This window comes from Pseudoduganella sp. GW821-FHT05F09, assembly GCF_059419605.1.
Genome location: NZ_JBWKSD010000001.1, coordinates 801,155 through 858,825 on the forward strand (window position 1 = coordinate 801,155; position 57,671 = coordinate 858,825).

A 57,671-nucleotide genomic window follows, 5' to 3' on the forward strand; every position below is an offset into this window, starting at 1 on the left:
ACGGCCTCCGTGCTGGCGCCCGTCGTGGACGGCCAGCGCGCCATCCGTCTGCCGCTGACGGCCATCGTCGACGGCGGCGGCCAGCGCAAGGTGTGGGTGGTGGACGCCAAATCGCAGCGCGTGGCCGCGCGCGAGGTCAAGCTGGGCAGCGCGCAGAACGACAGCGTGCTGGTGACCGGCGGCCTGAAAGGCGGCGAAACGGTGGTCACGGCGGGCGTGCACATGCTGCAGCCGGACCAGCGCGTGCTGCTCGCCGGGGGCGCGAAATGAAGGGCGTGAACCTGTCCGAATGGGCGCTCAAACACCAGCAGATGATAGCCTTCCTGCTGTTGCTGCTGTCGCTGACCGGCATCCTGGCCTACCGCAGCCTGGGCCAGAAGGAAGACCCTGACTTCACCATCAAGACCATGGTGGTGCAGGTGAACTGGCCCGGCAGCTCGGCCCAGCAGATGGCCGACCAGGTGACCGACCCGGTGGAGCGCAAGCTGCAGGGCGTGGCCGAGATCGACTACATGTCGACCTACGTCAAGCCGGGCGAGACCCAGATCAAGATCAATCTGCGCGAAGCGGTGCCGCCGTCGGCCGTGCCGGACGTGTGGTACCAGGTGCGCAAGAAGCTGGCCGACATCAACCACACCTTGCCGCAGGGCGTGCAGGGGCCGTTCTTCAACGACGAATTCGGCGACACCTTCGGCAATATGTACGCCCTGACCGGCGACGGCTTCGACTACGCCGACCTGCGCAAGATGGCCGACGCGGCGCGCAACGAGTTCCTGCGCGTGGGCGACGTCAACAAGGTCGACCTGGTGGGCAAGCAGGAGGAGCGGGTGTTCGTCGAGATGTCGACCGCCAAGCTGGCCTCGCTGGGCGTGGACCCGGCGCTGATCGCCGCCACGCTGGCGCAGGCCAACGCGGTGGCCGCCGCCGGCACCGTGCAGACGGCCGCCGAGCAGGTGCGCCTCACCGTCAGCGGCGAGTTCGACTCGGTGGACGGCATCCGCGCCATCGGCATCCGCGCCGGGGAGCGCACCTTCCGCCTGGGCGACATCGCCGAGGTGCGGCGCGGCTTTGCCGAACCGGCCGTGATGCGCATGCGCTTCAACGGCCAGCCCGCGCTGGGCCTGGCCGTGAGCATGCGCAAGGGCGGCGACGTGATCAGCCTGGGCCGGCAGCTCGACGAGACGGTCAAGCGCATCCAGGCCAGCCTGCCGGTGGGCGTGCAGATCCACGCCGTGAGCGACCAGCCGCGCGTGGTGGAGCACTCGGTGCATGAATTCAAGAAGAGCCTGGCCGAAGCGGTGCTGATCGTGCTGGCGGTGAGCTTCTTCTCGCTGGGCGTGCGCAGCGGCCTGGTGGTGGCGCTGTGCATTCCGCTGGTGCTGGGCATGACCTTCCTGGCCATGTGGATCATGGGCATAGACCTGCAGCGCATTTCGCTGGGCGCGCTCATCATCGCCCTCGGCCTGCTGGTGGACGACGCCATCATCGCAGTGGAAATGATGGCGCTCAAGCTGGAGCAGGGCTGGGACAAGACCCGCGCGGCAACCTACGCCTACACGGCCACCGCCTTCCCCATGCTGACCGGCACCCTGATCACCGCCGCCGGCTTCCTGCCGGTGGGCTTCGCCAAGTCCGGCACCGGCGAGTATGTGTATTCGCTGTTCCAGGTGGTGGGCATCGCCCTCATCCTGTCGTGGGTGGTGGCGGTGCTGTTCACGCCCTACATCGGCTTCAAGCTGCTCAAGGAGGAAGCCCACGCCCACCACGACGAGAACGCGGTCTACCAGCGCGGCTTCTACCTCAAGTTCCGCAAGGTGGTGGACTTCTGCCTGCGCCGCCGCGGCTGGGTCATCGCCGCCACGCTGGCCGCCTTCGCCGCCTCGCTGATGCTGTTCAAGGCCGTGCCGCAGCAGTTCTTCCCGTCCTCGGACCGTCCCGAGCTGATGGTGGACCTGTGGATGCCCAAGGCCTCCACTTTCGCGGCCAGCGAGGGCGAAGTGCGCGAGCTGGAACGCCAGCTCAAGGCGGACCCGGACATCGAAGCGGTGACCAGCTTCGTGGGCGAGGGCGCGCCGCGCTTCTACCTGCCGCTGGATGTGCAGACGCCCAACCTGAACCTGGGTGAAATGATGGTGATGACCAAGGGCGGCGAGGCGCGCGAGCGCGTGGTGGCCAAGCTGCGCAAGCTGCTCGACGAGCGCTTTGCCAATGTGCGCGGCCGCGTCAACCGCCTGGAGAACGGCCCGCCGGTCGGCTATCCGGTGCAGTTCCGGGTGTACGGCAACGACCCCGCCAAGGTGCGCGAGATCGCCGCTAAAGTGAGCGCCGTCGTGCGCAGCGAGCCGCACGTGCGCGCCGTGAATGAAGACTGGGCCGAGCGCGTCAAGCGCATGCGCGTGGACGTGGACCAGGACAAGGCCCGCGCCCTGGGCGTGAGCTCGGTGCAGATCAAGGCCGCGTTGCAGGCGTCGCTGTCCGGCACGCCCATCACGCAGTACCGCGAGGACGACCAGTCCATCGCCGTGACGGCGCGCCTGGTGGAAGCCGAGCGCTCCGACCTGAACAACCTGAAGGACGCCAGGATCTATCTGCGCGAGGGAAAATTCGTGCCGGTGTCGCAGGTGGCGCGGCTGTCGCTGGACAGCGAGGAGAGCGAAATGTGGCGCCGCAACCGCATCCCCACGCTGACCGTGCGCGCCGACATCGCGGGCGCCCAGGCGCCGGACGTGACCAACGCCATCTGGCCCAAGCTGGAGGCGCTGAACAAAGAGCTGCCGCTGGGCTACGGCATCGAGACCGGCGGCGCGCTGGAGTCCAGCGCCAAGGCGCAGGCCTCGGTGTTCGCCGTGATGCCGGTGACCGTCATCGTGGTGCTGCTGCTGTTGATGGTGCAGCTGCAGGACATGAAGAAGATGGCGCTGGTGCTGCTGACCGCGCCGCTCGGCCTGATCGGCGTGGCGCTGGTGATGGCCGCCTTCCAGATCCCGTTCGGCTTTGTGGCCATGCTGGGCGTGATCGCGCTGGCCGGCATGATCATCCGCAATTCGGTGATCCTGGTGGTGCAGATCGACGAGGACGTGTCCCAGGGCACGCCGCTGTGGGACGCCATCGTGGAGTCGGCCGTGCGTCGCCTGCGCCCCATCGTGCTGACCGCGCTGGCGGCCATCCTGGCCATGGTGCCGCTGACGCACTCCGTGTTCTGGGGGCCGATGGCCTGGGCCATCATGGGCGGCCTGGCGGTGGCCACGCTGCTGACGCTGTTTTTCCTGCCCGCGCTGTACGCGGCCTGCTACCGCGCCGTGCGCCCGGTGCGGGCCTGAGGAGATCGAGATGAAGATAAAGATGAAGATGAAAGCCCTGCCGGCGGCGCTGGCCCTGGGCCTGCTGCTTGCGCTGCCGGGCGGCGCGGCGCGCGCCATGGACGTGGCGGAAGCCTACCGCCAGGCGCTGCGCAACGACCCGGCCAGCCTGGCCGACGAACAAGCGCTTGCGGCGGGACGCGAGAAGGCGGTGCAGGGCGACGCGCTGCTGCTGCCGCGCGTCAGCCTGCAGGCCGGCGTGAACCGATTGCATTACCGCCAGAACGGCGACGGGGCGGCGCAAGCCGCGCTGCAGGCTTCCGGGCTGGCGGCCGGCACCGCCAGCGGTACCACTTCGCAGGCCGGCGTGCAGCTGGTGCAGCCGCTGTACGACATCGGCGCGGCCGCCGGGCGGCGCCAGCTGCACGCGCAGACCGCGCTGGCGCAGACCCAGTTCGCGGCGGCGCGCCAGCAACTGGCGCTGCGCGTGGCGCAGGCCTACTTCGGCGTGCTGGTGGCGGAGGAGACCCTGCGGGTGGTGCAGGCCGAGCTGGCCGCCGTGGGCCGCCAGCGCGAACGCGCGCAGGCCCGCTTTGAGGTGGGCCAGGACCGCGTGACCGACGTGCATGAGGCGCAGGCGCGGCTGGACGCCGTGGCCGCGCGCGAAGTGGCGGCGCAATCGGTGCTGGAGCTGCGCCGCGCGCAGTTCCGCGAAACCACGGGCGCGCCGCCGGAGCACCTGGCGCCGCTGGCCTCCCGCTTTGTGCCGCGCGCGCCGGAGCCGGCCGCGCTGGCCGAATGGCAGGCGCGCGGCGCGGCCGGCAGCCCGCTGGTGCAAGCGCGCCTGTCCGAGCAGGCCATGGCGGGCGCCGAGCTGTCCAGGCACAGCCTGGCGGCCCGGCCCACGCTGGATCTGGTGGCCAGCTACGGCGCGCGCCAGCAGCATGGCAGCCTGTCGCCGCTGGTGGCGCCGGACGGCGACCGCAGCGGCTCCATCGGCCTGGTGCTCAACGTGCCGCTGTATGCCGGCGGCGCCCTCGATTCGCGCCAGCGCGAGGCGGTGGCCCGGCTGGGCCAGGCCGGCCAGCAGCTGGCTGCGGCGCAGCGCGACGTGCGGCTGCAGGTGCAGGAAGGCTATCTGGCCGTGGCCACCGGCGTGTTCCGCGTGGCGGCCCAGGAGCAGGCGCTCGCTTCGGCGCGCAGCGCGCTGGAGGCCACCACGCGCGGCCGCGACGTGGGCACGCGCACCGCGCTGGACGTGCTGGACGCCCAGCAGCGCCTGTTCGCGGCGGAGCTGGAACTGGTGCAGGGCCGCGCCGACTATTTGATGGGCCGTCTGCGCCTGGCGCTGGCGGCCGGCGGCCTGGACGAGGACAGCCTGAACGGGCTTGCCCCCTGGCTGGAGCGCTAGGACTGCGCGCGCGGTCACCGCGCGCAAACGCATATGCGTAGATGAATATGCGCCCGCCCCGCACACGTCCGCCGGCGGGGAGGCGCTTACCGAACAGGGCGGCTTAGCAATCAGCAGGAGACAGCACATGAAACTGAACATTGCGCAGTTTGCCCAACTGGCCCGCAACGCCGGCCAGGCCGGCCGCCAGCGGGAGCGCCCGTCCGAGGCCTTTCAGGCCGCCATTGATTACTTCCGGCTCGATGTCGGGCGCCAGCGCGAGCCTGCCGGGCCGTCCCAGGCTGTCCGGCCGGACTCCGGCGCATGCGCGCCGGCCCCCCTCAATCCAAGCAAATAGCGAGAGCAGCATGCGACAAAACCTTCCCGTCACCAGCGTCGAATATCCGCTGGCGGACGGCAAATACATCGTGTCCAAGACGGACCTCAAGGGACGGATCACCTATGTGAATCCCTACTTCATCGAAGTGAGCGGCTTTTCCGGGCAGGAGCTGGTCGGCGCGCCGCACAACCTGGTGCGCCATCCGGACATGCCGCCCGAGGCCTTCGAGGACATGTGGCGCACGCTGCGCGCGGGCTTGCCGTGGAACGGCGTGGTGAAGAACCGCCGCAAGGACGGAAGCTACTACTGGGTGGACGCGAGCGCCACGCCGCTGCAGGAGGGCGGCGCGGTGACGGGCTATTTGTCGGTGCGCCGCAAGCCCACGCGCGCCCAGGTGGAAAGCGCCGAACGCATCTACCGCAGCATCCGCAGCGGCAATCCGCAGCGGCTTGCGCTGCACCAGGGGCAGGTGGTGCGCAGCGGGCTGGCCGGACTGGCCTCGCGCGTGCTGGCTTCCTCGCTGCGCTTGCGCATCGCCGGCGCGCTGGCCTTGATCGCCTTGCTGTTCGCCGCCGTCGGCGTGGCGGGCCTGACGCAGCTGGGCGGCGGCCTGGGCGCTTTCTTCGCCGGGGCCGGCGCGCTGGGCGTGGCGGCGATAGCGCTGCTGGAGTTCACGGTGCGGCACGGCGTCGGCATCCCCATGCAAAGGGCGATCGCGGCCGCGCGCGCCATTGCGGGCGGGGACCTGAGCCAGAACATCGCCACCACCCGCAGCGACGACGTGGGCCAGATGCTGCGCGCCATGCAGCAGATGAACGTGAATCTGCTGGCCATGATGGGCGACGTGCGCGGCAACGTGGACACCATGGCCGCCGCCACGCGCGAGATCGCCGACGGCAATATGGACCTGTCGGTGCGCACCGAGCGCCAGGCCACCAACCTGGAGGACACCGCCTCCAGCATGGAGCAGCTGGCCCTGGCCGTGCGCCAGAACGCCGGCAACGCCCAGGCGGCCAGCCAGCTGGTGGGGCAGGCCTCGGTGGTGGCGGCGCGCGGCGGCGAGGCCGTGGCGCGGGTGGGCGCCACCATGCTGGAGATCAGCAAGGCGGGCAAGCGCATCGAGGACATTATCGGCCTGATCGACGGCATCGCCTTCCAGACCAATCTGCTGGCCCTGAACGCGTCGGTGGAGGCGGCCAAGGCCGGCGAGCAGGGGCGCGGCTTTGCCGTGGTGGCGGCCGAGGTGCGCTCGCTGGCGCAGCGTTCGGCCGGCGCGGCCAAGGAAATCAAGCGCCTGATCGACGACACGGTGCGGCGCCTGGAAGCGGGCAACCGCCAGGTGGCCGACGCCGGCGACACCATGGCCGGCATCGTCGCGGCGGTGCGGCAGGTGGACGGCATCATGGCCGACATGGCGCAAGCCAGCGCGGAGCAGAGCAGCGGCATCGACCAGATCAACCATGCGGTGGCCGACATGGACAGGAACACCCAGCAGAACGCGGCCCTGGTGGAGCAGTCGGCGCAGGCCGCCGGCAGCCTGCGCGAACAGGCCGACCACCTGCGCGCGGCGATCGCCGTGTTCAGGCTGACGGCCGCCGCCCCCGAGGGCGGGCGCCGCGTGCTGCCTTTCCCCGCCGGAGGCCGCCGCCCGCGCGCGGCCACGCCGCCTTCCAGCGTGGCCTACACCCGCCGCTAGCACGGCGGGCGGCGGCGGGTGTGGCAAAAGTTGCCTTTCGTGGTTCGTCTTATGTCTTATAGAAGACTTGTTGAGGTACAATAGCGCACAGAACTGGCGGATGCGTCCCGGCGTCCGCCGCTATTAACCGAAACTGAAGGAGTTTTTCATGCTAGCTGCCTACCGCGACCACGTCGCCGAACGTGCTTCCCTCGGCATTCCCGCGCTGCCGCTTTCCGCTGCCCAGACCTCGGAACTGGTCGAACTCCTGAAAAACCCGCCGGCCGGCGAAGAAGCCTTCCTGGTCGACCTGATCACCTACCGCGTACCTGCCGGCGTGGACGACGCCGCCAAGGTCAAATGCGCCTTCCTGGCCGCTGTGGCCAAGGGCACTGAAACCAGCCCGCTGGTGTCGCGCGAACTGGCGACCCGTCTGCTGGGCACCATGCTGGGCGGCTTCAACATCAAGCCTATGATCGACCTGCTGGACGACGACGTCGTCGGCCAGGTCGCGGCCGAAGGCCTGAAAAAGACCCTGCTGATGTTCGACTACTTCCACGACGTGAAAGAGCTGGCCGACAAGGGCAGCGCACGCGCCAAGGAAGTGATCCAGTCCTGGGCCGACGCCGAGTGGTTCACCTCGCGTCCTGAAGTACCGCAAAGCCTGACCCTGACCGTGTTCAAGGTCTCCGGCGAAACCAACACCGACGACCTGTCGCCGGCGCCCGACGCCACCACCCGTCCGGACATTCCGCTGCACGCGCTGGCCATGCTGAAAAACCCGCGTCCAGGCATCAATCCTGAAGAACCGGGCAAAATCGGCCCGCTGAAGCAGCTGGAAGCGCTGAAAGCCAAGGGCAACCTGGTCGCCTACGTGGGCGACGTGGTGGGCACCGGCTCGTCCCGCAAGTCCGCCACCAACTCGGTGCTGTGGTTCACCGGCGAAGACATTCCTTTCATCCCGAACAAGCGTTTCGGCGGCGTGTGCCTGGGCGCCAAGATCGCCCCTATCTTCTACAACACCATGGAAGACGCCGGCGCGCTGCCGATCGAACTGGACGTGTCGCAGATGGAAATGGGCGACGTGATCGAACTGCGTCCGTATGACGGCAAAGCGCTGAAAAACGGCATCGTCATCGCCGAGTTCACCGTCAAGTCCGACGTGCTGTTCGACGAAGTGCGCGCCGGCGGCCGCATTCCGCTGATCATCGGCCGTGGCCTGACCACCAAGGCGCGCGAAGCGCTGGGCCTGGCGCCGTCGACCCTGTTCCGCCTGCCGCAGAACCCTGCCGACAGCGGCCGTGGCTACTCGCTGGCCCAGAAAATGGTGGGCCGCGCATGCGGCATGCCGGAAGGCCAGGGCATCCGCCCAGGCACCTACTGCGAACCGAAGATGACCACCGTCGGCTCCCAGGACACCACCGGCCCGATGACCCGCGACGAGCTGAAAGACCTGGCTTGCCTGGGCTTCTCGGCCGACCTGGTGATGCAGTCCTTCTGCCACACCGCCGCCTACCCGAAAGTGGTGGACGTCAAGACCCACCGCGAACTGCCCGCCTTCATTGAAAACCGTGGCGGCGTGGCCCTGCGTCCGGGCGACGGCGTGATCCACTCGTGGCTGAACCGCCTGCTGCTGCCGGACACCGTGGGCACCGGCGGCGACTCGCACACCCGTTTCCCGATCGGTATCTCCTTCCCTGCGGGTTCGGGCCTGGTGGCCTTCGCGGCCGCCACCGGCGTGATGCCGCTGGATATGCCGGAATCGGTGCTGGTGCGCTTCAAGGGCGAAATGCAGCCCGGCGTCACCCTGCGCGACCTGGTCAACGCCATTCCGCTGTACGCCATCCGCCAGGGCATGCTGACCGTGGACAAAAAGGGCAAGAAGAACATCTTCTCCGGCCGCATCCTGGAAATCGAAGGCCTGCCCAAGCTGAAGGTCGAGCAGGCGTTCGAGCTGTCCGACGCGTCGGCCGAGCGCTCCGCCGCCGGCTGCACGGTGCACCTGGATAAAGAGCCTATCATCGAGTACATGAACTCGAACATCACGCTGATGAAGTGGATGATCGCGACCGGCTACCTGGACAAGCGCACCCTGGAGCGCCGCATCCACGCCATGGAAGCCTGGCTGGCCAACCCTGAACTGCTGGCGCCGGACGCGGACGCGGAATACGCCGCCGTCATCGAAATCGACCTGGCCGACATCCACGAGCCAGTGGTGGCCTGCCCGAACGATCCGGACGACGTGAAGACCCTGGGCGAAGTGGCCGGCGCGAAGATCGACGACGTGTTCGTCGGCTCCTGCATGACCAACATCGGCCACTTCCGCGCCGCCTCCAAGGTACTGGAAGGGAAGTCCGACATTCCAGTGCGCCTGTGGATCGCGCCGCCGACCAAGATGGACGCGCAAGTGCTGACCTCGGAAGGCCACTATGGCACCTTGGGCCGCACCGGCGCGCGCATGGAAATGCCGGGCTGCTCGCTGTGCATGGGCAACCAGGCGCAGATCCGCAAGGGCGCCACCGTGATGTCGACCTCGACCCGCAACTTCCCTAACCGACTGGGCATCGACACCAACGTCTACCTCGGTTCGGCCGAGCTGGCGGCGGTATGCTCGGCCCTGGGCCGCATTCCGACCAAGGCGGAATACATGTCGCACATCGGCGTGATCGCCGACAACGCGGACGACATCTACCGTTACATGAACTTCGACCAGATCGAAGAATTCCGTACCGTGGCAGACTCCGTGCAGATGTAAATCCAGGCACTCCGCAAAAAGCCCCTGAAATTTCAGGGGCTTTTTTTTCGCGGCAGCGAAAGCAGGGCCAGCTGGGCCGCGCCAAAGCCGGCCACGGCGGCCAGCGCGCTTGGCCCCACAGGCCCAAGGCGGAACAGCTGGGCCAGCGGCGGCACATAGATGGCCGCCGCCAGCAGCGCCAGCGCGGCGCCGCACAAAGTCCAGAGCATGCGGTTTTCGCCGCGCAGCACCCGGCTGCGCTCCGATCCGTAGTTGCGGCTGGCCAGCATGAGCAGCAGGTTGCCCGTCACCAGCACGGCGAAGGCGATGGTGCGCGCGCTGTCGGCGGGCAGGGCGGTCAAGGCCCATGCATAGGCCGCCGCAGTCAGCGCTAGCGTGCACAGTCCCTGCTGCATCGCCAGCAGCAGTTCGCCGCGCCCGAAGATGGGCGCGCCGGCCTTGCGCGGTGGCCGCTGCATGAGGCCGGGATCTGGCGGCTCGTTCTCGAACGCCAGTGAGCAGGCCGGGTCGATAATCAGTTCCAGGAACACGATGTGCATGGGGTAGAGCACGGTGGGCCAGCCCAGCAGTACGGGCAGCAGCGCCATGCCGGCGATGGGCGCGTGCACCGCCATCACATAGGCCAGCGATTTGCGCATATTGGAATAGATGCGGCGGCCCGCTGCGATGGCCTGCACGATGGAGGCGAAGCGGTCGTCCAGCAGCACCATGGCGGCCGCTTCGCGCGCCACGTCGGTTCCGCGCCCGCCCATGGCAATGCCGACGTGCGCGGCCCGCAGGGCGGGCGCATCGTTGACGCCGTCGCCGGTCATGGCCACGATGTCGCCGCCGGCCTGCAAGGCGCGCACGATGCGCAATTTCTGCTCGGGCGCTATGCGGGCGCAAATGCTGGCGCCGCGCAGCCGGACGGCCAGCTCGGCGTCGTCCAGGTTAGCCATTTCGTCGCCGCTCAGGATGGCGCCTTCCGCCATGCCGGCCTGGCGGCCTATCGCGGCGGCCGTGGCGGGGTAGTCGCCGGTCACCATCAGCAGCCGTACCCCGGCGGCGCGGCAGGCCTGGACCGCTGCCGGCACGTCGGCGCACAAGGGGTCGCGCAGGGCGATCAGGCCGGTGTATTGCAGGTCCAGGCCTGCCGCGCTGGCGGGCCAGCCCGCCGCCGGCATCGCCGCCAGCCGGGCGCTTGCCAGGGCCAGCACGCGCAGGCCGTTGCCGGCCATGGCCTGCGCCGCTTGCTGCATGGCGCGCAGTCCGGGGCCGTCCAGGCGGCACAGCGCGGCGACGGCTTCCGGCGCGCCTTTTGCTGCAATCACATAGCCGCTGCCGCTGTGCCAGACATGGCAAACGCAGCGCGTGGCGGCCGAGAAGCCGTATTCATACGCCAATATCCAGTCAGGGTGCAAATGCGCGCTGCCGGCAAGGGCCGCCTCGCCCAGATTGTGGATCGCCTGTTCCATAGGGTCTGCCGCTCCCGTGCTGCTGGCCAGCATGGCGCATTCGGCGGCGGCGTGGAATGGCTCGGGCAGCACGGGCCGGGCTGGCTGGGAGGGCAGGTCCAGCCGCGCCCCGTCCGCAGTTTGCAGGGCCGCCACCTGCATGCGGTTTTCGGTCAACGTGCCGGTCTTGTCCATGCACAGCACGGTTGCCGCGCCCAGGGTGTCGAGCGCGGCCAGGCGCCGCGTCAGTACCTTGGCATGGGCCAGCCGCCAGGCGCCGAGGGCCGGAAAGACCGTCAGCACTACGGGGAATTCCTCCGGCAGGGCGGACATGGCCAGGGCGATGCCGGCCAACAGCGCTTCCAGCCATCGCCCATGCTGGTAGCCGGCCAGCAGCACCAGCAGTACGCTCATCGCCAGGCCCAGCACGGCAAAGCGGCTCGCCAGCCGTTGAACCTGGCGCTGCAGCGGTGCGGCCTCGGGCTCCAGTCCATGCAGCGCGGCGCCGATGCCGCCCATGGCGCTGCGCGCGCCGGTGGCGGTGACGCGCACCAGGCCGTGACCCTGCACCACCAGGCTGCCCGCGTAGACGAAAGGCAGGCCGTCGCCGCCGGGCGGAGCGGGCGGCAGCGCTTCGGCCACCGGCTGCTTCTGCACGCTGACGGCTTCGCCGGTCAGCAGCGATTCGTCGGCCAGCAGGCCGGGGCCGGACAGCAGCTGGCCGTCGGCAGGCACGCGGTCGCCTTCGGACAGCAGGAGCAGGTCGCCCTCGACCAGCTCGCTGCTGTCGATCCGGCGGCGCTGCCCGTCGCGCAGCACCAGCGCCTGCGGATTGCTCAGCTTGCGCAGGCTCTCCAGCGCGTGCGCGGTCTTGCCTTCCTGGTACAAGGTCATGCCCAGCGTGGCGGCGAACATCGCCAGCAGCACCATGCCCTCGGCCGGTTCGCCCAGTATCAGGTACAGGACGGCGGCGGCCAGCAGCAGAACGAACATGGGTTCGCGCGCGCTGCGGCCCAGGATGCGCTTCCAGGCCGCGCCATCCCTGGGCATGGCGTTTGGGCCGTCGCGCTGCAGGCGGCTGGCCGCTTCCGCGCTTGCCAGTCCTTCATGCTGCTGTATGGGTGCTTGCGCTGTGGAGTTCATTCTGCCGATGGTAGCAAGGAGGTCAGCGCGATTTGTTGATCTGGATCAAATTGCAGCCATGCCGCCCGATCCGCAAACCAGCTTGGGATGCCGCGCTGGTAAGGGTAAATTTGATCCAGATCATGGATCGGGGAGCGGCCGGCGGTCATAGTTGGCCATGATTAACGATTTGCAGGAGCAAAGTATGCGCAGCACATTCCCCCAGGGGACCATGATAGCCGCCGATGTTATGGCGCGCCTGCTGGTGACAGTGGGGCCTGAAGCGACGCTGCACCGCGCCGTCAGCCTGATGCTGAAACACCGCATCAGCGGTTTGCCGGTGGTCGATGCGGCCGGCAAGCTGCTGGGCGTCTTGTCGGAGAGCGACCTGCTGCGCCGCACGGGGGCGGGCCGCGACTGGAACGGGGCTGACTGCCTGGCCGGGGACGCGATGACCGCGCCAGCAATCAGCGTTGCGCCCGACACCCCGCTGCAAGAGGTGTCGGCGCTGATGGAGAAGCACCATATCAAGCGCGTGCCGGTTCTGCGCGACGGCCGCCTGGATGGCTTGGTCAGCCGCGCCAATCTGGTCCAGGCCATGCTGCGGCAACTGCCGGTGGCGGGCCCGGCGCCGCAGCGCGCTGGGGATCGGGGCGATGCCGCCGAAAGCGCGGGACAAGGCGGCTCGCTGAGCCTGGTGGGCACGGCGGCGCTGGAGCTGGACGCCGATATCGGCGCGCTGGGCATCGCCTTGATCGACATGCTCAGCCTGCGCAGGTCGCAGCGCTTGTTCAGCACCAGGGAATTGTCGCGCTACAGGCTGTCGCGGCTGTTGTGGGCGGCGTTCGGCATCAACCGGCCCGCCGATGGCTGCCGCACAGCGCCTTCGGTGTCCAACGCCCAGGAAATTGATGTCTACGTGGCGCTGGCCAGCGGCTGGTACCGCTACGAGCCGGTCGCGCCATCGCTTATCCTTTGCGGCCGGGAGGACATCCGCGCCGCGACGGGCAAGCAGGACTTCGTGGGCAGCGCGCCCGTGAATCTGCTGTACGTTGCCAATCTGGAGCGGCTGGCCAGCGAAGACCACGCCGCGCGCCTGCTGCACGCCGGCATAGACGCGGGCCATATCAGCCAGAACGTCTACCTGTTCTGCGCGGCCGAAGGCATGGCTGCGGTGGCGCGCGCGTGGTTCGACCAGGCCGAACTGGCGCGCGTCATGGGCTTGCTGCCGGGCCAGCGCGTCATCCTGGCGCAGACCGTAGGCTATCCGGCCGGGCATGACGCCGAACCGCCGCCCAAAGAGAGCGTGGCGTATTAGTGCGACATCAGGACAGGCGCCGGCATGCTGGCCAGTAATGTCCTGGTAACGCCGCCCAGCAGCGTTTCGGCGAGCCGGCGGTGTCCATAGCCGCCCATCACGATCAGGTCGTCGCGGGTTTCCCTGGCGATGGCCAGCAGGGCATGGCCTAGCGGCGCGACGGTATGCTCGCAGCGCACCTTGGCACGCACCCCGTGCCGCGCCAGGAACTGCGCCATGGCCGGACCGGGCGCAGGGGCGCCCCCTTGCGCATGGCGCGCATCGTTGAGCAGCAGCAGGGTCGCATCCTGCGCCATTTTCAGGAGCGGCAAGGCATCGCGGATGGCCCGCGCCGCCGCGCGGCTGCCGTCCCAGGCCAGCAGCGGACTGCGGAAGGGCGGCGCGGCGGCTTTGAAGGCGCTGTCGCGGCTGGGCACCAGCAGCAGCGGGCGGCCGCAGCGCAGCAGCAAATTCTGGGGCAGGTCGCGGATTGCCCCGTGCGGATCTTCCTCCGGTCCGCCCTGGCTCAGTACGACGAGATCGTGGAAGGCGGCCTGGTGCAGCAGGGCCTCTTCCGCCACATCGTTTGCCAGGCGCGGCGCATATTGGCGCAGGCCGCAAGCCAGTGCGGCCGCTTCGAACTCCTCCAGGCCCGCGCGCGCGTCTGCGCGCCACAACGCCAGCCGCTCGGCGGCCTGCGGCGGCAGGCGCGCGGCGTCGGCGGGCAGCGCGTAGCGGGACACGCCCGTGCAGGCCAGCCCTGTCAGGTGCGCATCGCACGCCAGCGCGAGCCGCGCCGCCAGCGCCATGCGCGCGGCGGCGTGCGGCGACAGGCTGGCATGCACCAAAATCCGTTTGTATGCCATGGACACTCCTTTGAGGGGCGATGCGCCGCCGTTCAATGCGACATCAGCACGGGCAGCGTCATCGATTGCAGTACCCGGCGCGTCACGCCGCCCAGGATGATCTCGCTCCAGCGCTGGTGGCCGTAGGCGCCCATCACCAGCAGGTCGGCGCTCAGGTCGGCCGCCAGCGACAGCAGGGCGCTGCCGACGTCGATGCCGTCCGCCGTGGCGTGCTGCTGCACCTCCACTTTCACTCCGTGCCGCGCAAGGTAGAGCGCTATATCGGCGCCGGGCACGTCGCCGTGCACGCCGTACTGCCGCTCCGCGTCGAACACCGCCAGCGTGACCTGGGCGCTGCGCTTGAGCAGCGGCAGCGCGTCGGTGATGGCGCGCGTGGCGGCGCGGCTGCCGTCCCATGCCACCAGCGCATGCCGGTCGAGATGCGTAAAGACGCAGGCGTAAGGCACCATCAGCACCGGCCGGCCGCCGTTCAGCGCCACATACTCGGGCAGGCTGCGCAGCAAGCGCGGGCCGCTGGTGTCGGGGCTGGTCTGGCTCAGCACCACCAGATCGGCGTAGTGCGCCTGCTGCACCAGGCCGAAGTCCGGGTCGTCGTCGGTGTAGCGGGTTTCATAGCTGATGGCGGCGGCGCTGGCCAGCTTGTCGAACTGCGCCAGCGCCAGCCGGTTGTCTTCCTTCACTTTGTCGAACACTTCCTGCGGCACCGGTGCGCCCCAGGTCATGCCGCCGCTGCGGTAGAAGTCCATGGCCAGGCCGGACAGCGCCGCGCCGGTCAGGTGGGCTTCCTGCCTGCGCGCCAGCTCGGCAGCGAACTCGATGCGCGCTGTGGCGTGGGATGATTGATCCACATGGACCAGGATGGATTTGTATGACATGGCAAGCTCCTTGAAATTCGCCGCATGCAATCGATGGGAGAGAGTTTCAGGCTACCAAAGCCCATGCGGAATTTTTATGATGCAGATCAAATTTGCCCGCATCGGCCGCCGCCGGCCCTTTTTGGCGAAAACTTTGATCTGCATCAAGTTCCGGGGCTGACGCGCCCGCAGGCGGCCGATAGAGTGATGTGGCCGCTTAACAGGACGGCCATGCCGTGCCGTCCTGCAGCGTGCACACTGGGGGACGACCATGCAACTGCAATTCCTGGGGGCGACCGGCACCGTGACCGGTTCCAAATATCTGCTCACCGCCGGCGGCGCGCGCATGCTGCTGGACTGCGGCCTGTTCCAGGGCTATAAGAACTTGCGGCTGCGCAACTGGGCCGACCTGCCGGTGGCGCCTGCGGACATCAACGCGGTGGTGCTGACCCACGCCCACCTGGACCACAGCGGCTATCTGCCGCTGCTTGTCAAGAACGGCTTCCGGGGCAGGATTTATTGCAGCGAAGCGACTTTCGACTTGTGCAAGCTGCTGCTGCCCGACAGCGGCCGCCTGCTCGAAGAGGAGGCCGGCCACGCGAACCGCCACGGCTATTCCAAGCATGCGCCGGCGCTGCCGCTGTACACCGAGCACGACGCGCTGAACGCGCTGCGCTATTTTTCACCGGTGCCCTTCGGCAGGACGTTCGAGATCTGCGGCAAGCTGTGCGGCCAACTGGCGCTGGGCGGCCACATCCTCGGCGCGGCCATCGCCACGATAACCGACGGCACCCGCACGGTCACCTTTTCGGGCGACCTCGGGCGTTTGCACGACGCCATCATGGCCGAACCCAGCCATGTCGCCCGCTGCGACTACCTGGTGCTGGAATCGACCTACGGCGACCGCCTGCACGACCCCGCCGATCCCGCCGTGCTGCTGGGCGAGACCATACGCCAGACGGCCGCGCGCGGCGGCGTCACCATCATTCCTGCCTTCGCGGTCGGACGCGCCCAGTCCATCCTGTACGCCATCCACCAGCTCAAGCAGCAAGGCCGGCTGCCGGCGTCGCTGCCGGTGTACCTGAACAGCCCCATGGCCACCGACGCCACGGCGCTGTACCAGAAGCACCGCAAGCTGCACCGGCTGGACCACGGCCAATGCCAGGCCATGTGCCACGCGGCGCACATCGTCAACAGCGTCGAGGAATCGATTGCGCTCAACCAGCGGCAGCTGCCCATGGTGATCATCGCGGCCAGCGGCATGGCGACCGGGGGCAGGGTGCTGCACCATCTCAAGGCCTTCGCCGGCGATCCGCGCAACACCGTGCTGTTTGTCGGCTTCCAGGCCGGCGGCACGCGCGGCGCGGCAATGCTGGCGGGTGTGCCCGAGATCAAGATCCACGGCGAGTACGTGCCACTGCGCGCCAGCGTGCGTCAGATCGACAACCTGTCGGCGCACGCCGACGCGGGGGAAATCCTGAGCTGGCTGGGCCATTTCCAGCAGCCGCCCAAACGCACTTTCATCACGCATGGCGAACCGGCCGCGGCCGACGCGCTGCGCCACCGCATCGAGGAGCAATTGCACTGGGACTGCCGGGTGCCGGACTACCTGGAACGGCAGGAGCTGGCGTGAAGCGCGCGGCAGATGGCGGTGCGCCCATGGCCGGGCTGCTGCTGCACCGGCTGGGCATCGACACCTACCAGGAGCCCGTGGTCTACTTGCGCAGCGACAGCCCGGTATGCAAGTCGGAGGGCTTCGAGGCGCGCTCGCGCATCGAGGTCTGGCGCGGCGACGCGCACATCCTGGCCACGCTCAACGTGGTGCACGGCAGCCTGATCGGCCTGTACCAGCTGGGTTTGTCGGAAGCGGCCTGGCGCGCGCTGGGCGGCGCCGACGGCGAGCCGCTGCGGGTGGCGCACGCGCGGCCGGTGCTGTCGCTGTCGGCGGTGCGGGCCAAGATCTACGGGCGGCCGTTGGGGGCCGAAGCGGCCGCCGGCATCGTGCGCGACGTGGCGGACGGACGCTACTCGGAAATCGAACTGGCGGCGCTGATCACCGCCTGCTCCGGCGACCGCATGGACCTGGCCGAGACCATCGCGCTCACGCGCGCCATGGTGGCGGCCGGCCAGCGCCTGCAGTGGCCGGGCGGGCTGGTGCTCGACAAGCATTGCGTAGGCGGCTTGCCGGGCAACCGCACCACCTTGCTGGTGGTGCCCATCGTCGCCGCCTGCGGGCTGACCATACCCAAGACGTCCTCGCGCGCGATCACTTCGCCGGCCGGCACCGCCGACACCATGGAGACGCTGGCCCCGGTGGCGCTGGACCTGCCCGCCATGCGCCGGGTGGTGGAGCGCGAGGGCGGCTGCATCGCCTGGGGCGGATCGATGTCGCTCAGTCCGGCCGACGACATGCTGATACGGGTCGAGCGTCCGCTCGGCCTGGACAGCGACGGCCTGATGGTGGCCTCGGTGCTGTCGAAGAAGGTCGCGGCCGGCTCCACCCACGTGGTGATCGACATGCCGGTGGGGCGCACGGCCAAGGTCAGGTCGGCGCAGGCGGCAGGCGCGCTGGCGGAGCGCTTCACCAGCGTGGGCGAGGCACTGGGCATCGCCGTCAGCGTGGCCGTCAGCGACGGCAGCCAGCCGGTGGGGCGGGGCATCGGGCCGGCGCTGGAGGCCTGGGACGTGCTGGCGGTGCTGCAGAACCAGGCCGGCGCGCCGCAGGACCTGCGCCAGCGCGCCTTGACGCTGGCGGCCAGCTTGCTGGAACTGGGCGGCAAGGCGGATGCCGGGCAGGGCCTGGCGCTGGCGGCCAGTGTGCTCGACAGCGGCGCGGCCTGGGCAAAGATGCAAGCCATTTGCGCCGCCCAGGGCGGCATGCGCGAGCCGCCGCGCGCCGCCTATACCCATGTGCTGCCCGCGCTGCACCTGGGCCATGTCACCGCCATCGACAACCGCCGCCTGGCGCGCCTGGCCAAGCTGGCGGGCGCGCCCAAGGCGCCGGCGGCGGGCCTGGAGCTGCATGCGCCGCTGGGCACGCTGGTGCGGCCGGGCCAGCCGCTGCTGACGCTGCACGCCGAATCGCCCGGCGAACTGGCCTACGCCTTGGCATACGCGGAGAGCGAGGACACCATCTTTACGATACAGGAGGGCTTATGAACGTTATCGTGGCGGCGCTGCCCGGCGCCGAAGCGCTTGCCGCCGCCCTGCGCGCCGGCATGGGAGGCGAGGACGGGCAGCTGCTGCTGCACCGCTTCCCCGACGGCGAGACCTGCCCGCAGTGGGGCGCCAGCCTGGCCGGCCGGGACGTGGTGCTGGCGGCGGCGCTGGAGCGGCCGGACGACAAGATCATGGCGCTGTACCTGAGCGCCTGCGTGGCGCGCGAGCTGGGCGCGCGCAGCGTCGGCCTGGTGGCGCCCTACCTGCCCTATATGCGGCAGGACGCGGCGTTTGCGCCGGGCCAGGGCGTCACGTCGCGCCACTTCGCCCGCCTGCTGGGCGGCTGCTGCGACTGGCTGGCGACGGTCGATCCCCATCTGCACCGCCACGGCAGCCTGTCCGAGCTGTACGGCATCGCCACCGAGGTGGTGCCGGCGGCACCGCTGATGGCGCGCTGGATCGCGGGCAATGTGCCGCGGCCGGTGCTGGTGGGGCCGGACCAGGAGAGCGGGCAGTGGGTGGCGCAGGTGGCCGCGGCCGCCGGCTGCCCCTATACCGTGTTGAGCAAGGTGCGCACCGGCGACCGCGAGGTGGCGGTGTCCGTGCCGCAGCTGGCCGAACTGGCGGGCGGGACGCCGGTTCTGGTGGACGACATCGTGTCGACCGCGCGCACCATGATGGCGGCGCTGGCGCAGCTCAAGGCAGGCGGCTTTGCCGCGCCGGTCTGCGTCGGCGTGCATGCGCTGTTTGCCGGCTGCGCCTATGCCGAGCTGCTGGCGGCCGGCGCGGCGCGCGTGGTCACCTGCGACACGGTGCGCCACGCCAGCAACCGCATCGCGCTGGGCGCCCCGCTGGCCGCCGCCGCCGCGCGCCTGCTGCACCAGTTGAACCAGCAGCGCTGACAATTCAGACGCGCATGTTCTCCACCATGTAATCGATGAACACGCGCAGCTTGGGCGAAGCGTAGCGGCTTGCGGGCCACAGCATGGAGAAGGTCACCGTCTGGTCCATATAGCCGTCCAGGATGGTCTGCACCCGGCCGGCCTTGAGATCGTCGGCGATGATGAAGGTGGGCAGGAAGGCGATGCCTTCGCCGCGCAGCAGCGCGTAGGTGATGGCTTCGATGGTGCTGCAGGTCATGCGCTCCTTGAGCTGCGGCTCGGCTTCGCCGGCGGCAAGCTTGAAGGGCCAGCGCTCTATCCGTCCGCTGGCGGGGAATTTGTGCAGCAGGCAGGCGTGCTGCGCCAGCTCGCGCGGATGGGACGGCACGCCGTGCCGCTCCAGATAGGCCGGCGCGGCCACCACCACCTGCGGGCAGCTGCCGATGCGGCGCGCGGCCAGGCGCGAGTCCTCCTGGGTGCCGGTGCGGATCACGGCGTCGAAGCCTTCTTCTATGATGTCCACCATGCGCTCGGACAGGTCGATGTCCAGCGCAATCTCCGGATAGCGCTGCATAAAGCCCGTCAGCGCCGGCATCACCAGGCCGGTCAGCTGCGGTGTGCTGACGCGCAGGCGCCCGCGCGGCGCGCCCGACATCTCGGACAGCTCCGCCTCCGCCGCCGCCACCTCGCCGAGGATGCGGCGGCAGCGCTCCAGAAACAGCTCGCCCTCCGTGGTCAGCGTGATGCTGCGGGTGCTGCGGTGGAACAGGCGCACCGCCATCTTTTCCTCCATGCGGGCGATGCTTTTGCCCACCGCCGAAGAGGACACGCCGAACTGCCTGGCGGCCTTGGTAAAGCTGCGCGTGTCGGCCACGGTCACAAATATTGAAATGCCGCTGAGGCTATCCATGGAGGCTATTCCGGAAGTTTTTGTCCGATATCTTGGGAAGGCCGGCCCGTTTATCTTTGCCGGCCAGCCCCGTACATTGTCGGCATGGCGTATGCCTTTCCTTTTTATCCTATCCTATTCGAGAAGACCATGTCCAAACTAATGTCTGAAGTAACCGTCGGCGCTTTCAATTTCTCCCACCGCGTGGTGCTCGCGCCGCTGACCCGCATGCGCGCCGAAGCGGGCGCCATGCCGGGCCCGCTGATGGCGGAATACTATGCGCAGCGCGCGTCCCAGGGCGGCCTGCTGATCGGCGAAGCCACCATCGCCGCCGAGAACGGCAACGGCTACCTGGGCGCGCCCGGCCTGTACGACGACAGCCAGATAGCCGGCTGGAAGCAGGTTACCAGCGCGGTGCACGCCAAGGGCGGCAAGATCTTCCTGCAGCTCTACCACGCTGGCCGCCAGTCGAACAAGGACGTGCAGCCGGCCGGCAGCATCCCGGTTGGCCCTTCGGAAGTGCCGCACGGCGGCGTGGCCTACACCACAGAAGGCTGGGTGCCCAACACGCCCAACCGCGAGCTGTCCATTGCCGAAATCGAAGGCCTGGTCGAAGCCTTCCGCCAGGCCGCCATCCGTGGCAGGGAAGCCGGTTTCGACGGCGTTGAGATCCACGCCGCCAACGGCTACCTGTTCGACCAGTTCCTGCAGGACGGCAGCAACAAGCGCACCGACATCTACGGCGGCTCGTTCGAAAACCGCGCCCGCTTCCTGCTCGACACCACGCGCGCCATCATCTCGGTCTGGGGCAGCGGCAAGGTGGCAGTGCGCATAGGCCCAAGCGGCAGCTGGGGCGACATGTCGGACAGCGATCCGGAAGGCCTGTTCACCTATGTGGCGCAGCAGCTTGCGCCGCTGAACCTGGCCTATCTGCACCTGATCGAGCCGCGCATCGCCGGCAATATCGAGGACGAGAGCAGGGACCAGGCGCCGGTGGCCGCGCAGCTGATACGCAAGCACTACAAGGGCGCCATCATCGCCGCCGGCGGCTTCAGCCAGGCTTCGGCGGAAGCCATTTTGCAGGCGGGCGACGCCGACATGGTGGCTTTCGGCCGCCACTTCATCGCCAATCCCGACCTGCCGGAGCGCTTCCGCAACGGCTGGGCGCTGAACGCCTATGACCGCCCCAGCTTCTTCGGCGGCACGGAAATCGGCTACACCGATTATCCCTTCCACCAGGCCGCCTGAGTTGCGGGGGCCGGGCTGTGGTTTGCCCTGGTGCTTTGTTGCGTATGAGGCAGCACTGTGTGCCCCTGTACAGGCCTACCGGCCCGCGCCCTGACTCTCTACGATAAAGACGTGCAATTTGCTGCCAGTCGCCCGACTGGTTGGCCCCGAGCAGGGCCGTCTTTAAGGAGAGTCATGATGTTTACCGTAGATAAAAACGCGCGTGCCGAACACACCGAGGAACTGGTCCCGTCCCGTTACGCACTGCAGGTTGGCGAGATCGACGTGCTGGTGGTCAGCGACGGCGTGTTGCCGCTGCCCACCGCCACCATGGCCACCAACGCCACGAAGGCCGACTTGTCGGCCTGGCTGGATCACATGTTCATGCCGCAGGAGGCGTTCGACTGGCCGCTCAATGTGCTGGTGGCGCGCAGTGGCGAGCAGATCATCCTGGTGGACACAGGCCTGGGTTCGCAGTTCTCCGGTTTCCCGCGCGCCGGCCAGTTCCCCGCGCGGCTGAAGGCCGCCGGCATCGACCTGTCGTCCGTGACGGACGTGGTCATCACCCATATGCACATGGACCACGTGGGCGGGCTGCTGGCCACAGGCGTGAAAGAGCAGCTGCGCCCGGACGTCCGCATCCACGTGGCGGCGGCCGAAGTCGAATTCTGGGACGCGCCGGATTTCACCCGGACCTCCATGCCCACGCCGGTGCCGAATGTGCTGCGCTCAACGGCCGCCAGCTTTTTGAAGGAATATCGCGGCAATCTGCATATCTTCCAGGAGCGCCATGAGGTGGCGCCGGGCGTGGTGGTGCGCCTTACGGGCGGCCACACGCCGGGGCATAGCGTGGTGGATCTGGCGTCCGAAGGCGAGCTGCTGACCTTCGCCGGCGACGCCATGTTCCCGGTCGCCTTCGACCACCCCGAATGGCACAACGGCTTCGAGCACGACCCGGTGGAGTCGGAGCGCGTGCGGGTCGGGCTGTTCCGCGAACTGGCCCGGAACGGCGGCCTGCTGGTAGCCAGCCACCTCCCATTCCCCTCCGTCGGCCGCGTGGCCGTCGACGGCGACGCTTTCCGCTGGGTGCCTGTCATCTGGGACTTCTGAGCGGCGGCCGGAAAAATCGGCCGCCCCAAAAAAAGACGCGGGACCAAGCCCGCGTCAAACACCGCCGAGAGGGAGTCAAGGCGGGGACGGAAGATCTGTTCAGCGCTGTGCTTAGAACTTGTAGTTCGCTCCCAGCACGTAGGAACGGCCGGATTTGCCGTACAGCAGAGTGTCGTCGCGCCCGGTGTCCTTGCCGTAGCGCAGCGGCTCGTCGGTCAGGTTCTGCGCCTCGAACGACACGCGCAGCTGCGGCGTGACGTTGTAGGACATGGACAGGCCAACCTTGGTGGACGGATCGGCGAAGGAGTGGTCGCTGCCGTTGGCGTTGCGCAGCACGTCGCGGATGAAGCTCGAGCGGTGCGTGGCCGACACGCGCGCGCTGAACTTCTTGTCCTCGTAGTACACGGTCAGGTTGTAGGCGTTGGGCGACAGGCCGATGAAGTTGGCTTCCTCGGTCAGCTGCTCGTTGGCCGGCGTGCGCGGATTGTCCACCCGGGTGATGTAGGTGATGCGCGACTTGACCTTGGTGTAGTTGGCCAGCGCGCCGAAGTTGCTCCACGCGCCGGGCAGGAAGGTGAACGGCACCTGCCAGTTCACTTCCAGGCCGTCCAGCGGGCCGCCCTTGGTGTTGACCATGCGGCTCACGCTGACCTGCGTGTCCGGCTGGATCGCGCAGGCCGGCACGGCGCCGGTGATCGAGCAGCCGGTGGCGGTCAGGTAGGAGTTGGACAGGCCGGTCTCGGCATACGTCATCAGCTCATTGGTGCGCTGGATGAAGGTCTTGATGTTCTTGTGGAAGGCGCCCACCGAAATCATCGCGTTCTTCGCGTAGTACCACTCGGCCTGCAGGTCGAAGGTGTTGGCGCGGATCGGGTCCAGCGTCGGATTGCCGACCGTGACCGACTGGCCAGTCAGGTTGATCGAGGCCGACGGCGCCAGGTCCACGTACTCGGCGCGCGACAGGGTCTTGCCGGCCGAGAAGCGCACCAGCAGGTCTTTCGGTAGCGTGGCGGTGATGTTGAAGGCCGGCAGCCAGTCGCGGTAGCTGTGCTCGACCACGCGCGGCACCAGCTGGCCGGCCGGGTCCTTGATCAGCTGCATGGCGGTGGTGGTGGTGTCCGCGCCGCGCACGCCCAGGTTGCCGCGCAGCGGCAGGCCCCAGGCGTTGACCTTGAAGTCGCCCGACAGGTAGAGCGCGTTGATCTTCTCGTCCACCTGGCGCTTGACCTGGTTGGCCAGCACGTAGTCCGACAGCGGCACGGCGGCGCAGTGGCATTCGGTGTTGTAGACGGCCTGGAACTTATCCATGTCGACCGCCGCCCAGGACGACGGCACACCGCTGCCCAAGCCACTGCCGAAGCCGGAAATCTGGCGCGTCAGGCTGGCCAGCGTGGTGCCGGCGGGCAGGCCCAGGGTCGGAATGCCGCCGGACGCCACCTCGTAGTTGAACCAGCTGTTGCGTCGCGCGGACAGGCCGGTGCGGACGGTGAACTTGTCGTTCACCTCCCAGCTCAGGTTGGCCGTGTTGGTTTTCAGCTCGTTCGAGGTGCGCAGGTAGCGGCCAACGAAGTTGCCGTGCACGGTGCCGTTGGCCTCCTGCGGGCCGAAGGAGAAGTTGTTCGGATTGGTGATGTCCATGCCGAAGCCCAGCGCCGGCACGCCGCCCTTGGAGAAGTCCCAGGTGAAGCCGTTCACATTGGGCGCGTCGATCTGCACCGTGGTGCGGTGAGGGTTGCTGAGCAGGGAGTTGGACACGCCGCTCATCAGGTCCAGCGTCACGCCTTCGGTCAGCTCGCGTTTGAACGACAGCACGCCTTGCTTGAACAGCGTGCTGTACTCGTCCACCAAGCCTTCGCTGCGGATGTCCACGCCGTTGAATTTTCCGTACACCCAGCTGCCCTTGTCGTCGAACTTGGCCTCCACGATGGAGGTCTGGCCCTTGCCGTTCTCGGTCATGTCGCGGCCGAAGGAGATGGCCTGGATGTAGTTGTCGTAGCGCTTGTTGTTGTAGCGCCCGCCCATCAGGTCCAGATTGAGCTCGGTGGCGCGGTCGGGGCGCCATTGCAGGGTGCCGGTCAGGCCGGTGCGGTCGTATTCGGTCTGCGAGCGGCGGTAGCGCGGAATGCGCGGATGGAAGGCGCCCGAGCTGCCGGGCGGAACCGCCACGGTGCCGCCGAAATCGTCCTTGCGGTTCATGATGTCGTTGTAGACGGCCAGGTTGCCCGAGCGCGGCACGCCGAAGCCGCAGTTCTGCGCGTCGATGCCCTTGAGCGCGTTGGTGGCCGGGTACTGCGTGGCTGCGCCTACCGGCGAGCAGAAGCCGCCGTTGACCGAACCGGCGATATTGTCCACCGATTCATAGCCTTCCTCGATGGCGCTGCGCTTGGCGTAGGCCACCGCCACCAGGGCGCCGACCTTGCCGATGGGGGTGTCCCAGCGATTCGAATACAGCGCGGTCAGGCGCGGCTGCGTCTTGCGGGAGACCGTGTTGTACAGGCCCTGGCCGCCTATGCTGGCGGTCTCGCCTTTGAAGTCGAAGGGGCGGGCGGTGCGCAGGTCCACCGTGGCGCCCAGCGAGCCTTCCTCCACGCCGGCCTCGGAGGTCTTGCGCACGGCCAGGCTGTTGAACAGCTCCGCCGCGAACACGCTGAAGTCGAAGGCGCGGCCGCGGTTGGTGCTGCCGTTGATGTCCGACGCGCCGGTGGCCGTGGTGCCTTCAATACCGTTGATGCGCACGCGGGTAAAGCCGGCGTTCAGGCCGCGCACGGTGATCTGCTTGCCTTCGCCGCCGTCGCCCTGCGCCACGGACACGCCGGGCACGCGCTGCATGGACTCGGCCAGGTTGGCATCCGGGAACTTGGAAATGTCCTCGGCCTTGATGACGTCGATAATGCCGTCCGAATTCTTCTTGATGTTCAGGGCGTTGTTCAGGCTCTCGCGGAAGCCGGTGACCACCACCGTGTTCTCCGCCGCCGCCTCCTTGGCGGCCTGCTGGGCCTGGGACTGGGCTTGGGCCTGGGTTGCTCCCACCAGGGCGATAACGCCGAGCGCTATTTGCCGCAGGCGGGCGTGGGGGATATGTGCCTTGGGGTGTGTTGCTACTGCCATGTTGTCTCCTCTTTTTTGTTATGGCTTAAATGCCGGCCCTGGCGGCCGGCGCGTGCGCCTCGACGGCGTAGACGTGGTTTGCGCCGTGCATATTCGACGCGAACACCAGCCACTTGCCGTCCGGCGTGAAGCGCAGATTCGGCTCGAGCCGGTAGTCGTGCGCGGACATGTCGACCAGCCGGGTCGACCGGAACTGCTCGATCGTGACCAGCTTGTCGTTGTAGGAATCCAGCTCGGCGTCGACGATGGTTTCCGCTTGCAGCAGCGAGATCCATTTGCCGTCCGGGGCGTGGGCCACCATGTCGAAGTCTCCGCCGTCGCTGGCGAAGGTCCGGTTGTCCGGGGCGATGTTGAAGTGCACGCCCCAGTCGTTCTGTTCCACGCGCTTCCATACGCGCTTGCCGGTGGCCAGTTCCAGTCCCGCCACCCAGAACACCTGGCCGCGCGGCGTCTGCAGGTCGTACCACAGCCACTTGCCGTCCTGGCTGAAGAATTCGTGGCCCCAGATTTCCATATTCATGGTGCGGGTGTGGACGCTGCGCAGGCCGCTGCCGTCGGCCTGTATCAGCTTGATGCGGTCCACGCGGTGCCAGGGGCCTTCCATGCAGAAGCGGATCAGCTTCGGGTCGGTTGGCGAAAACTGGGCGTGGCCTATCCAGTCCTCGGTGGTGTACAGCACCGTGCGCTGGCCGGTCTTGATGTCGAGCGTGAACAGCTCGGCGGGCACGCGCGAAGCCCAGCGCTCCAGCATGCGCACGCCCTTGGCCTTGGCGAAGTTGAGCGGCTTGCCGTCCGGGCCGAGGGCCGCGTATTCGGCCTTGCCGAACTTTTCGACGCTGGCGGCGTCCTTGGGCTGCAGCGGCTTGGCGCCGTAGGTGACGGAGCCCAGCAGCAGCGTGTCGTCCGCATTGGCGCCGCTGATGCCGCCGGACGCGATGCGGGCCAGCTTGCGCACTTTCCTGGTGTCGACGTGGATGGCGTAGATGGTCTTGGGCCGCTCCGCCGCCTCGCCGTCGCCCGCGTCGGTGACGGAGTAGACCGCCTCGCGCGTGGTGCGCAGCATGAACAGGAGTTCGTTCTCCTTGCCCTTGACCAGCAGCGTGGTGCTCCAGTCCTTCAGGCGCACGGCGGCAATGCCGGAAGGGGACTTGAGCACCATCACGTCGCCTTCGGGCGTGTAGGCCTGGCGGTAGAAGTAAAGCACCCCCGAGCCTTCGTCGTCCGAAATGCGCAGGATGCGGCGGCCGGTTTTCGGGTCCGTCCATTGCTTGGGCGCGGGGGCCTGCTGAACGGCCGGTGCGTCCGGCGCAGGCTGGCGCGCCTGCGTCTGCGTATTTGCCTGCGTCTGTGCCTGCGTCTGTGCCTGTGCTCGGCCCGGGCCGGACGCCATTGCCAGCGGCAGCAGGGCGGATGCGCCCCACAGGCCTTTCAATACGGTGCGGCGGCGTGCTTGCGTCATTGCGGGCTCCTTGCAGGCTGCTTGAGCGCCGCCGGATCGTAGGCCAGGGCGCGGGTGGCGCGCATTTCCTGTTCGCGGCGGGCTTTTTCCGCCTCGCCGATCACGGTGCGGGGAAGGACGGGCTGCGGCGTAGTGGCCAGGATGGTGGCTTCATCGTCGCGCGCGATAGCCGGTTCAGGCAGCGCCTGCACCGGGCCGTTCAGGTCCATTACTTCCAGTCCTGCCAGCAGATAGGCGCCGGTGGCGTAAGGGCCGACATCGTCCGCGCTGGTTGGCACCGGGCGGTCGCCGGTCTTCTGCGCAGCGCCTATCAGGCCGCTGGGCAGCACATGGCGGTTGAGCGCAGCCCAGCCATTGAGCACCGCCGGCTGGTAGGCCTGCCGGTCCAGCAGGCCGTGGTTGACGCCCCAGGCCAGCGCGTACACGAAGAAGGCCGAGCCCGAAGTCTCCGCCTCGGGGAAGCTCTTCGGATCGTTCAGGTCACTGCGCCACAGGCCATCCGCCTGCTGCAGTTCCACCACGCGGCTGGCCATCTTGCGGAAGATGCCGGTATAGAAATCGCGTCCCTTGAAACCGGCAGGCATGGATTCCAGCGTGCGCGCCAGGCCGCCCATCACCCAGCCGTTGCCGCGCGCCCAGTACACCGGCTTGCCGCCCGCGCCCTTGTGGTCCGCGTCCTTGAAGCGCTCGTCGCGCAGGAACAGGCGGTCCTGCTCCACCCACAGGCGGGCGGCGGTGCGGCGCCATTCCTTGTCCATGGCGCGCAGATACTTAGGGTCGCCGGTCAGGGCCGACTGGCGCGCCAGCACGGGCGGGGCCATGTACAGCGCGTCGCACCACCACCAGATCAGGGCTGCGGTTTCCTGCGCGCGGCCGAGATGGGGCGTCATGAAGTCGAGGCGCTGCTGCAGCGGCATCAGCACGCCCTGCTGGCGGCGGCGCGCATACAGCTCCTGGTACAAATCGCCGACTGCCAGCTCGTCGGCGTTGAGCAGCGCGCGGTCGGCGCGCGCGCCTCGGAAGGCGTAGTTGTAGTGTTCCGCAGTGGCGGTAAGGAAGCGCAGCGTGTTCTTGTCCTCCGAAACGCGCGCCAGCCGCGCGGCGCCCACATAGAAGGTAGCAGCCACCCAGTTGGAGGAAATCTCGGACAGGTTGGAGCCGGTGGACAGCTGGATAGGGCGGCGGCTCATGTCCGCGATCTGCGCGGCAGCCACGTATTCCAGCACCGGCAGCACGGCTGCGCGCGCGGGCAGCTGGTCCGGGGCGAAGGCGGTGTTGGGCTGTGGCGGCGCGCTGAGCCAGTGCGTTTCCACGCCCGCCACCTCGGCGGTAATGGGCGCAAAGCCGGTGATGCTGTCCGCGTTTTCCAGCGCGATGGGCACGCCGTTGCGGCTGACGATGCGGCTGCGCGCAAACTGGATATTGCGCGCATGGCGGATGGCGCCCAGCGCGTCCGCTTCCAGGTCCACGTCCTCGATGCGGATATTGTTCAGTGGCGCGTCGGCATAGCCTTCCAGCTCGAGCGCCGTTTTCAGGCCCTTGGCTGTAACGCGGCTGATGCGGATGTCGCGCACCTGCGGCAGGCCCTGGGCGCGCGGGACCTGGGCCGTCAGCGTGTTCCAGTAGGCCGGGTAGTCCTTGATATTCTCAGGAATTTTGGCGTAGCTATAGGCCGGGAACCAGTTCAGGTTGATGCGGATGCCGGTTTCGGCCTGCTGCACGTCGATGTCATGGATATCGATGTCCGAAGCGCCGCCGCCGCGCGTGGCGGCCGACTTGAACAGGATGCCGTAGCGTACCGGCCCCACCACCTTCAGTCCGTAGACGCGCACCTTGCGGATGCCGCCCGAGGTCTCCGAGCCGAAGGTCACGCCCGCATAGGCCGAACGCACGGTCGAATTGCGGATGACGATATTTTCGGTAGGGCGGTTCACGCGCAGGCCGTCCGCATCGCGCCCGGCCTTCAGGCACAAGGCGTCGTCATTGGCGTCGATGTCGGTGTTCTCCACCAGCACGGTGTGGGAGGAGTCGATATCCACGCCGTCCGTCGAAGGACCTTTGCCGTCGAGGTTGTTGCGCACCGTGATGCCGGAGACTTTCACATCGTGCGAATAGACCACCTGCACGGTCCAGAAGCCCGAGCGCTCCAGCTGCAGCGGCGCACCCTGCGGGCCGTTGCCCAGTTCGATGCGGCTGGAATTGTAGACCTGGATCAGGCGCGGGCGCTGCGCGTCGTAGTCGGCGGCCCAGCGAAGGCCGCGCGCTTCGTAGTCGTAGCGGATGGCCTGGAAGCGGTCCCAGAAGACCTTGCCGTTGCCGTCCACCGTGCCTTCGCCATACACTTTCACGTCCTTCTGCTCGTAGATATTGAGCAGCGCCGCCGGCCAGGACAGCTCCACGCCGGCGATGCGGGTCGGCATCACCGGATAGGCCTTGATATCCTGCGCGCCCACCAGCTTCACGCCCTTGTCGATGCGCAGCGCCATGCCGGACTTCAGGAACAGCGAGCCGGTGAGATACACGCCAGGCTGCAGCACCAGCGTGCCCTTGCGCGCCGCCGTCGCGTCGATGGCGTTTTGCAGCGCCGCCGTGTCGTTGCTCACGCCGTCGCCCTTGGCGCCATAGGTTTCCGCGCGCACCACCACGCCGCTCAGGCCTTGCGGCGCAGCGATGGCGATCTCCTTGGCAGCCATCTCGGCGTGGACGTCCAGCGCCTTCTGCGGCGCGGCGTTGTACCAGGAATAGCCGTTGCGGCGCCCCTTGGAGATGTTGTTGACATCGTCCTGGATGGACTTGTCCCAGTCGCCGAAGATAGGCTTGCCGGTCCGGATATCATAGTTGCGCGACCAGATCGGGCCTGCGCCCGGTTTGTCCACCAGCTTGCGGCCTTCCTCGTCGCTCACCTTGGTGAAGGCTTTGCCGTAGATGGCGTTCGCCTTGAGCCAGGCGATGCCCGCTTCCACCGAGGCCTTGATTTCCGGCGACGGATTGGGCTGGCGCATCAGGAACAGCAGCACTTCGCTGCTCTCCGCGCTGGCCAGCGAGCGCATCTCGTAGTTGCGCGCCGAAATGGGCTCCAGCGTGATGGCGTCCACCTGCTGCGGCCAGACGGTTTTTTTGCCGTCCACCACAACCTGCGCATCCAGTATGGGCTTGATGGCGCGGGCGCTGGCGGCGCCGGCTTGCTGGCGCAGGTCCTGGGCCACGAACGCGAAGTCCGCATGGCCTTCGGCGATATCCTCCAGGATCATGGCCGCTTCGGCCACCGCGTTGTCATTGAAGGTGATGCCGTCGTGGAAGCCGCCTTCCAGCGGGTAGTTCTGCGGCCAGCCGCCGTTGGGATACTGCGCCATCAGCAGGTACTTGATGCCCTTGATGATGCTGGCGCGGTAGGCGTCGCCGTCCTTGCCGGGCAGGCGCGCCTGCACGCGGCCCAGGAAGCGCATCTCGCTGGTGGTGGCGCCGTTGTCCAGCGTGCCGACGAAGGTCCAGAAGCGGTCATGCGGCGCGTCGAAGCTGCCGGTATTGAGCGCCATGGTTTCGGCGTCGTTGGCGTAGCGCTGGCCGCGCAGGCGCGCAGGCTTGGTTCGGTCCTGGTTCTTGCTCCAGCCGCCGGACGGGGTCTGGAAGCTGGCGATATTGTCCGCAATGGCGCGCGCCTCGGGGGTGCCATACCACGCCGCGTCCTTATTCAGAGGCATCTTGCTGCTGCCGGCCAGCGGCGGGGGAGGCGCCGTTTCGCCGGGCCGGAGTTCGGCCGCCAGGGTGTCGCGGTCGTAGCGTTCCTGTTTCTGCGAGCGCGCAATATAGTCGGCCCAGACGGCGCGCTGCGCAGCCGGCAGCTCGGCCAGGCGCGCCGCCGTCACTTCCGGAGCGGGTGTGTTGGTGCCGACTACGGCGCTGAACGCCGGTGCGGCGAGCGCCAGGCACATGGCGCCGAGCGCGCCCGTCCTCATAGAAAATGTCATCCTGTCTCCCTCATCTTGTTTTGCCGGGAACGCTGCCCCGTTAAGAGATAAGACTAGCGAACGCGAAGTTTCCTCAACCAAAACAGCAAACACGCAAGAACTTGATTAATTGGCGCCCTGCGGCGTATAAATCTTCACTTTCCGGGGCGGCGTATGGTTGAATGGCCAGCCATGAATCGAAGATCAAGGCCAGCGACATGCGTGCTTTCCTGTTTTCCCGCCGCCGTCTCATGCTCACCGCCGCAGCCGCCGCGTCCGCGCTGGCGCTGCCTGCGGCCGGCCACGCCGCCGCCCGCCGCATAGGCCCGGCGGAGCGCATAGACCGCAAGGCGCTGGTCACGCGGCATAATCCGGTCCTGACAGCGGTTGACCGTTCGGCGCCTCTGATGCTGGGCAACGGGAATATCGGCTTCACGGCTGACATCACCGGCCTGCAGACCTTCACCGAGGCTTACAGCAAGATCGCGCCCCTGCTCACGGAGGCGCAGTGGGCCTGGCACAGCTTCCCGAATCCGCAGGGCCATACGGTGCGCGATACGCAGATCGAGATCCCCGTGCACGGCCACACGCGCCGCTACGGCTACATCAAGGACTGGGCCGAGGCCGCGAACAACCCCGCAGTGGCCTGGATACGCGAAAACCCGCACCGCTATTCGCTCGGCCGCCTGTCGCTGGACCTGCGCGCCAAAGACGGCTCGCCCGCGCGCTTTGCCGACATCCGGGACACGCGCCAGTCGCTGGACCTGTGGACCGGCACGCTGACCAGCCGCTTCACCTACGACGGCGAGGCCGTCACCGTCGTCACCCGCGTGCTGCCGGACCAGGACACCGTCATGGCCGAGGTAAGCTCCGCGCTGGTGGAGCAAGGGCGCCTGGGCGTGGCCGTGCGCTTCCCCGGCGTGTCCAAAAACCTCAATCCGGATCCGTCGGATTGGAGCAATCCCGCCGCCCACAGCACCAGCGAGCTGCCAGGCAAGGCCGGCGAGCTGCGCCTGCAGCGCAAGATGGACGCCACCACCTATTACGCAGCCATCGCCGCGCCGGGCGCAGTGATAGAGCGGACGGACGCCCATGCCTACCGCGCCGGCACGAAATCCCGCACCCTGACGGTGATGGCGCAGTTCTCGCCGCAGCCCGGCGCCGCCATGCCGGCGCCTGCTGCTGCGGCAGCGTCCGTGCAGCGGCATTGGCGGAACTATTGGACCAAGGGCGGCATGGTGGACTTTTCCGGTTCCACTGATCCGCGCGCCCCGGAGCTGGAGCGCCGCGTCATCCTGTCGCAATACCTGATGGCGGTGAATGCGGCGGGGAGCTTTGCGCCGCAGGAGGAGGGACTGTTTTCCAATAGCTGGAACGGCAAGTCGCATCTGGAAATGCACCCCTGGCACTCGGCGCACTTTGCGCTGTGGGGCCGTCCGGAGCTGCTTGAAAAAAGCCTGGGCTGGTACGTCGGCTTCCTGCCCAAGGCCAGGGCGCGCGCGGCGGAGCAGGGCCTGAAGGGCGCCTGGTGGCCAAAAATGATAGGTCCGGACGGCGCCGACAGCCCGTCCAAGGTCTCGCCCTTCATCATGTGGCAGCAGCCGCACCCGATCTATATGAGCGAGCTGCTGTACCGGGCCGGCGGCGGTGGCGGTGGGGCGGGCGTGCTCAAAGCCTACGGCGAACTGGTCGAGGAAACCGCCGCCTTGCTGGCTTCATACGCGCATCTGGATAAACAGAGCGGCAAGGTGCGCCTCGGTCCGCCCATCATTCCGGTGCAGGAAAACTTCGCGCCGCTGGGTACTTTCGATCCCGCCTTCGAGGTGGCGTACTTCCGCTGGGGGATAGAGACGGCGCAGGCCTGGCGCGAGCGCGCGGGCAAGGGCCGCCGCGCGGACTGGGACGCCGTGCTGGCAAACTGGCCGGAGCTGCCGCAGAAGGACGGCCTGTATCTGCCGGTGCGCTCCGAGCCGGACTTCTGGAGCAAGGCGGCGGGCGCCTGCAAATCGAACGCGCTGGAGGAGGACTGCCAGAACCGCGACCATCCGTCCTTCCTGATGCCGCTGGGCTGGCTGCCGGGGCGCGGGGTGGACAAAGCCGCCATGCGCCGCACGCTGGACCGCGTGAAGCGCGACTGGGACCTGCGCCAGACCTGGGGTTGGGACTATCCGATGATGGCCATGACCGCAGCGCGGCTGAACGCGCCGGAGGAGGCCCTGGCGTGGCTGTTCTTCGACGCGAAAAACAACCAGTTCGGCAGCAGCGGCATGACGCCGCGCGTGCATCTGGACGCGCACGCCGCCGCCTTCGTGCCCACCGCCACGGGCGCCGGTGCGGAAGCGGGAGCGCGGCCGGACGCCGGACCGGACGGCCCCGGCTACCAGCGCGCGGCGGAGACCTACTTCCCGTCCAACGGAGGCCTGCTGCTGGCCGTCGCGCTGATGGCGGGCGGCTGGGACGGCCACGCGGGTTCCGCGCCGGGCTTCCCTAAAACCGGCTGGAAAGTCCGGGCCGAAGGCATATTGCCGTCGCTATGACAGCGCCTCGCTGATCGTCTTGCCGTTGATTTTCACATTCTTCAGCACCACGTTCCGGGCGTTGTGCAGGAATACCGGCTGGCCGGCGTTGCGCGCCGTGCCGAAGTCGCAATCGGTGATGGAGATGTTCGTCACCGGCAGGATGGCCGTCCCCGCCGGCCCGTTGAAGCTGGACGCGACAGGGCCGAGTATCACCACGGCCTGGTAGCACGAGTAGTCGCCGTCCGCCATCCTGACCGTCCCGGCCCGCAGCCTGGAGATGTGCACGTCCGACACGCTGGGCGGCCGGGTGCGCACGCCGTCGTCCCCCGCCGCGTAGTTGCAGTCTATGGTGACGATGGCGCCGCCGCCGGTGGCCTGCTTGCCGCGCTTGTCGCGCGCGTCCACGCCATTGGGCAGCTGCACCTCGCGCACGTAGAGGTGGCGCAGGAAGCCGCCACGGTTCATATTCGTCTTCAGCCGGATTGCGCTGCCCAGCGGATCGGTGGCCCAGTGCGCGTTGCGGAATTCGATCTTCTGCGCGTACACATGCTCGATGCCTGCCGCCATCTCGCTGCCCAGCGTTACGCCGCCATGGCCGCTGTTCATGATGCAGTTCTGGATGACCACGTTGCGCGTCGGGCCGAACTGGGTGTCGAGGTTTTTGCCGGACTTGATGGCGATGCAGTCGTCGCCGGTGTTGAAGGTGCAGCCGTCCACCAGCACCGTGTCGCAGGACTCGGGATCGAAGCCGTCGTTGTTCGGGCCTATGCTCTCCATGTTCACCTTGCTGAAGCGGACATTGCGGCAGTCGACCGGGTGGTGCATCCAGAACGGCGAGGCGACGGCCTGGTAGCCCTCCATCACCACGTCGCTGCAGCCAATGAATTCGACCAGGCATGGCCGCAGATGGTGGCCGACGCCGAACACGCGCCGCGCCAGCGGCACTCCGGCCTCGGACAGCGCAGGCAGGTAGCGCGTATCGCCGTTCCAGCGCGGGTGCTCGCCCTGTATCAGCGCGCGTTCAGCAGGGCTCAGGCCCGGAGCCACCGCATCGAGCGGCAGGTTGAGCGGATTGACGGTGGCGGCGCTGACTTCGTCGCCCTTGCGGTCCACCCAGCCCCACCAGGAGCTGCCGCCGGATTCGAAGGGCACGCCGGCCTGGCCATTGAGCACGCTGGTCCAGTCGGCGCCGGTCAGGGCGATGTTGTTCTGTTTGTACGCATACACCAGCGGCGAATAATTGAGCACGTCGTTGCCCTGCCAGCGCGAGATCACCAGTTTGCCGCGCTCGCCGCAGTCGATGTCGCCGTATTTGGCGTAGTCGGCCGGGTTGGCGCTGAAGTAGACCTGCGCGCCCGAAGCCAGATGCACGTGCACATTGGAGCGCAGCACGATGGGGCCTTTGCAGTACCAGCTCCCCGCCGGGATCAGCACGCGGCCGCCGCCCGCCTTGTGGCAGGCCGCGATGGCGGCGGCGATGGCGGGATAGCAGTCGTGCGAGCCGGGCGCCGGCGTCTTCACTTCCCACTGCACCTTGCGCCAGGTGGAGGTGGCGGCCACAAGCTGGCAGGACTTGGCGCCGAATGCGGTGACCGGGAAGTCCTCCTTGCGGAAGCCGGGCGGCTGGCTGCAGCGGTCGATGATGTCCTGCGCGCGCTGCCAGGGATCCGCGCTGGACTGGGCTGCGGCGAAAGGAATCGAGGTTGCCGTTGCCGCCGCGAGGGCGCCGGCGCGGCTCAGAAAGGTGCGGCGGTGCGGGTTGCTTGCATGGTTCATGGTCAAGGTGGCCTTGTCTACTGGGTGCGGAAGGTGACCCCGGCCATGACGCGGCGGCCGGCGTAGTTGAAGTCGAGCAGGTTGGGCGTGCCGTCGGCAAAGGGGGCGAACTGCGCCTGGCTGTTGGACGTGGTGGCGTTGGCCAGGTTGCGTCCTTCGATGAAGAACTCGACGTTGGGCCGCCATCGGTAGGAAAGCTTGGCGTCCACGTAGCGTGTGCCGTCCTTGAAGTTCGGCGAGCCCGGGTTGTAGGGGAAGCCGGTGCGCACCGGCGCCGCGTTCGGATAGTTGTTCACGCCCGCAGCACCGCAAGAGGCGATGCAGTTGAAGTACGCCGCCACCGCCTGCACCGCCACGCGCGCGGCCAGCTTGCCGTCGTCGTACCAGAGCGCCCAGTTGTAGGTGTACCTGGACTCGCGCGCAGGCGGCAGCGGCGCGCCGGTCAGCAGGTCCACGATGTTCTCGGTGCTGGACCTGGAGCGCTGCTTGCTGTAGTTGGCGTCGATGCCGGTATGCCGCAGCAGCGAGGGCAGGAAGGTGAAGGCGGTCTTGGCGCCCAGCTCCAGGCCGGTGCGGCTGGAGGCCGCGCCGTTCATCCAGGTGGAGTAGTCGAACAGCGTGTCCGCGAAGGGGGCGCCTGCGCCGGCCGCCAGCGGCGCCTGCAGGGGAAGATGTGACACGCCCTGCGGCACCGCCGCGCCCACCTTGCCGCGCTGCCGGAACACGGCGGCGCTAAACATCGTGTCGCGGTTGGGATAGTACTCGAGCGAGAGGTTCTGGTTGACGTTCTGCTGCGCCCGCAGCAGCGGGTTGCCTATGGTGCCGGAGCACTTCTGGAACACTTCGTTCTCGTCTTCGCTGCGCTCGTCGAAGGTGCAGACGCCGGACGGCAGCAGGCGCGACACCGGCGGCCGCGCCACGGTGCGGGCCGCGCTGTAGCGTGCCACCAGCCGGTCCGGCATCAGCCACAAGGCCAGGTTAAGACTGGGCAGGATGTCGCTGGCCGTACCTTCCGTGCGGGTGGCCTGGGAAAACCGCGTGGTGACGATGCCGCCCGGCGCGTCGCGGTTGAGCGGGTCGTAGGCGCCGCTCTTGGTGATGGCGACGAAGGTCATCATGCCGGTGCCGTCAACGCGGGTGCGCACGTAGCGCACGCCCACGTTGCCGTCCAGTTCCAGGCCGAAGGGCAGGGCGCTGAAGTCGCCCATCAGATAGAACGCCGAGGCGCGCTCCTTGAGCTGCGCGTAGGGCTGGTCGTAGACCTTGCCGTCGCTTGCCTTGCAGCGCTTCACGCAATCGAAATTGGCGTTCGGGATGCCAGCCAGCGCAAACACTTTTTCCACGTTGATCTGGGTCCAGTTGTCCATCAGCCCTTGCGGACTGTCCTTGGCGCCGTGGAAGAAGCTGGTGGGCGTGGCCTTGAGTACCATGGTCTGCCGCAGCAGGTCCATGAACTGCGGCATGGTCATGACGTAGGAGCTGTCGAAGGCCTGGCGCGTGTTGTCCTTCATGATGAGGCCATACTGGCACTTGTTGCCGCCGGGCGCCAGGGAGCCTGGCGTGTCCTGGCAGCCGTACAGGGTGCTGCGCAAGGTGGGCGAGGGCAGCACCAGCGGCGCCACGTAGCCGGGCTGGCCGTACACGCCCACCGGATCGCGCAGGACGTAGCCGCCGTTGTTGATGGTCCAGCTCTTGCTGCCGGTATCTCGCAGATTGAAGCCGGACTTGATTCGCTTGAAGAAGGGGACGGTTTCCGGCACGGCGTAAGCCAGGTCCAGCTTGGCGGTGCGCTCGCCGCTCTCGCGGATCTGCGGCTCCCACGTCACGTTGGGCGACGAGGTCACCGCCTGCTGCTGCTCGACGGTATAAGCCGGCACCGCCTGCGTGTTGTAGGGGCCGGGCAGGATGGCCGCGCTGGCGCCGTTCGGGAACAGCCTGGCGTAGCGCTCGAAACTTTGTTCCTTGATCGGGTCTGTCTCGGGAAAGGTGTAGCCCCACAAGCCGTTCGACAGCAGCCTGGCGGTGGCCGGTCCGTAGTAGTCGGTGAAGGAAAGCCGCTTGGCGCCGCGCTGGAAGTCGGAGCCCGCGTCGCCCACGAAGAAGTCGGCGGACAGGCCGCCGCGCTTGAAGCTGCCGCCCAGCTGCAGGTATGTCGCGGTGGTGAGGCCAATGTCGTGCAGCTGGTCGGTCCGCGCGGCGCCGCCCTGAAAGGTGTACTGCGTGAGGTGGTGGGCTGCGTCCACCGCCACCGATCCCGGCACCGTGTTCGGCACGCCGTTGACGATGGCCAGGTTGCCCAGGCTGTAGGCCAGCACGTTGATGTCGTTGTGGCGCTTGTTGTAGCTGCCCTTGGCGTAGACGGTCAACTCGTCGCTGACCTTGAAGTCGGCGCGCAGGTCGAGGTTTTTGCGGCGGTCGATTTCGCGCCTGACCAGATAGCGCGGTGCGGACGGGGTGTAGTCGTTCCATTGGTTCAGGCAGGTGGCCAGCTCGTTGCCGCGCTGGGTCTGCGCCCCAAGGCGGGCCGCAGGCGAGATGGCGTTCAGCTGGGCTGCGCCCAGGGCCGGGAAGGCGGCGGCGCAGTCCTCCTTGGTCCGCGCGGCGGCCGAACGCGTGACGATGTCCAGCGGGCTGCCCGAGTTGAAAAAGCCGCCGCCGGACAGCGGCGATTGCAGCAGGGGCGTGCTTGCGGCCAGGTCCGCCTTGTTGACGGTGCCGGGCTGGAAACTGAAGGTCTTGTCCGGCGAATTGTCGAAGTCGTACAGACGGAAATAGCCCTGGTTGCCGTTGCCTGCGGTTTGCGCAGAGTGGCCTTCGTTGACCAGCGTGGTGCTGGAGGCGTTGAGCAGCAGGCCGAGGCGGCCGTCCAGGTATTTGTCCGACAGGATGACGTTGGCGTCCGGCTGCCACTGCCTGTTCAGCGAGTGCTGGGTCGCGCCCAGCCGCAGCGAGGCGTAGGGCTTCTTGAAGTCCAGGCCGGTGCGCGTCTTGATGATGATGCTGCCGCCCAGCGAGCCTTCCACCATGTCGGCGGTGGAGCCTTTGACCACGTCCACGCTCTTGATCAGGTCCGCCGAAAGCTGGCGGAACTCGACGGCGCGGCCGTCGCCGCCGCCGTTCATGTCGGAGCCGCCGGCCGATTGCACGGCTTGCCCGTCCAGCTCCACGCGGGTCAGCTCAGGCCCGTTGCCGCGCACCGCCACGCTCACGCCTTCGCCAAAGTCGCCCCGGTCCAGCGCGATGCCGGCCATGCGCGAGATGGCCTCGCCGATGTTGCGGTCCGGGAGCGAGCCCACGTCCTCGGCGACGATGGAGTCCGTTGCGGTGGCGGCGTTTTTCTTGCGCTCTATACCCGACTGCTGCGACGCGCGCGTGCCCACCACCAGCACCGGCGGCAGTTCGGGCAGTTCGGGCAGCGCGGGCGGTGCGCCGCATGCCGCCGCCGCATCGCCGGGCTCGGACGGCGTGCGCTTCAGTATCACCACGGTGCCGCTGGCGCCAACCCGGCCCGCAAGTTCTGTGCATGCCAGCAGCCGGCTAACCGCCTCGGAGGTGGCCAGCGTTCCCGCCAGCGCATTGGTGGCGACGCCGTCCAGAATGTCTGCCGACACCAGGATGTTGATGCCGGCCTGGCGCGCAAACTCCGGAATGGTGTCCGTCGCGGGGCCGGCCGGAATATTGTATGGCCGCGCAGCTTCCTGCGCCGCCGCCGGTCCTGTATGCGCCAGCGCCAGCGCGCCCACGGCGACGATGCCTACTTGCGCAGCAATTGCACGCATCTACTGGCGGCCAATGAAAATCGCGTCCGCAGTAATGGTCACCGGCACCGCCAGCACCGTGCTCACATCGTTGGCGAACAGCTCCGGCTCGTCCAGTTTGTACTGCCCGAACAGGCGTTTGCCGCCCAGCGCCGCGTCGGCGATGACGATAGGCTTGGCGCTGTAGCGGTTGAAGTCGGCGACGGCGTCGCTCAGGGTCTGGTTCTTCAGCACCAGCTTGCCCTCCCGCCAGGCCAGCTTGCGGCTCACTTCAGCAGGCTGGCGGCTGACGGCAATCGGGCTGGCGCCGGATGCCAGGAAGGCCCGTTCACCCACCGTAAGCTGGCGCCGTTCCGCCGCGCGGCCTTCACTCCAGACCTCCACCGTGCCCTCGGTCACCAGCACTTCCGTCCCTTGCTCGAAGCGCCGCACAGAAAACGCGGTGCCCACCGCGCGGATGCGGGCATCGCCCGATGCAACGATGAAGGGCTTGGACTTGTCCTTGGCCACCTCGAACCAGGCTTCGCCCTGTTGCAGCTCGATCTTGCGCTGCTGCTGCGTGAACTCCACCGCGATCCGGCTTCCGCTGTTGATGGTGGCGATGGACTTGTCCTGCAGCGGCACCTTGCGGAATTCGCCCTTGGCCGTGGCCAGCACCGTGTCATCGTGGACGGCTGAAAAGCGCATCACGCCCACTGTCGCGGCCACGCAGGCCGCCATCGCCGCCGCCATCCAGCCGCGCCGGGACGCCAGGGGCCGGCTCAGGGTCCGCCTGGCCGCCCGGGCGGATTCCGGCGCAAGCGCTTGCGGCGCCGTCGCGAGATCGATCGCGTTGTAAATTGCCATGGCGCGCACATACGCGCCCTGGTGCCGCGTGTCGGCCGCATACCAGGCGTCGAACCGGGCGCTTTCCTCTTCGCTAAGGCCGCGCGCGAATTTGCGCGTCACCCATTCGAAGGCTTCGTTGTCAATCGTTGGCATTGATTCTCTTGGCCGGGCGCTTGCCCGGGATGAAATTGCTGGCGCCTGCACTCTGCGGCATACCCGGCTGCATACCGTACTGCGCGATCATTTCCGACATCAGCCGCATGCCCTTCATCATTTCGTGTTCCACCACGCCGCCGGTCAGGCCCAGCGTTTCGGCGGTCTCCTGCTGCGACAGGCCATGTATTCGACGCGCCCGGAACACGCTTTTGCAGCGGTCGGGCAGATTGGCCACCAGTCCTATCACCCATTCCAGCTCGGAGCGCGCGAACACCACGCGCTCGGGCGAGGGTGCCGTGTCGGCAATGTCCAGCTCTTCCAGGTTGGCCAGGGCTTCGATGTGGACCACGTTGTCGCGCTTGATGCGGTCAAGGACGATGTTTTTCGCGGCGCGGAACACAAATGGCTTGGGATCGCGCACGTGGTCCAGGCTGGGCATGGACAGGATGCGGTAGCAGGTCTCCTGCACCACGTCATCCACCTCCGCCGGGCCGATGCAGACGCGGCGCAGCATGCGGCGCAGTTCCGCCTCGTGCGGCAGAAAATGTATTGTCAGCCAGTCAACCACTTCAGTGTGCATAAGCCCGTCCCCTTCGTGCTTCCCCCGGATTTGCTTGCGCTTCCGTTTGCGCTTTCATTTGACCACTATCATGCCCGTTTTTGCCCGCTCCTTATGAAAAGTGTCGCGGATATGATTTCATTAGTCATAAAGTTGATTGTTACAATCATTTTTTGTGGCATATCCTTGGCAAACATTTTCATTCCAATCAAGGAGACGTATTTAATGAATGCCTCGAAGCTGCGCCGCTGTGTGACCAGTGCGCTCGTCGCCGGCCTGTTCCCGGCTGCGTTCAACGTATCGGCCCAGGAAGCGCCAGTCGCCCAGGAAAAGGGGCCGGCTGCGGCCGACGCCATGCTGCACGCGCTGGTGGTGGACTATCCCACCCCGTACCGCGCCATGGACACGGCCGAAGTGAAGGCGGTGCTGGACCGTGTGTTCACCTATCTGGACCGCACCACGCCGGCTGAACTGGTGCACAAGGCCGACGGCACGCCGGTGACCGACCTGACCCGCCCCGACCCGGACGCGGTGATCAAGCCCGGTGACTTCCGCCTGACCAGCTACGAATGGGGCGTTACCTATATCGGCATGCTCGCTGCGGGCGCAGCCACCGGCGACAAGCGCTACACCGACTACACGCTCAAGCGCCACCAGTTGCTGTCGCAACTGACCAAGACCTACTATCCAGTGGTGCAGGCCGACCCGAAGAACGCGCATGCGCCTATCAAGAGCTTCCTGAACCCGCACGCGCTGGATGACGCGGGCGCGCTGTGCCACAGCTTCATGAAGGCCAAGCTGGGCGGATCGCCGGTCGACTACTCGCAGATGATAGGCATTTGCGGCGACTTCGTGACCAAGAAGGAGTACCGCCTCAAGGACGGCACCCTGGCGCGTGGCGGCCCGGATGGCAAGGGCGGCGTGAAAATGCGTCCGCTGCCGGACACCATGTGGCTGGACGATATGTTCATGGGCGTGCCGACCATGGCCTACCTGGGCGCCGTCACCGGCGACCGCAAGCACTTCGACGACGCCACCAAGCAGGTGCTGCAGTTCTCCAAGCGCATGTTCAATCCCAAGCTGGGCCTGTACATGCACGGCTACGTGGAAGGCCTGCGCGACCATCCCGAAATGCGCTGGGCGCGCGCCAACGGCTGGGCTGTGATGTCCATGGTTGAAATCCTGGAAGTGCTGCCGAAGAACCACAAGCAGTACAACGCGGTGCTGGAGCAGCTGCGCGCCCACATCAAGGGCCTGGCCGGATACCAGACCCGCGACGGCTTCTGGCACCAGCTGATCGACCGTCCGGACACCTATCAGGAAACCTCCGCCACCGCCATCTACACCTACGCCATCGCCCGCGCCGTCAACCGCGGCTACGTGGACGCGCAGATGTACGGCCCGATGGCCAACCTGGCCTGGAACGCGGTAGCCAGCAAGGTGACGGCCGTTGGCCAGATCGAAGGCATCTGCGTGGGCACCGGCATGGCGTTCGACCCGGCGTTCTACTCCTACCGCCCAACCAGCGTGAAGGCGGCGCACGGCTACGGCCCGGCGCTGCTGGCCGGCGCCGAGATCATCGAGATGAACAAGAAGTACAAGTTCGGCTTGAACGACAGCGGCCTGATGTTCCAGGGCGCGCGCTAAGCAGCCCCGCCGGCCCGGTATTCAATCGGGCCGGCTTGTTCGTGGCAACCAGCCGCCGCCCTGGCGGCTCCTTACTGGATTGCGTCACATGCTCCCCTTCAAACTCGTCCCGGTGGCGGCCATGCTGGCTGCCGCGTTCATTGCAGGCGGCGCGGCTTCGGCTTCCGCTGCTGGTTCTGTTTCTGCTTCTGCTTCTGCTTATCCCTCCAGCGACGCCGCCTACACGCGTTCCTTGAACGGCAACTGGTCCTTCAAATACCTGCCCAGCCTGGACATAGGCGCCGACGGCGGCTTCACTGCGCCGCAGTTCGACGCGTCGTCGTGGGCCACCATTCCGGTTCCCGCCAACTGGGAGCTGAAGGGCTTTGCCGAGCCGTCCTATGCCGACGAGCTGAAGGACGGGCTGGGCCTCTATCGCCGCAGCTTCCTGGTGCCTGCGGACTGGCGCGGCAGGCGTGCCTTCCTGCGCTTTGAAGGCGTGGCGTTCGGCTACGAGGTCTGGGTGAACGGGAAGAAGGCGGGCGAGTCCTCCGCCAGCGCCTTCAACCGCCACACTTTCGACGTGAGCGCACTGCTGCTGCCGGACGCCAATGCGGACAATGTGCTCGCCGTGCGTGTCACCACCAAGCCGCACGGCTTTGAGTTCGACCTGAATGACGACTGGTCCTTGTCCGGCATCTACCGCGACGTTACGCTGTTCTCGCTGCCCGCCGCGCACTTGCAGGACTACAGCACCAAGACCCGTTTGCTGGACGGCGGCGCCGCCGAACTGACGGTGCAGGCGGACCTGAGCCAGGCGGACGCCGACGTGCGCGCCGTGCTGCTGGCGCCGGACGGCCGCACCGTGGGCGAGTTCTCCTTGCCCCGCTCGGGCGATGCGCGGCGGGCCGGCGTTATCCGCATAGCCTCGCCCCGGCTGTGGACCGCCGAAACGCCGTCTCTGTACCGGCTGCGCCTCACCGTGTCGTCCGGCGGCAAGACCATGCAGACGGTGGAGGAGCGCATAGGCCTGCGCGAAGTCAGCATAGCGGACGGCGTGCTGCTGCTGAATGGCCGCCCCATCAAGCTGCGCGGCGTGAACCACCACGATCTTGATGCCAGGACCGGCCGCGCCGTCACCGAAGCGCAGATGCGGCAGGACCTGGCGCTGATGAAGCAGGGGAATGTGAACTTCCTGCGCACCTCGCACTACCCGCCGCACCCGCGCCTGCTGGAGCTGTGCGATGAGCTGGGCATTTACGTGATGGACGAAGTGGCGATCGGCCATGGCGAGAAGAACCTGGAAAAGCCGGACTACCGCGACGCCATCCGGGCACGGGTGGAACCGACCATTGCGCGTGACAAGAACCGGCCCTCGGTGCTGATCTGGAGCATAGGGAACGAGAATCCCATCACGGACGCGGAAATGGAGGCCGGGCGCATCGCCAAGCGGCTGGACCCGACGCGGCCCATTACCTATCCGAAGATAGGCAGCTACTTCGCCAAGAACTACGAGCGCATTCCGGATTTTGTGGACCTGTACTCGCCGCACTACCCAAGCAACGCAACGCTGGCGGGCTACGCGCAGAAGCTGAAGCGGCCCACCATCCTGACCGAGTACGCGCACGCGCTGGGGCTGGCCACGGACCGCATCCAGGCGCAGTGGGACATCATCCAGGCCAATCCCGTCTTCGCGGGCGGCGCCATCTGGCACTTCCACGACCAGGGCCTGCTGCGCGCCAGCAGCCAGCCGGTGGACCCCGGCAAGCCCACGCAGACGGCGTGGCTGGACCAGTACCACCACTACGACACCCACGGCCTGGACGGCGCCGACGGCCTGACCTACGCCGACCGCACGCCGCAGGTGGACTTCTGGCAGATGCGCAAAGTGTATGCGCCGGTGCAGTTTGGCGAGCGTTCCGCCGCCGTGCGGACGGGCGCGCAGGAGATCGCGCTGACGGTGGAGAACCGTTACGACTTCCGCGCGCTGCGCGGCGTAAAGCTGCTGTGGTCATTGCAGCGCAACGGCAAGAGCGTCCAGCAGGGCAGCCAGGCGCTGGGCGCGGCCGCGCGCGGGCAGCAAACCGTGCGCATCCCGGTTACCGTTCCGGCAGGGACGGACGGCGACGTGCTGGCGCTGCATGTGCGCGCGGTGGACGAGCAAGGCCTGCAAATCAATGAGCGCACGGTGCGGCTGGAACTGGCAGGCCCAGCTGCCTTGGCCCGGGCGGCCGCGCTGGAAGCCGACGGCGTGGGCGATGCTGCGCGCGCGGCTGGGAGCGGCGCCGCGCGCCTCAGCTGGACCGCCAGCCTGCCCCGGCAAGGCGAACCGGCCGTGAGCGAAAGCGCCGACGGCGTGACGGTATCGCTGCCCCAATGGACGCTGTCCGTGCAGCGCGCTTCCGGCGAACTCACCATCCGCGACCATGCGGGCAAGGTTCTGGTGGCCGGGATTTATCCGCACAGCGGGCGCAAGCCGACCATGGCGGAAGCGCTGCGGGCCAAGACGTCGCCCCTGTGGCTGTCGTCCACGCTGACCAGCCTTGAGCAGCCGGTGGTGAAAGTGGAGCAAGCGGGCGGCAAAGTGCGCCTTGCTGTTTCAGGCCGCTATCCGCTGCACGACGAAGCCGCCGCGCGCTCGGCTGCCATCCAGGCGGCCGTGCAGACGGCAGCCGCCGACGATTTGCTGCCCGGCGCAAGTGCTGCAAGCGGCGGCAGCGCGTCAAAGCTGGGCAGCGGCAAGGGCGGCCTGGCAGGCGGCTACCAGCTGGAGATCGCCGCCAATGGCAGCATCGCCGTCAGCTACGATTACGCGTCGTTCGACGCCGTGGGCAGCATGTCCGAAGCCGGGCTGTCGGTGCTGGCGCCCGCCGGCACGGACGAATTCCGCTGGATAGGCCAGGGGCCGTATGCAGGCTATCCCGGCAAGGACAGGCTCAACGAATTCGGCCTGTACCACCTGAACCGCGCCGACCTGCACTTCCAGGGCAACCGGCGCGGGACCGAGCTCGCCGTGTTGAGCACCGGGGGCGGCGCCGGCTTTGCGCTGGCTATGCCCGCCGCCGACGTGGCAGTGGAACGCAGCGGCGACGGCACGCTGCTGAGCCACAACGCCTTGATCGCCAGCCCCGGCAACAAGGGCACAATACCGGAAATTGGCATACCGCTGGATGCGCCGCGACACATTGCAGGCGCTTTCACGCTGCTGCCCGTGTCCGACGCCTGGCCGTCGCCGCTGGTGCGCTGGTTCGGCAAGCCTGCTGCGGCAAAGGACGTGTTCAAGCCCTTCGTCCACAGCTACGATCAGTAAAGGCCAGGCGTCAAGGCAGGGCTTTTTGCCGCGACGCCAGTCCCGCGCCGATGAACAGTGCCACTGCGGAGGCGATCAGGCCGCGTTCCAGGCCGGCCGGGCCGTCCGCGATCCAGCCCACCACCGTTGGCCCGATGATCTGGCCCAGCGCGAACACCGTGGTGAACGCGCTGATGCCCGCCGACCAGGACTCCTGCGGCAGATTGTGCCGCACCAGCGCCGTGGTCGACGCCACAGCCGACAGGAACACCCCGCCGAACACGATGCCGGAGATGAAGACGATGGGCGCCGCGCTGGTCAGCGCGGGCAGGATGGTGACGGCGCCGAGCAGGGCGTTCAATATCGCCAGCGATTCGCCGCCCTTGAAGCGGTCCAGCATGCCCGCCCAGACCCGCGAGGACGCCACCACCGCCAGTCCCAGCAAGGTGTAGAACAGCGTAATGAGCTCCGCGCTCATGCCTTGCTGCTTGAGCAGGGCGATCACGAAAGTCATGTAGCCTATGTAGCCAACGCCGAACATGAAGTAGCCGCTCAGGCCAAAGGCAAAGTCCCGCACGGCGAAGCGCTGCTTGCCGCCCTGGCCTGCGGGCGCCTCGCCTATGGCCCGCGCGGGGGCGGCCATGACGGCGGTCGCGAGCAGGCAGGCAATGCCCAGCGCCAGCCAGGGCCATTGCCACGCGTGCGCCACGCCGTGCTGCTGCGCGGCGCCCAGCGCCGCCGGCACCAGCAAGGCCGACAGCGCGATGCCGAAGCCCGTGCCGCCGTAATACAGTCCGATATAGAAACCCGCGCGCTCGCTGTGCATGGAGCCCAGCCGCGCCGCCAGCACGCCGCCCGCAATAAAGACGAAAGCGCTGGCCACGCCCGCGCACAGGCGCTGCAGGAACAGCGCCGCTGCGCCGGTTACGGCTCCCGAGACGAGCATGAACAGGCTGGCCAGGATGCAGCCCGCTATCATCAAGCGCCACACGCCCAGGCGGCGCATCAATGCCGGTGTGGCCAGCGCACCGAGGAAGTAGCCCAGCGCATTGCAGGTGTTCATCGCGCCCGCTTGCAGGTAGGGCCATTCCAGGTCCGCACGCATGGGCGGCAGCAGCAGGCCGTATGAAAAACGGGACAGCCCAAGCGCGACGGCCGCCGCCAGTGACAGCGCAAGCGCCGTCAGCAGCGGATGCGGCCGGGAATGGGTCTGGTCAGCCATTCAGGCGCTTCAGCCGGGCCGGCCGAAGAACTCGTCGTGTATCAGGCGCAGGGCCAGGCGGCGGTCGTCGCGGTCAACCAGCATGTAGGCCGCCACTTCGCTGGCGCCCGCCGCTGCCAGCGTAACGCGCACGCCGCCCGCCAGTGCCGCCGACAAGGCCCTGCTGGCTATCGCGCTGCCCACGTTGGACGCATCGAGCACGCCATCGCCCACCACGGCCACAATGGCCACAGCGTCGTTGCGGCTCACTTCGACCACGCCAGCCAAATGGTGTTCCATCAGCGCCTCGTAGGCCGCCTCCAGGTGGCCGCGCGCCAGCAGCACGTTGATGGCGGTTTGCGCCGTCAGCACGCTCTTGATGTTGATGCCGTGGCGGTCCAGCGTGGTCGTGACTTCGGCCAGGATGCCCGGCTTGAAGCCCACACCCGGGCCATGCAGCTTGAGGATGGCGACGTCGTCGCTGGAGGACACGCTTTTCACCACGTCGTGCGTGACGGTGCGCTCGGCGTCGATGACGGTGAAGGGATGCAGGCCCAGTTCGGGCTTGGTGATGTTCAGGATGCGGATGGGGATGGCCTGGTCGAACAGCGGCTCCACCGTGCGCGGATGGAGGATCTTGGCGCCGAAGTAGGACAGCTCGGCGGCTTCCAGATAATGCAGCTTGGCGATGGAATGGGGCGCGCTGACGGCCCCGGGGTCGGCGCTGAGGAAGCCGTCCACGTCCTTCCACACGTCCAGCGATTCCGCGCCTATGCAGCGCGCGATGGAGGCGGCCGAGTAGTCCGAGCCGCCGCGTCCGAACAGCGTCGATTTGCCGTCGCGGCTGACGCCGTAGAAGCCCGGCACGACGACCACGCCGTCGCCCGCCAGCGCCTGCGACACGGGACCGGCGCTGGCTTCGAAGTCGCAGGCGGCATTGCCGAACACGCCGTCGGTGAGCAGGCCGATGTCCTCCGGCAGCGCTTCGCGCGCGGCGATGCCACGGCTTTGCAGCACGTCCGTCAGCAGCAGGCTGGAAAGGCGCTCGCCGTAGCTGAGGATAACGTCGTTGACGAAGTCCGGCACGTCGCCGATGTAATGGATGCCGGTCAGGAAGCGCGTCAGCTGGTCCAGGCGCGCATTCAGCGCGGCCTCGGTGCGGGCGCGCAGCGCGGGGTCGGCGATGTTCGCCTCAAGAATCTGCTTTTTCAGCGCGCGCAGCGCCAGCGTGTAGTCCTGGCTTTCGGCCAGCGCCGACATGGTGCCGGCGCCTTCGCGCGCCGCCTGCACGCAGTCGACCAGCGCATTGGTGATGCCGAAGAAAGCGGACACCACCAGCACCAATGGCCGGTTGTAGGTTTGTACGACATGGACCACGCGGTCGATGTCTTCGGGCCGCCGAAGGTTGGAGCCGCCGAATTTGACAACGATTTTTTTCATGATTGGATTCCCTGATAGACCGGGATATCATAGCCGATGGCGCGCCTGCTAGCCAGCGGCCTTCTGCGCCACCCATGCCTCGTAGCGCGAGCGGGTGTCGGGCGCCGTCGGCGGATACAGGCCGATGATGGACACGCCGCGAGCCACTTCTTCCAGCACGAATTCCTCGAACCGTTCCATCTCGACCGCCTCGCGCGCCAGTTCGTCGGCCAGGTGGAGCGGGACGCAGACCACGCCGTCGTCGTCGCCCACCATGATGTCGCCGGGGTAGACCGGCACGCCGCCGCAGCCGATGGGGACGTTGATGTCCAGCGCGTGGTGGCGTATCAGGTTGGTCGGCGCCGAAGGGCCGGAGCACCATGCCGGCATGTCCAGTGCTGCGATGCCCGCCGCGTCGCGCAGGCCGCCGTCGGTGACTATGCCGGCCGCTCCGCGAACCTGCATGCGCGTGGCGAGGATGCTGCCGGCCGACGCCACCGACGCGTCGCCCCGGCAGTCCATCACCAGCACCGCGCCGGCCGGTATTTCTTCGACCGCCACGCGTTGCGGATGGCGCGGATCGCGGAAGGCTTCGATGCCGTCCAGGTCTTCGCGCGAGGGGATGTAGCGCAGCGTGTAGGCGGGTCCCGCGAGGCGCTGGCCCGGCTTGAGCGGCCGCGCGCCCTGGATGAAGACGTTGCGGAAGCCTCGCTTGTAGAGCAGCGACGTGAGGGTGGCGGTGCTGACGGTCTTTAGCGTGGCAAGGGTGTCTGGATGCAGTTCATGGGTCATGGCTGGCTCCTGCCGCGTTGGAAAATGGTCTGGCTGAACCGGACCTGGCTGCTGTTTATCCGGTTCAGCTGGTAATACTGGTCCCACTTTTCGTGGTCCGTGGTGTGGGCCTGCGTGGCGGGATCGAGTGCCTGCAGGTAGTCGCCGAACTTGAAGTAGATGTTTTCACCGGTGTTCTTGATGCGCGTGGGGACAGTGTGCACGGCGCCGTGCTTGCCGGTGTTGACGGCAACGCTTGCTTCTCCGCCGGAGACGCCGATATCGAGGCCGAAGCTTTCTCCCGAGCGGACCGTACCCAGCGCCGTCATGGTTTCCTTGCCGTCCTGGCCCTTGATGCGGACCAGCACATCGAACACGCCGTTGCCGGCCTGGCCGTCGAGGGCCTTGCTGTCGGCGGTGTCCTGCACGTAGACCTTGAGCAGTGTATCCAGGCCCTCGGCGTGGTACTGGGCGACGATGGTCTTGGCGCCCGCCGGCATGGTGGCCGTGACAAGGGCGGAGAAGCGTTCGTCCGTTGCCGCCGCGCTGAGCCTGTGCTTAGTCGCGACTTTCAGTTCGTTGCGGTAGCCGTGGCCATGGCCCGAGTCGTATTTCGATTGCAGTGCGCTGAAGTTCAGGGTGCCGGCATAGGGGGACGGATACGGCGCTTCCCCTTCGGCCTCGAATATGGCCTGCAGCGCCGGCGCGGGCGTGAAAGCGCCGGGCGCAGTGGCTTGGGCCGCAGGCAGCGCGGCGCAGAAAAAAGGCATGGACCAGCAGAGCAAAGGCAGCGCGAGCGCGCGCGGCGCGCCCATCACGCAACCACCTGGGTTTGCGTGCCCAGTTTGTCCATTGCCAGGCGCACCACGTCGCCGCGTTTCAGGTACTGCGGCGGCTTCAGCCCCATGCCTACGCCGCCGGGCGTACCGCTGACGATCACGTCGCCGGGCAGCAGTGTCATGAACTGGCTGACGTAGGAAACGAGGAAGGAGACCGGAAAGATCATGTCCGAAGTATTGCTGGCCTGTTTGCGTTCGCCGTTCACGGTCAGCTCCATATCCAGCGCCTGCGGATCCGGGATCTCGTCGGCCGTGACCAGCCAGGGGCCGATGGGGCCGAAGGTATCGAAGCTCTTGCCTTTGCACCACTGGCCATTGCGGTGGTTCTGCCAGTGGCGCTCCGACAGGTCGTTGGCGAGGCAATAGCCCGCCACATGGCCGAGCGCCTGCGCCTGCGGCACGCTGCGCGCGGTGCTGCCGATAATGATGCCCATCTCGATCTCCCAGTCCGTGTGCTCCGAACCCGGAGGCAAGACGATGGCGTCATCCGGACCGCTCAGGGATGTAATGGCCTTGTTGAAGACGATGGGTTCGGCGGGAACCGCCTGGCCGGATTCTTCGGCGTGCCTGCGGTAGTTCAGCGCAATGCCGATGAACTGGCGGATGCCGGCCACGGGTACGCCTATGCGCATGCCCGCGTCCAGTACCGGCAGCTGTTCCAGGTCGACGGCGGCCAGTGCGCGCAGCCGTTCAGGCGACAGCCAGTCCGGCGTCAGGTCCGGCACCAGGGCGGACAGGTCGCGGATGCGGCCTTGCGCATCGAGCGCCGCCGGTTTTTCGGCGCCGGGGGCGCCTACGCGTAGCAGTTTCATTTTTCGTCCTTCTTCGGTTCTTTCATCATGCTGTCGAGCAGCGGCTGCATGGCGTCCGCCCACAATTGGTAGCCTGCGGCGACGGGGTGCAGCTGGTCCGGCATGATGGTGTGCGGAATGCGACCATCCTGGCCCAGGAATACCGCGCCGATGTCGAGGAAACGGATGGTCTTGCCGTCGTCCAGCGTCGCCAGCTCGCGGTTGACTGCGGCGATAGTGGCCATGCGCCTGGATGCCTCCTCGATCGCGGCGGGCGTGACGGGGCCGCCCTTGGCGTCGCGCGGGCCGCGCGGGAAGATGCCCAGCACGAGGATGCGGGTGTGCGGCAGCCTGGCGCGCACCATGGCGACGATCTTGCGGTCGGCGGCGGCGATTTCCTCCGCGCTGTAATCCAGGCTGTTGTTGGTGCCCATCATCAGCACCGCTACCTTGGGCGCGATACCTTCCAGTTCGCCGTGCTCGATCTGCCAGATCAGGTTCTGCGTGCGCGCGCCGCCGATGCCGAAGTTGGCGGGCTGGTATTTGCCGTAATAGGCCTCCCAGATGTGCGGCGCGCGCTGCCAGCCGGCCGTGATCGAATCGCCCAGGAACAGCAGGCCGACCGGGCCGCTTTTTGCGCGCGCAAGGAAGCGCGCGTGGAGTTGCAGGAACTGGCCGTTGTCCTGCTTCTCGAAAGCTTCCGAGGCGCTGAGGCGCGGCTTTGCCGCCGTGGCGGCTGCCGTGGGTTCGTCCTGCTGGACCGGCGCTTGCGCAATCGCGGGCGGCGCGGTGAAGCAGAGCGCGCATGCGGCTGCCAGCGCCGACAGCAGCTGTTTGCGGAGGAGGGCGCTCATTGTGCGGCCTCGCGGGGCTTGACCGGTGCAACGTCGCCGCCCAGCCAGACCGCCAGGAACACCAGCGGCACCAGTAGCGCGCCGAGCACGAAGAAGGGCGTGTAGTTGCCGCCCGCGGTGATCGACGGCACCAGCTGCATGCAGATGATCACGCCCAGCACCGCCGAGGTGCCGCTCAGGCCTGCCAGCGAACCCACGGTTTTACCGCTGAAAAAGTCGCTCGGCAGCGTCTGGATATTGGTGATGGCTGCCTGGAAGCCGAACAGGATCACCGCAATCGACAGCACCGCCAGCAGCGGCGTGTCCGCCGTCGCGCTGAACAGCAGGGCGGGCAGCATCAGCGCCAGTCCCAGGGCGATCACGGATTTGCGGGCCCGGTTGACGCTCCAGCCGCGCTGCAGCAGGCGCCCGCACAGCCAGCCGCCGGACAGCGCGCCTATCGCGGCGCCAACGTAGGGCACCCAGGCGAAGATGCCGATCTGCTTCACATCGAAGTGGAATTTCTCGTTCAGGTAGAGCGGCAGCCAGGCCACGAACAGCCACCAGACCGGGTCGATGAAGAAGCGCGCGACGATCACACCCCAGCTCTGGCGGTGGCGCAGCAGCTGCGGCAGCGTCGGTACATACTCGGCCTGCCTGGCGGTCTCGGTTTTTTGCCCGGTCAGGATGTAGTTGCGCTCTTCCTCGCTGATCCACGGGTGGGCGGCGGGGCCGGACTTGTAGATGATCAGCCAGGGCACGACCCAGAAGAAGCCGAGGGCGGCGATCAGGATGAAGGTGGTTTTCCAGCCCACATAGGCGTACAGCCAGGCGATCAGCGGCGGAGCGATAATGGAGCCGAGCGATGCGCCTGCGCCGAAGATGCCCTGCGCCAGCGCGCGTTCGCGCACCGGGAACCATTCGGCCACGGCCTTGGTGGCGCCGGGCCAGTTGCCCGCCTCGCCCACGCCCAGCAGCGCGCGGAACAGCCCGAACGACAGCGCGGAGCGCGCCACGAAATGCAGGCCGATGGAGACCGACCATACGAGTATGGAGAGGATGAAGCCGATCCGCGTTCCCAGCGCGTCGAACAGCTTGCCGAACAGCGTCTGGCCGATGGCGTAGCCGATCAGGAAAACGGTGACGATGTTGGCGTAATCGCGCTTGTCCAGGCCGAGATCCTCCGCGATGCCAGGCCACATGACCGCGAGGGCCGAGCGGTCGATGTAGTTGATAATTGTTGCGGCGGCCACCAGCGTCATGACTAGCCAGCGCAAACCTTTCATAGTTCCCATGCGCGTTTCTCCAAGATGTCTCTGAATTTGTCTTTATAGTTCTTTGCGCGCCCGCCCTCGCCGGGGCGGTGCGCGCTCTTGTTATTGCAGGCCAAGCTGGCTGCGCGTCGGCAGCCCTTCGCAGTCGCCCCGGAACTGCACCACGCGCGCGCCCACCGCGTTGCCGCGCGCCGCAGCTTGCGCCAGCGGCAGCCCTTCCAGCAGCGCGCTGATGACGCCCACCGCGAAGCCGTCGCCGGCGCCCACGGTGTCCACCACCTTCGGCACCGGCACGCCGGGCGCGACGCCCCGGCCTTCGGGGCCGGCATAGTACGCGCCCTGCGGCCCAAGCTTTACCACCACCTGCCGCGCGCCGCGCGCCAGGTAGAAGTCCGCGATGCCGGCCGCTTCGCTGTGGCCGGTCAGCAGCCGGCCTTCCTCCAGGCCGGGCATCACCAGGTCGGCCAGGCTGGCCAGCGCGTTGACGGTTTCTGTCATCGCCTCCTGCGAGGGCCACAGGCGCGGCCTGAGGTTGGGGTCGAAGCTGACCATGCGGCCGGCGCCGCGCGCCTGCGCGGCCATGGTCAGCACCATGTCGCGGCAGCTGTCCGACAACGCCGGCGAGATGCCGGTCAGGTGCAGCAGGCGCGCCTGCTGGTAGGCGCCGGACGGGATGTCGGCGCGCGACAGGCGGCTGGCGGCCGAGCCGCGCCGGAAGTATTCCACTTCCGGATCGCTGCCGTCGAGCGCCATGGACTTGAGCATGAAGCCGGTCGGGTGCTGCGGGTCCAGCCGCACATGGCGCAGGTCCAGGCCTTCGGCCTGCATGAAGCTGAGCAGATTGCGGCCCAGGCTGTCCGTGCCCAGCGCACTGATGTAGCCGACCTTGTATCCCAGCCTGCTCAGGCCCACCGCCACATTGAGCTCGGCGCCGGCGGTGGCGCGCTCGAACGCGCTCACCTCGTCCAGCGGCAAGGGCTGGCGCGCCATCAGCAAGGCCATGGCCTCGCCGACAGTGACCACGTCGGGATTCGATATCGCTTGGTCCATGGCGCGCCTTTTCAGAACTTCATGCCTGTTACCAGCGTGGCTTGCTGGCTGGCGGGCAGGGAGATGCGCAGCACGTTGCCGCGCTGCTGCTTCGGCCCCTTGTCGACATTGCCTGGAGGACCGGCCGACACAACGAAGCCTGGTTCCACCACGGCCTTCGCCGCCTTGGTGCGCGCCTCCACCTTCAACGCCGACGGCTGGCCTTCAATGACGAAGCTGTGCTCGCCCAGCTGCCTGATTTCGCGGTCGCCATGCACTTGCGCCGTCAGCACCACCGGCTTGCCGGCCTTGATGGTGTCGCTGGTGGTCCATGCGCCGCGCGCAAAGCTGAAGCGCCGCTCCAGTTTTTCCACGCCCAGCTCGGGACGGTAGGCGCCCGTCAGGTCGGCCGTGATGTCGGCGTGGTCCTTGCCCAGCGTGAGCTTGGTGATGCGGATGCTGTCCAGGCGCGCGTAGGGGTAGCCCTCGAACGCGTCGTGGCCGCCGCCCTCGTTGGCCTGGCCCTGGCCGTCCACCAGCAGCGTGTTGCTGATCTTGCTGCTCGGGATGCCGGCATAGCCCTTCGGGCCGGTCAGGTAGCTGCCGCCGCCAAACAGGATGAAGCTGCCGGCGTCCGGGTGGGAGTGGCCCATGGACAGGTGCCAGTCCGGCATTTTTCCGATCAGCGATGCGGCATGGTGGCCTTCCGGCGGGCCGGCGCGGAAGGCGAAGGCGGTGGCCTTGCTGCTCCAGTCGCTGCGCCAGTACACCGTGCCCAGGTCGTCGAAGTGGTGCTGCGGAGGGATGGCCGACATCGGCTTGGCGGCAATCGACGGCTCGTACCATTGCAGCGACCAGAAGTCCTCGGCGCAGATATGGCCCAGCGAGTCCATCCACGCGGCCACGCCCTGCGCCTCGGGATTGCCGAAGCGCTGCGCCAGGCGGTACAGCAGGTTGTAGTTGGAGTGCAGCTTGCCGCCCGGGTGGGTGCGGTCCGGCTCGTGGCCCACGCGCGAGCGCGTGACGGGGCCTTCGAAGGCGTCGCCGAAGTCGAAGATGTCCTGGCCGTTGGGCGTGATCGAATGCGCCATGTAGAGATGCGCCTTGCGCAGCGCGGGCAGGTCGTACATATCGTCGCCCGCCGCGTGGGCAAAGGCGTCCAGCCCGTGGACGATCCACGGCATGGAGAAGATCCAGTACTCCACGCCCTCGTAGAAATAGCCGTCCGGCGAGGCCACCGCCAGGACCTGGGTGAAGATGGCGCGCGACAGGGAGGCCCAGCCGGCCGCTTCCGGCACCTCGTCGAACACCGCATAGGCTGCGACAGCCAGGCCGGAGATCGGGATGAAGCAGTGGTTCTGGCTATAGGAGTAGGACTTGCCCGGCTTGGGGTTGAAGTGCGCAGCCATGATGCGGGCCTGGCGTACCAGCTTCTCGCGGTAGCGCGTGCGCTCGTCCGCGCTCAGCACGTCGAACAGCAGGTCGTAGGCCGTGCCCAGGCCGTACAGCAGGTGGCCCGCCGCCAGGTCGATGTCCGGCTTGCTGTAGGTGTAGCCCCACACCGGGTAGCTGACGGCCGCATCCATATAGCGCCTGGCCGCTTCCAGGTAGCGCGCGTCTCCCTCGATTTTGTAGGCGAGGGCGGCGCCCACCATGCCGATGCCGACCGTGTTCTGGGCGCGGCGCGTCTGCGCAGGCGAGGCCTCGGGTTCGGCGCGCATGGCGACCAGGCCCGATAGCGCCTTCTGCCAGATGGCGCGGTGGCTGCCGCGCGCGCGCTGGCGCAGCTGCTCCAGGCCCGCCGCCGTGGTGAATACCCGTGGATGCACGCCGTTCAGTTCCGCGCGCAGCGGGGCCGGATGCTGCTGCATCAGCTTCGTCAGGGGATGGACGCCGCCGGTGGCGGCCGCTCCCTGTTTTGTGCCCAGCGCTTCGCGCGCGTCCTGCGCAAAGGCGGACGGGATGCCGATGCCGCCGCCCAAGGCAGGCAAGGCGATGGCTGCGGTGCCGAGCAATTGGCGCCGTTTGATGTTCGGTTTCATGGAGTCTCCGGTGCGGATCAGTAGAGGCCGAGGCCGCCGTTGACCTGGATGATTTCACCAGCCAGGAAGGCAGCGCGTTCGGACGCGAGGAAGACGACCACATTGGCCACGTCGGCCGGTTCGCCCTCGCGGCGGGCCGGGGTGCGCTCGGCGATGGCCAGGCGGTTGGCCGGGGTGTTGAAGGTGTCGTGGAAGCGGGTGGCGATCAGGCCGGGCGAGACGCCGTTGACACGGATGCCCAGCGGGCCGACTTCCTTGGCCAGCGCGCGGGTGAAGGTGGCCACGGCCGCCTTGGACGAGGCGTAGTGCGCCGAACCAGGACCGCCGCCGTCGAACGCGGCCAGCGAGGACATGGTGACGATCACGCCGCTCTTGCGCGGCTCCATGCGCTTGAGCGCGGCCTGGCAGATCAGGAAGGTGCTGGTCAGGTTCAGGTTCATGGACTCGTTCCACAGCGACAGCGGCATGTCGACGACGCGGCAGCGCTGTATCAGGCCGCCGATGTTGGCGAACAGCGTGTCGATCTCGCCGATGGCGCCTTCGGCTTCCGCATACACCTGTTCGGCCACGGCGGCGTCGGTCAGGTCGGCCTTGATGGCCTGGGCGCGGCGGCCCATGGCGCGGATCTGCGCCACCATTTCCTGCGCCTCCGCGTCGCTGCTCCAGTAGGTCAATACCACGTCCGCGCCCGCTTGCGCCAGTGCCAGCGAAGTGGCTTTGCCGATGCCCGATGCGCCGCCCATCACGAGGGCGCGTTTGCCGATCAGTTCCATAATAGTCTCTCTAAAAAGTTAGGTTGTAGTTGCGTAGGGCGGGTTAGCGCGGAGCGCGTAACCCGCCAAACGGCGCCGCAGTCGACGCCCTGACGATCAGTTCCGGCGCAAACAGCTCGCCCCCCGGCGCCGCCGACGGCGCCAGGATGCGCTGCACCGCCGCATCGGCCATGGCCTGTATCGGCTGGCGCAGCGTGGTCAGTGGAGGGTCGTGCGCCGCCGAGAAGAAAATGTCGTCAATGCCGATCAGCGAGAAATCCTGCGGGATCTGCTTGCCCAGCTGTTTCAGTCCGATGCCGATGCCGATCGCCATCATGTCGTTGATGGCGATGGCCGCCGTAGGCTTGCCGGGCGCCGCCAGCAGGCGCGCCGCCGCGCTGCGCCCCATTTCGAACAGCTGGGTGTCGCCGTGCGGATCGCTGGGCGCGTCGGTGGCGTCGGCGATCACCAGCTCGCCCGCGATGCCCGCCTGCGCCACCGCCTGCTGGAAGCCGCGCACGCGCTCCTGCCGGTTCAGCGTGTACGGCGGCGGCGTGACCAGGGCGATGGAGCGGTGCCCCAGCGCGGCCAGGTGCGCCACCGCCATCGCGGTGGCCGCCGCGTTGTCGACCGAAATGGTGCTGATCTTCTTGTGGTGCTCGTCGGTCTGCTTGATGTCGAAGGCCACCACCGGGCAGCGCGCGGTGATCGCGGCCAGGTGGTCGGTGTCGCTGAGCGCCGAGCCGGTGATGATGCCCTGCACGCCGTAGGCGAGCAGGTCGGCCATCACCGCGCGCTCCCGCTCCGGATCGCGGAAGGTGCTGAAGGTCATGACGTGGCATTGATGCCGCGCTGCGGCGGCTTCCACCGCGCAGGCGAGCGAACCGAAAAACTGGTTGGCCAGCGAAGGCACCAGCAGCCCCACCATGGCGGCCACCCCGGTCTTGAGCTGGCGGGCCGCATTGTTGGGACGGTAGCCCAGCTGCTTGATGGCCTGCTCGATTTTGAGCTGGGTGTCCGGCCGCATCTGTCCCATCCTGTTGTTCAGGAAGTTCGAGATGCTGGAGGTGGACACGCCGGCGAGGCGCGCTACATCCTGAATTTTTGGTTCGCTCATGATTCCCTTGATTGCTTGCTTAAAATGCCGCGTCCAGGCGGACGGTAAAGTAGCGGAAGGCGTCGCGTGCCGGCTGCCAGCCCAGGGACTTGATGTCCGGGCCGGAGGTCTTCTTGAAGTTCAGGAAGGAGCCGACGTTACCCGACGCGTAGTGGTGGTCGGCCACGTTCTTCACGCCGACCGACAGCTTGTACTTGCCCTTGTTATCCGACATGGATGCGCCCAGATCGACGATGCCATAGCCGGGGCGGTTCAGGCTTGGATCCTGGCTGATGGCGCCC

38 protein-coding genes (2 of these 38 running past the window's edge) are annotated in these 57,671 nt (G+C 67.7%); 15 read left to right on the forward strand and 23 right to left on the reverse strand.

The genetic code is table 11. The features are described 5' to 3' along the window. The 6 genes from AC07S4_RS03440 to AC07S4_RS03465 form a co-directional block, all read left to right on the forward strand. Nucleotides 1-270, forward strand: partial view of an efflux RND transporter periplasmic adaptor subunit gene (locus tag AC07S4_RS03440; RefSeq protein ID WP_494985252.1) — the end only. 819 nt of this gene lie to the left of the window's left edge; the window shows 270 of its 1,089 coding nt (coding positions 820-1,089); its start codon lies beyond the left edge, outside the window; it ends in the stop codon at nucleotides 268-270. After that, entirely contained in the window at nucleotides 267-3,320 is a 3,054-nt protein-coding gene (locus tag AC07S4_RS03445) for an efflux RND transporter permease subunit (RefSeq protein WP_494985253.1), read from the forward strand. Before AC07S4_RS03440 ends, AC07S4_RS03445 begins: the two co-directional genes overlap by 4 nt. 10 nt (nucleotides 3,321-3,330) lie before the next feature. Then, on the forward strand, nucleotides 3,331-4,710 hold the full coding sequence (locus tag AC07S4_RS03450; protein WP_494985254.1) for a TolC family outer membrane protein: 1,380 nt from the start codon (nucleotides 3,331-3,333) through the stop codon (nucleotides 4,708-4,710). A gap of 127 nt (nucleotides 4,711-4,837) precedes the next feature. Then, nucleotides 4,838-5,047, forward strand: coding sequence for a hypothetical protein (locus AC07S4_RS03455; protein ID WP_494985255.1), 210 nt, complete (start codon nucleotides 4,838-4,840; stop codon nucleotides 5,045-5,047). 10 nt (nucleotides 5,048-5,057) lie between these two features. Beyond that, a complete protein-coding gene (locus AC07S4_RS03460; RefSeq protein ID WP_494985256.1) occupies nucleotides 5,058-6,725 on the forward strand; it encodes a methyl-accepting chemotaxis protein in 1,668 nt (555 codons plus the stop codon). Between the two features lie 148 nt (nucleotides 6,726-6,873). Next, nucleotides 6,874-9,459, forward strand: a complete 2,586-nt coding sequence (locus AC07S4_RS03465) for a bifunctional aconitate hydratase 2/2-methylisocitrate dehydratase (RefSeq protein WP_494985257.1) — start codon at nucleotides 6,874-6,876, stop codon at nucleotides 9,457-9,459. A 32-nt stretch (nucleotides 9,460-9,491) separates the two neighbouring features. Here the strand turns inward: AC07S4_RS03465 and AC07S4_RS03470 are convergent, their stop codons facing one another. Further along, complete coding sequence (locus AC07S4_RS03470; protein ID WP_494985258.1) at nucleotides 9,492-12,035, reverse strand: cation-translocating P-type ATPase; 2,544 nt, start codon at nucleotides 12,033-12,035, stop codon at nucleotides 9,492-9,494. 184 nt (nucleotides 12,036-12,219) lie between these two features. Here AC07S4_RS03470 and AC07S4_RS03475 point away from each other — a divergent pair, with 184 nt between their 5' ends. Further along, complete coding sequence (locus AC07S4_RS03475) at nucleotides 12,220-13,332, forward strand: CBS domain-containing protein (RefSeq protein WP_494985259.1); 1,113 nt, start codon at nucleotides 12,220-12,222, stop codon at nucleotides 13,330-13,332. On the opposite strand, the gene AC07S4_RS03480 is transcribed toward AC07S4_RS03475, so the two are convergent. Continuing rightward, nucleotides 13,329-14,177, reverse strand: a complete 849-nt coding sequence (locus tag AC07S4_RS03480) for a universal stress protein (protein ID WP_494985260.1) — start codon at nucleotides 14,175-14,177, stop codon at nucleotides 13,329-13,331. The genes AC07S4_RS03475 and AC07S4_RS03480 overlap by 4 nt on opposite strands. 32 nt (nucleotides 14,178-14,209) lie before the next feature. Next, nucleotides 14,210-15,052 carry a universal stress protein gene (locus AC07S4_RS03485; RefSeq protein WP_494985261.1) on the reverse strand — a complete coding sequence of 281 codons (843 nt, stop codon included), beginning with the start codon at nucleotides 15,050-15,052 and terminating at the stop codon, nucleotides 14,210-14,212. Nucleotides 15,053-15,302: 250 nt separating this feature from the next. Between AC07S4_RS03485 and AC07S4_RS03490 the strand changes: the two genes are divergently transcribed. Genes AC07S4_RS03490 through AC07S4_RS03500 form a run of 3 tightly spaced genes read left to right on the forward strand, consistent with a single transcriptional unit; the run spans nucleotide 15,303 to nucleotide 19,092 of the window. After that, the gene (locus AC07S4_RS03490; protein WP_494985262.1) at nucleotides 15,303-16,664 is read left to right on the forward strand and encodes an MBL fold metallo-hydrolase RNA specificity domain-containing protein; all 1,362 of its coding nucleotides are present in this window, start codon (nucleotides 15,303-15,305) and stop codon (nucleotides 16,662-16,664) included. A gap of 26 nt (nucleotides 16,665-16,690) precedes the next feature. After that, nucleotides 16,691-18,190 (forward strand): thymidine phosphorylase family protein, encoded by a 1,500-nt coding sequence (locus AC07S4_RS03495; protein ID WP_494985608.1) that lies wholly within the window; start codon nucleotides 16,691-16,693, stop codon nucleotides 18,188-18,190. After that, nucleotides 18,187-19,092, forward strand: a complete 906-nt coding sequence (locus tag AC07S4_RS03500; RefSeq protein ID WP_494985263.1) for a ribose-phosphate diphosphokinase — start codon at nucleotides 18,187-18,189, stop codon at nucleotides 19,090-19,092. The genes AC07S4_RS03495 and AC07S4_RS03500 overlap by 4 nt, the downstream gene beginning before the upstream one ends. A gap of 4 nt (nucleotides 19,093-19,096) precedes the next feature. On the opposite strand, the gene AC07S4_RS03505 is transcribed toward AC07S4_RS03500, so the two are convergent. Further along, a complete protein-coding gene (locus AC07S4_RS03505) occupies nucleotides 19,097-19,981 on the reverse strand; it encodes a LysR family transcriptional regulator (RefSeq protein ID WP_494985264.1) in 885 nt (294 codons plus the stop codon). Between the two features lie 129 nt (nucleotides 19,982-20,110). Here AC07S4_RS03505 and AC07S4_RS03510 point away from each other — a divergent pair, with 129 nt between their 5' ends. Both AC07S4_RS03510 and AC07S4_RS03515 read left to right on the forward strand, forming a co-directional pair. After that, complete coding sequence (locus tag AC07S4_RS03510; RefSeq protein WP_494985265.1) at nucleotides 20,111-21,208, forward strand: alkene reductase; 1,098 nt, start codon at nucleotides 20,111-20,113, stop codon at nucleotides 21,206-21,208. A 177-nt stretch (nucleotides 21,209-21,385) separates the two neighbouring features. Next, nucleotides 21,386-22,297 carry an MBL fold metallo-hydrolase gene (locus AC07S4_RS03515; RefSeq protein ID WP_494985609.1) on the forward strand — a complete coding sequence of 304 codons (912 nt, stop codon included), beginning with the start codon at nucleotides 21,386-21,388 and terminating at the stop codon, nucleotides 22,295-22,297. A gap of 111 nt (nucleotides 22,298-22,408) precedes the next feature. Here AC07S4_RS03515 and AC07S4_RS03520 read toward each other — a convergent pair whose 3' ends face one another. The 3 genes from AC07S4_RS03520 to pelA are packed head-to-tail and all read right to left on the reverse strand — an operon-like array spanning nucleotide 22,409 to nucleotide 30,832. Continuing rightward, on the reverse strand, nucleotides 22,409-25,405 hold the full coding sequence (locus AC07S4_RS03520) for a TonB-dependent receptor (protein WP_494985266.1): 2,997 nt from the start codon (nucleotides 25,403-25,405) through the stop codon (nucleotides 22,409-22,411). Between the two features lie 25 nt (nucleotides 25,406-25,430). Continuing rightward, complete coding sequence (locus tag AC07S4_RS03525) at nucleotides 25,431-26,864, reverse strand: oligogalacturonate lyase family protein (RefSeq protein ID WP_494985267.1); 1,434 nt, start codon at nucleotides 26,862-26,864, stop codon at nucleotides 25,431-25,433. After that, the gene (gene pelA / locus AC07S4_RS03530) at nucleotides 26,861-30,832 is read right to left on the reverse strand and encodes a pectate lyase (RefSeq protein ID WP_494985268.1); all 3,972 of its coding nucleotides are present in this window, start codon (nucleotides 30,830-30,832) and stop codon (nucleotides 26,861-26,863) included. The genes AC07S4_RS03525 and pelA overlap by 4 nt, the downstream gene beginning before the upstream one ends. Before the next feature lie 161 nt (nucleotides 30,833-30,993). Here pelA and AC07S4_RS03535 point away from each other — a divergent pair, with 161 nt between their 5' ends. Then, on the forward strand, nucleotides 30,994-33,348 hold the full coding sequence (locus AC07S4_RS03535; RefSeq protein WP_494985269.1) for a hypothetical protein: 2,355 nt from the start codon (nucleotides 30,994-30,996) through the stop codon (nucleotides 33,346-33,348). On the opposite strand, the gene AC07S4_RS03540 is transcribed toward AC07S4_RS03535, so the two are convergent. From AC07S4_RS03540 to AC07S4_RS03555, 4 genes are read right to left on the reverse strand one after another with little or no spacing between them, the layout of a single operon-like run. Next, nucleotides 33,343-35,106 (reverse strand): glycoside hydrolase family 28 protein, encoded by a 1,764-nt coding sequence (locus tag AC07S4_RS03540; RefSeq protein WP_494985270.1) that lies wholly within the window; start codon nucleotides 35,104-35,106, stop codon nucleotides 33,343-33,345. The two genes, AC07S4_RS03535 and AC07S4_RS03540, sit on opposite strands and share 6 nt — an antisense overlap. Before the next feature lie 17 nt (nucleotides 35,107-35,123). Continuing rightward, a complete protein-coding gene (locus tag AC07S4_RS03545) occupies nucleotides 35,124-38,885 on the reverse strand; it encodes a TonB-dependent receptor (protein ID WP_494985271.1) in 3,762 nt (1,253 codons plus the stop codon). Further along, nucleotides 38,886-39,845 (reverse strand): FecR family protein, encoded by a 960-nt coding sequence (locus tag AC07S4_RS03550; RefSeq protein ID WP_494985272.1) that lies wholly within the window; start codon nucleotides 39,843-39,845, stop codon nucleotides 38,886-38,888. Continuing rightward, the gene (locus tag AC07S4_RS03555; RefSeq protein ID WP_494985273.1) at nucleotides 39,832-40,428 is read right to left on the reverse strand and encodes an RNA polymerase sigma factor; all 597 of its coding nucleotides are present in this window, start codon (nucleotides 40,426-40,428) and stop codon (nucleotides 39,832-39,834) included. Before AC07S4_RS03555 ends, AC07S4_RS03550 begins: the two co-directional genes overlap by 14 nt. A 204-nt stretch (nucleotides 40,429-40,632) precedes the next feature. On the opposite strand from AC07S4_RS03555, the gene AC07S4_RS03560 reads away from it, so the two are divergent. Continuing rightward, nucleotides 40,633-42,054 (forward strand): glycoside hydrolase family 88/105 protein, encoded by a 1,422-nt coding sequence (locus AC07S4_RS03560; protein ID WP_494985274.1) that lies wholly within the window; start codon nucleotides 40,633-40,635, stop codon nucleotides 42,052-42,054. An 88-nt stretch (nucleotides 42,055-42,142) separates the two neighbouring features. Then, a complete protein-coding gene (locus tag AC07S4_RS03565) occupies nucleotides 42,143-45,343 on the forward strand; it encodes a glycoside hydrolase family 2 TIM barrel-domain containing protein (protein WP_494985275.1) in 3,201 nt (1,066 codons plus the stop codon). Between the two features lie 10 nt (nucleotides 45,344-45,353). On the opposite strand, the gene AC07S4_RS03570 is transcribed toward AC07S4_RS03565, so the two are convergent. From AC07S4_RS03570 to AC07S4_RS03625, 12 genes are all read right to left on the reverse strand, one after another. After that, nucleotides 45,354-46,544 (reverse strand): YbfB/YjiJ family MFS transporter, encoded by a 1,191-nt coding sequence (locus AC07S4_RS03570; protein ID WP_494985276.1) that lies wholly within the window; start codon nucleotides 46,542-46,544, stop codon nucleotides 45,354-45,356. A gap of 9 nt (nucleotides 46,545-46,553) precedes the next feature. Continuing rightward, the gene (locus AC07S4_RS03575; protein ID WP_494985277.1) at nucleotides 46,554-47,963 is read right to left on the reverse strand and encodes an aspartate kinase; all 1,410 of its coding nucleotides are present in this window, start codon (nucleotides 47,961-47,963) and stop codon (nucleotides 46,554-46,556) included. A 48-nt stretch (nucleotides 47,964-48,011) separates the two neighbouring features. Further along, nucleotides 48,012-48,734, reverse strand: coding sequence for a ribonuclease activity regulator RraA (locus AC07S4_RS03580; protein ID WP_494985278.1), 723 nt, complete (start codon nucleotides 48,732-48,734; stop codon nucleotides 48,012-48,014). Further along, nucleotides 48,731-49,483, reverse strand: coding sequence for a polysaccharide lyase family 7 protein (locus tag AC07S4_RS03585; protein WP_494985279.1), 753 nt, complete (start codon nucleotides 49,481-49,483; stop codon nucleotides 48,731-48,733). Before AC07S4_RS03585 ends, AC07S4_RS03580 begins: the two co-directional genes overlap by 4 nt. A 44-nt stretch (nucleotides 49,484-49,527) precedes the next feature. Then, nucleotides 49,528-50,364, reverse strand: a complete 837-nt coding sequence (locus AC07S4_RS03590) for a fumarylacetoacetate hydrolase family protein (RefSeq protein ID WP_494985280.1) — start codon at nucleotides 50,362-50,364, stop codon at nucleotides 49,528-49,530. Beyond that, nucleotides 50,361-51,197: a GDSL-type esterase/lipase family protein gene (locus tag AC07S4_RS03595; protein WP_494985281.1), complete on the reverse strand. Its 837-nt coding sequence runs from the start codon at nucleotides 51,195-51,197 to the stop codon at nucleotides 50,361-50,363. Before AC07S4_RS03595 ends, AC07S4_RS03590 begins: the two co-directional genes overlap by 4 nt. After that, the gene (locus AC07S4_RS03600) at nucleotides 51,194-52,471 is read right to left on the reverse strand and encodes an MFS transporter (RefSeq protein WP_494985282.1); all 1,278 of its coding nucleotides are present in this window, start codon (nucleotides 52,469-52,471) and stop codon (nucleotides 51,194-51,196) included. The genes AC07S4_RS03595 and AC07S4_RS03600 overlap by 4 nt, the downstream gene beginning before the upstream one ends. Before the next feature lie 81 nt (nucleotides 52,472-52,552). Beyond that, nucleotides 52,553-53,500, reverse strand: a complete 948-nt coding sequence (locus AC07S4_RS03605; RefSeq protein WP_494985283.1) for a sugar kinase — start codon at nucleotides 53,498-53,500, stop codon at nucleotides 52,553-52,555. An 11-nt stretch (nucleotides 53,501-53,511) separates the two neighbouring features. Then, the gene (locus AC07S4_RS03610) at nucleotides 53,512-55,521 is read right to left on the reverse strand and encodes a DUF4962 domain-containing protein (protein WP_494985284.1); all 2,010 of its coding nucleotides are present in this window, start codon (nucleotides 55,519-55,521) and stop codon (nucleotides 53,512-53,514) included. Nucleotides 55,522-55,538: 17 nt separating this feature from the next. Further along, nucleotides 55,539-56,294 (reverse strand): SDR family NAD(P)-dependent oxidoreductase, encoded by a 756-nt coding sequence (locus AC07S4_RS03615; protein WP_494985285.1) that lies wholly within the window; start codon nucleotides 56,292-56,294, stop codon nucleotides 55,539-55,541. A 43-nt stretch (nucleotides 56,295-56,337) separates the two neighbouring features. Next, a complete protein-coding gene (locus AC07S4_RS03620) occupies nucleotides 56,338-57,390 on the reverse strand; it encodes a LacI family DNA-binding transcriptional regulator (RefSeq protein ID WP_494985286.1) in 1,053 nt (350 codons plus the stop codon). A gap of 19 nt (nucleotides 57,391-57,409) precedes the next feature. Further along, nucleotides 57,410-57,671 carry the final stretch of a TonB-dependent receptor gene (locus tag AC07S4_RS03625; protein ID WP_494985287.1) on the reverse strand. It continues 2,132 nt past the right edge of the window, so the window shows 262 of its 2,394 coding nt (coding positions 2,133-2,394); its start codon lies beyond the right edge, outside the window; the stop codon is at nucleotides 57,410-57,412.

What these genes read in the sequence shown, in the direction of transcription:
- AC07S4_RS03445 (WP_494985253.1), top strand. Translation starts at nt 267, where the DNA reads ATGAAGGGCGTGAACCTGTCCGAATGGGCGCTCAAACACCAGCAGATG.
- AC07S4_RS03450 (WP_494985254.1), top strand. Translation starts at nt 3,331, where the DNA reads ATGAAGATAAAGATGAAGATGAAAGCCCTGCCGGCGGCGCTGGCCCTG.
- AC07S4_RS03455 (WP_494985255.1), top strand. Translation starts at nt 4,838, where the DNA reads ATGAAACTGAACATTGCGCAGTTTGCCCAACTGGCCCGCAACGCCGGC.
- AC07S4_RS03460 (WP_494985256.1), top strand. Translation starts at nt 5,058, where the DNA reads ATGCGACAAAACCTTCCCGTCACCAGCGTCGAATATCCGCTGGCGGAC.
- AC07S4_RS03465 (WP_494985257.1), top strand. Translation starts at nt 6,874, where the DNA reads ATGCTAGCTGCCTACCGCGACCACGTCGCCGAACGTGCTTCCCTCGGC.
- AC07S4_RS03470 (WP_494985258.1), bottom strand. Translation starts at nt 12,035, where the DNA reads ATGAACTCCACAGCGCAAGCACCCATACAGCAGCATGAAGGACTGGCA.
- AC07S4_RS03475 (WP_494985259.1), top strand. Translation starts at nt 12,220, where the DNA reads ATGCGCAGCACATTCCCCCAGGGGACCATGATAGCCGCCGATGTTATG.
- AC07S4_RS03480 (WP_494985260.1), bottom strand. Translation starts at nt 14,177, where the DNA reads ATGGCATACAAACGGATTTTGGTGCATGCCAGCCTGTCGCCGCACGCC.
- AC07S4_RS03485 (WP_494985261.1), bottom strand. Translation starts at nt 15,052, where the DNA reads ATGTCATACAAATCCATCCTGGTCCATGTGGATCAATCATCCCACGCC.
- AC07S4_RS03490 (WP_494985262.1), top strand. Translation starts at nt 15,303, where the DNA reads ATGCAACTGCAATTCCTGGGGGCGACCGGCACCGTGACCGGTTCCAAA.
- AC07S4_RS03495 (WP_494985608.1), top strand. Translation starts at nt 16,691, where the DNA reads ATGGCCGGGCTGCTGCTGCACCGGCTGGGCATCGACACCTACCAGGAG.
- AC07S4_RS03500 (WP_494985263.1), top strand. Translation starts at nt 18,187, where the DNA reads ATGAACGTTATCGTGGCGGCGCTGCCCGGCGCCGAAGCGCTTGCCGCC.
- AC07S4_RS03505 (WP_494985264.1), bottom strand. Translation starts at nt 19,981, where the DNA reads ATGGATAGCCTCAGCGGCATTTCAATATTTGTGACCGTGGCCGACACG.
- AC07S4_RS03510 (WP_494985265.1), top strand. Translation starts at nt 20,111, where the DNA reads ATGTCCAAACTAATGTCTGAAGTAACCGTCGGCGCTTTCAATTTCTCC.
- AC07S4_RS03515 (WP_494985609.1), top strand. Translation starts at nt 21,386, where the DNA reads ATGTTTACCGTAGATAAAAACGCGCGTGCCGAACACACCGAGGAACTG.
- AC07S4_RS03520 (WP_494985266.1), bottom strand. Translation starts at nt 25,405, where the DNA reads ATGGCAGTAGCAACACACCCCAAGGCACATATCCCCCACGCCCGCCTG.
- AC07S4_RS03525 (WP_494985267.1), bottom strand. Translation starts at nt 26,864, where the DNA reads ATGACGCAAGCACGCCGCCGCACCGTATTGAAAGGCCTGTGGGGCGCA.
- pelA (WP_494985268.1), bottom strand. Translation starts at nt 30,832, where the DNA reads ATGACATTTTCTATGAGGACGGGCGCGCTCGGCGCCATGTGCCTGGCG.
- AC07S4_RS03535 (WP_494985269.1), top strand. Translation starts at nt 30,994, where the DNA reads ATGGCCAGCCATGAATCGAAGATCAAGGCCAGCGACATGCGTGCTTTC.
- AC07S4_RS03540 (WP_494985270.1), bottom strand. Translation starts at nt 35,106, where the DNA reads ATGAACCATGCAAGCAACCCGCACCGCCGCACCTTTCTGAGCCGCGCC.
- AC07S4_RS03545 (WP_494985271.1), bottom strand. Translation starts at nt 38,885, where the DNA reads ATGCGTGCAATTGCTGCGCAAGTAGGCATCGTCGCCGTGGGCGCGCTG.
- AC07S4_RS03550 (WP_494985272.1), bottom strand. Translation starts at nt 39,845, where the DNA reads ATGCCAACGATTGACAACGAAGCCTTCGAATGGGTGACGCGCAAATTC.
- AC07S4_RS03555 (WP_494985273.1), bottom strand. Translation starts at nt 40,428, where the DNA reads ATGCACACTGAAGTGGTTGACTGGCTGACAATACATTTTCTGCCGCAC.
- AC07S4_RS03560 (WP_494985274.1), top strand. Translation starts at nt 40,633, where the DNA reads ATGAATGCCTCGAAGCTGCGCCGCTGTGTGACCAGTGCGCTCGTCGCC.
- AC07S4_RS03565 (WP_494985275.1), top strand. Translation starts at nt 42,143, where the DNA reads ATGCTCCCCTTCAAACTCGTCCCGGTGGCGGCCATGCTGGCTGCCGCG.
- AC07S4_RS03570 (WP_494985276.1), bottom strand. Translation starts at nt 46,544, where the DNA reads ATGGCTGACCAGACCCATTCCCGGCCGCATCCGCTGCTGACGGCGCTT.
- AC07S4_RS03575 (WP_494985277.1), bottom strand. Translation starts at nt 47,963, where the DNA reads ATGAAAAAAATCGTTGTCAAATTCGGCGGCTCCAACCTTCGGCGGCCC.
- AC07S4_RS03580 (WP_494985278.1), bottom strand. Translation starts at nt 48,734, where the DNA reads ATGACCCATGAACTGCATCCAGACACCCTTGCCACGCTAAAGACCGTC.
- AC07S4_RS03585 (WP_494985279.1), bottom strand. Translation starts at nt 49,483, where the DNA reads ATGCCTTTTTTCTGCGCCGCGCTGCCTGCGGCCCAAGCCACTGCGCCC.
- AC07S4_RS03590 (WP_494985280.1), bottom strand. Translation starts at nt 50,364, where the DNA reads ATGAAACTGCTACGCGTAGGCGCCCCCGGCGCCGAAAAACCGGCGGCG.
- AC07S4_RS03595 (WP_494985281.1), bottom strand. Translation starts at nt 51,197, where the DNA reads ATGAGCGCCCTCCTCCGCAAACAGCTGCTGTCGGCGCTGGCAGCCGCA.
- AC07S4_RS03600 (WP_494985282.1), bottom strand. Translation starts at nt 52,471, where the DNA reads ATGGGAACTATGAAAGGTTTGCGCTGGCTAGTCATGACGCTGGTGGCC.
- AC07S4_RS03605 (WP_494985283.1), bottom strand. Translation starts at nt 53,500, where the DNA reads ATGGACCAAGCGATATCGAATCCCGACGTGGTCACTGTCGGCGAGGCC.
- AC07S4_RS03610 (WP_494985284.1), bottom strand. Translation starts at nt 55,521, where the DNA reads ATGAAACCGAACATCAAACGGCGCCAATTGCTCGGCACCGCAGCCATC.
- AC07S4_RS03615 (WP_494985285.1), bottom strand. Translation starts at nt 56,294, where the DNA reads ATGGAACTGATCGGCAAACGCGCCCTCGTGATGGGCGGCGCATCGGGC.
- AC07S4_RS03620 (WP_494985286.1), bottom strand. Translation starts at nt 57,390, where the DNA reads ATGAGCGAACCAAAAATTCAGGATGTAGCGCGCCTCGCCGGCGTGTCC.